This window comes from Streptomyces litchfieldiae (assembly GCF_031845365.1).
In the GTDB taxonomy this organism is placed as follows: domain Bacteria; phylum Actinomycetota; class Actinomycetes; order Streptomycetales; family Streptomycetaceae; genus Streptomyces; species Streptomyces litchfieldiae.
The window spans coordinates 1-57,456 of record NZ_JAVREL010000017.1 but is presented as its reverse complement, the minus strand read 5'-3'; the positions used below and the strand labels follow the sequence as shown (position 1 = coordinate 57,456).

Below are 57,456 nucleotides of genomic sequence, written 5' to 3'. Positions count from 1 at the left end.
GGATGTCGGCGGTGCTGCCTTCGGTCGCGGGGGCGACCAGCGGCGGGACGCGCACCTCCCGCACCACGCCGTTCTCCCGGATCAGTTCGGGCGTGGCGCGGCGGGCCAGATCGCCGCGCCGCCGCGCCTTCCGCAGGTCGTGGTGTGCGCCCATGTGTCAGCTCCCTTGGCGACTTTCGAGGATGGCGGTGACTCCCTGGCCGCCCGCGGCGCAGATGGACACGAGCCCGGTGACCGGCCCGTCCTGCGTCCGGGCGCGCTCGTTGAGCAGCTTGGCCAGGGTGGCGACGATGCGGCCGCCGGTGGCGGCGAAGGGGTGGCCGGTGGCCAGGGACGAGCCGGTGACGTTGAGCCGGTCCCGGTCCAGCGTCCCCAGCGGCCCGTCCCGGCCGAGCCGCCGCTCGCAGAAGCCGGGGTCCGCCCAGGCGGCGAGGGTGGCCAGCACCTGGGAGGCGAACGCCTCGTGGATCTCGTAGAGGTCCACCTCGCCCAGCTCCAGCCCGGCGTCCGCCAGCAGTTGTGGCACGGCGTACACCGGCGCGGCCAGCAGTCCGTCCGGCCCGTCGGCGAAGTCCACGGCGGCCGTGCGGACATGGGTGAGGTGGGCGAGGACGGGCAGTCCGTGCTCGGCGGCCCAGTCCTCCGAGGCCAGCAGCACGGTGGCGGCGCCGTCGGTCAGCGGCGTGGAGTTGCCCGCGGTCATGGTGGCGTCCGGGCTCCGGCCGAACACCGGTCTCAGCCGCGCCAGTTGCTCCGGGGTGCTGTCCGGACGCAGGTTCTGGTCCCGGGTCAGACCGCGGAACGGGGTCAGCAGGTCGTCGAAGAACCCGCGCTCGTAGGCGGCGGCCAGCCGCGTGTGGCTGGCCGCGGCGAGCAGATCCTGATCCGCGCGCGTGACCTGCCACTCGACGGCGGTGCGCGCGGCGTGCTCGCCCATGGAAAGGCCGGTGCGCGGCTCGGCGTTGCGCGGGATGTCGGGGACTACGTGCCGGGGCCGCACCCCGGCCAGCGCGCGCAGTCGGCGCGGCAGCGTGCGTTCACGCCGGGCGCGCAGCAGCACCTGGCGCAGGTCGTCGTTGAGCGCGAGCGGCGCGTCGCTGGCGGTGTCCACGCCGCCCGCGATGCCGCAGTCGATCTGGCCCAGCGCGATCTTGTTGGCGACGAGGATGACGGCCTCAAGGCCGGTGCCGCACGCCTGCTGGATGTCATAGGCGGGGGTGCGGCTGTCCAGCGCGCTGCCCAGCACCGTCTCCCGGGCCAGGTTGAAGTCCCGGCTGTGCTTGAGCACCGCGCCCGCGACGAACTCGCCCAGCAGCCGGCCGTGCAGCCCGAACCGCTCCACCAGCCCGGCCAGCGCCGCCGACAGCATCTCCTGGTTGGAGGCGGTCGCGTACGGCCCGTCGGAGCGGGCGAAGGGAATGCGGTTCCCGCCGAGGATCGCCACCCGGCGACCGACCGCTGTCATGGCAGTCTCCCTCTCTCTGGTTTAACTTCCCAGTAGACTTACCCTTCAGTAAGGAGGAAATCAATGGCCGACCGCTACCTCTCCTTCGTCGCCAGCCGATCCGGTGCCCTCCTCGCCCGGCGGCTGGGCCTGCCGCGCCCCGTCCGGCTGCGGCGGCACGAGCCCGGCGCGCCCCCCGTCCCCGGCCCCGTCGCGCTCGGCCACACGGAGAACGCCCGCGCCGTCAAGCCGCTGCGCGCCGTGCTGGACTCCCTGGGCGCGGCCGTCGAGCCGGACCCGGTGCGGCCGCACGCCCTGCTCTTCGACGCCACCGACATCACCTCCACCGCCCAACTCGCCGAGCTGCACGCCTACTTCCACCCCCGCGTCCGTTCTCTCGCCCCCTGCGGCCGGGTGCTGGTGCTCGGCACCCCGCCCGAGGCGGCGGCCACGCCCGGCGAGGCGGCGGCGCAGCGCGCGCTGGAGGGCTTCGTCCGCTCCCTCGGCAAGGAGCTGCGCGACGGCTCCACCGCGCACCTGCTGCTGATCGCGCCCGGCGCGGAGGACGCGCTGGAATCCACCGTCCGCTTCGCTCTCTCCGCCCGCTCCGCCTATGTCTCCGGACAGGTGCTGCGCCTGGCGCCGGGCGGCGCGGCGGCGGCGGAGCCGGCCGACCGGGACCGCCCGCTGGCCGGCCGCACCGCCCTGGTCACCGGCGCCGCCCGCGGCATCGGTTCAGTCGTCGCCGAGGTCCTGCACCGCGATGGCGCCCGCGTCGTCTGTCTCGATGTGCCAGGCCAGGCCGAGGAGTTGACCGCGGTCGCCGGCCGGCTCGGCGGCACCGCGCTGGCCCTGGACATCACCGCCGAGGACGCCGGGCGGCGGATCGAGGACCATCTGCGCGAGGACCACGACGGCGGGCTCGACATCCTGGTCCACAACGCGGGCATCACCCGGGACAAGACCCTCGCCCGGATGAGCGCCGACCGCTGGCAGGCCGTCCTCGGGGTCAACCTCATCGCCGTCGAGCGGCTGACCGAGGCGCTGCTGCCCGCCCTGCGCGACGGCGGCCGGATCGTCGCCACCTCCTCCATCAGCGGCATCGCGGGCAACGTCGGCCAGACCAACTACGCGGCCAGCAAGGCCGGTCTGATCGGCCTGGTCCAGGCCCTGGCCCCGGCCGTCGCCGCCCGCGGCATCACCGTCAACGCCGTCGCCCCCGGCTTCATCGAGACCCGCATGACGGCCGCCGTGCCCCTGCTCATACGGCAGGCCGGCCGCCGCATGAACAGCCTCGGCCAGGGCGGACAGCCGGTCGACGTGGCCGAGGCCGTCGCCTACTTCGCCTCGCCCGGCACCGGCGCGGTCACCGGCCAGGTGCTGCGGGTCTGCGGCCAGGCCCTGCTGGGGGCGTGACCGCGTGCTCCGCTCCTACGCCCGCGCCCTGCTGCTGCCCCGCCGCGGCGAGGGCCCGCTGCCCGGCCACCGGCTCGAACTCCCCGCCACCGCGGCCGATCCCGCCCGCCTCGCCCGCTACCACGAGGTCTGCGGCTTCCGCCGGACCGACCGGCTGCCCGTCACCTACCCGCACCTCGTCGCGTTCCCGCTGGCCATGGACCTGATGACCCGGCGCGACTTCCCCTTCCGGCTGCCCGGGCTGGTCCATGTTGCCAACCGCGTCGAGCAGACGCGGCCCATCGCCCCGGCGGAACGCCTCACCTACCACGTGTGGGCGGCCGGGCCGGTGCCGCACCCCCGGGGCACCGCCTTCGACATCGCCGCCGAGGCCGCCGACGGCGGCGGCACCCCGGTGTGGCGGTCGGCCAGCACCTATCTGCGCCGGCGCGCGGCCGGTCCGGGCGCCGCGCCCGCCGGGGACGCCGCGCCCGGACCGGTCGAGGGCCCCGGAACGCCGTGGCGCGTGCCGGCCGGAACGGGCCGCCGCTACGCCGCCGTCTCCGGCGACCGCAACCCGATCCACCTCCACCCGCTGGCCGCCCGGCTGTTCGGTTTCCCGGGCGCCATCGCGCACGGCATGTGGACCAAGGCCCGCTGTCTGGCCGCACTTGAGGACGCGCTGCCCGACGCGTTCACCGCCGAGGTCGCCTTCCGGGCGCCGGTGCGCCTGCCCGCCGAGGTCACCTTCCACGCCGGACCGGCCGGCCCCGACCGGTCGTTCGAGCTCCGGGCCGCCCAGGGCGGTCGACGCCACCTGCACGGCCGGGTGACGGCCGACTGACCGCCGGTCCGCTCACTCGTCGTGCGGCGGCGCCCACACCTCGCCGGCCAGCACGTTCCGCATGCCCACCCACACCATGTTCATCAGCCGCAGCGTGACCCCGCCCGGCGCCTGCTCCGGGTGCAGCTCCATCCAGTCGGTCAGCGAATCGGCCGCGCCCACCAGCGCGTGCGCCACGAAGTCGGCGTCCTGGTCGCCGAGTTGAACGGCGCCGCCGCCCTCGGTGATGCCGTCCCGGACCAGCCCGGTGACCTCGGCCATCACCGAGCGGCGGGCCGCCGCCAGCTCTTCGGCGATGGCCTCGCCCTGCCCGGGCGACTGCCGGTGCAGCACCACCCAGCTCCCCCGGTGCTCGGCGACGAACGCGAAGAACGCCGACAGCCCGGCCCACAGCCGCCGCTCGGGGGAGTCCCCGGCCTGCGCGGCCTCCCGGAAGGCCGCCACCAGACGCTCCGACTCGCGCCGGACGCAGGCGACGAACAGGCCCTCCTTGGAGCCCAGATAGAGATACACCATCGGCTTGGAGATCCCCGCCAGCTCGGCGATCTCGTCCACCACGGCCGCGTGGTAGCCGCGCTTGGAGAAGACGTGCAGCGCCGCGTCGATGATCTCCTGCTCGCGGACGCTCCGGGGGAGCCGCCGTCTCCGTTTGTCGGTCACTCTTGCCAGCCTACCTGCGCGGACTCTAATCTTACTTCTTGGTAAGTCTACTTCGGAGTAAGGTCTCGGAGCAGGCTCCGAGCACGCGCAGAGTGAGGAAGCCCGATGGCAGAACCCACCCCCGATCTGGCCGCACTCGACCTCGCGAGCGTGACGCCGCGGGAGTTCGCCGCCCTGGTCAAGGGGCTGTCCGCCAAGGAGATCTCGGGGCTGATGCGCGGCGAGCTGCGCACCCGCGTGCTGGCCGAGGTGTTCGGGCGGATGGAGCGGCAGTTCCGTCCGGAGAGCGCCGGTTCGCTCAGGGCCGTCATCCGCTGGGAGGTCACCGGCGACCCGGTCGTCGTCTACGAGACCACGATCGCCGACGGCACCTGCACGGTCACCGAGGGCCGCTCGGACGCCGAGCCGCGGGCCACCCTCACCATGGGCGACGCCGAGTTCCTCAAGCTGGTCTCGGGCAACGGCAGCCCGGTCACGATGTTCATGACCCGCAAGCTGAAAGTCGCCGGCGACATCGGGCTCGCCTCCGGCCTGACCCGGCTGTTCGACATCCCGAAGGGCTGAGTGATCCCGTTCATGAGCGGCTTCTCCCTCGACCTCACCGAAGAACAGCGCGACGTCCGCGACTGGGTGCACGGCTTCGCCGCCGACGTCGTCCGGCCCGCCGCCGCGGAGTGGGACGAACGCGAGGAAACCCCCTGGCCCGTCATCCAGGAGGCGGCCAAGATCGGCCTCTACGGCTTCGAGTCGCTGGCCGAGATGTTCGGCGACCCCAGCGGGCTCACCCTCCAGATCGCCAACGAGGAGCTGTTCTGGGGCGACGCCGGCATCGGCATGGCCCTGTTCGGCACCTCCCTCGCGGTGGCCGGCATCTTCGCCGCGGGCACCCCCGACCAGCTCGTCGAGTGGGTCCCGCAGTGCTTCGGCGACGAGTCCGAGCCCAATGTCGCGGCGTTCTGCGTTTCCGAGCCCGAGGCCGGCTCGGACGTCTCCGCGATGCGCACCCGCGCCCGTTACGACGAGGCCAAGGACGAATGGGTCCTGAACGGCCAGAAGGCGTGGATCACCAACGGCGGCATAGCCAATGTCCACGTGGTCGTCGCCTCCGTGGAGCCGGACCTCGGCGCGCGCGGCCAGGCCGCGTTCGTCGTCCCGCCCGGCACCCCCGGCCTGACCGGCAACCGCAAGATCAAGAAGCTCGGCCTGCGCGCCTCGCACACCGCGGACGTCTTCCTCGACGACGTGCGCGTCCCCGGGCACTGCCTGCTCGGCGGCCGGGAACGCCTCGACCGCCGGCTGGCCAGGGCCCGCGAGGGCGACCGCGCCAAGGGCCAGGCGGCCATGGCCACCTTCGAGGTCTCCCGCCCCACGGTGGGCGCCCAGGCCCTCGGCATCGCCCGCGCCGCCTACGAGTACGCGCTGGACTACGCGGGCGAGCGCGTCGCGTTCGGCCGCCCCATCATCGAGAACCAGGCCATCGCGTTCGCCCTGGCCGACCTGCGCACGGAGATCGACGCGGTCCGCCTGCTGATCTGGCGCGCCGCCTGGATGGCGCGCAACGAGCGCGAGTTCACGGCGGGCGAGGGCTCGATGGCCAAGCTCCGCGCGGGCGAACTCGCGGTCACCGCCACCGAGAAGGCCATCCAGATCCTGGGCGGCGCGGGCTACAGCCGCGAACACCCGGTGGAGCGGATGTATCGCGACGCGAAGATCTACACCATTTTTGAGGGCACCAGCGAGATCCAGCGCCTGGTCATCTCCCGCGCCATCTCGGGCCGCCAGATCCGCTGAGCCGCGCGGTCTTCTCCCGGTCTCAGGGAGCGAGCACCAACAACCCGAAGGCCAGGAAGCCGCCCCAGAGCGCGAGGCAGATGAGAAGGATCACCAGAGACCCACGACGACCGACCGGGTGCTTCCGAAAGCGCCCCACAGATCCGAACTTGTCAACGCCGGGCGAATACATGACGCCTCCTCAGGTCCTGCGGGTCGCCTACCCGCACGCCGCCGACGGCGCGGGTGCTCAGGGGCGGGCCGGGCCGGGGTCGCCGATGCCGATCAGGCCCGTCTCGTAGGCGACGATGACGGCCTGCACCCGGTCGCGGAGGCCGAGTTTGGCCAGGATGCGGGCGACGTGGGTCTTGACCGTCGACTCGGACAGCGTGAGGCGGCCGGCCAGTTCGGCGTTGCTCAGGCCCCGGGCCAGCAGCTCCAGCACCTCCAACTCGCGTGGCGTCAGCGCCGCGAGGTCGCGGTGGAGCGTGACCGTGTCGCTGTCCCGGCGGGCGAAGCGTGCCACCAGGCGGCGGGTGATCGCCGGAGCCAGCAGCGCGTCGCCGGAGCGGACCATGCGGACGGCCGCGACCAGGTGCTCCGGGGTGACGTCCTTGAGGAGGAAGCCGCTGGCCCCGGCGGACAGCGCGGCATAGACGTAACGGTCCAGGTCGAACGTCGTCAGAATGAGCACGCGCGGCTCGGACGGGGTGCCGGTCAGGATGCGCCGGGTGGCCTCCAGGCCGTCCAGCTCCGGCATCCGGATGTCCATCAGGACCACATCGGGCCGGGTGCGCCGGACCGCGTCCACGGCCTCGGCGCCATTGGTCGCCTCGGCGACCACGTCGATGCCGCCGGCCGTCAGGATCATCCGGAACCCCGTGCGGACCAGCGTCTGATCGTCGGCGAGCACCACGCGCAGCGGCTCGGTCACGGTGCCTCCACGGGTATCAGCGCCCGGACACGGTACCCGCCGCCCAGGCGCCGCCCGGCGTGCAGGGTGCCGCCGTAGACGGCCAGCCGTTCGCGCAGCCCCATCAGCCCGCGGCCGTTGCCCGTCGCGGCGCCCGCGCCCGGCGGGCCGCCGGTGTCGGTGACCTCCACCCGCAACTGGTCGCCGCCGTAGGCGACGGTCACCGTCGCGGACGCGCCCGACGCGTGCTTCACCGTGTTGGTCAACGCCTCCTGGACCACCCGGTAGGCGGCCAGTTCGACGCCCTGCGGAAGGGCACGTGCTTCCCCGGTCACGGTCAGCTCCACCCGCACCCCGGTGCCCCGCACCCGGCCGACCAGCGCCGACAGTTGGTCCAGGCCCGGCTGCGGCGCCAGATCCGCCGTGTCGGCCGCGTCCGGGCCGTTGCTGTCCATCGTGAGCAGCCCCATGACATGGCGGAGTTCGGCCATGGCCGCCCGGCCGCCCGCCTCGACCGCGAGCAGCGCCTCCGCGGCCTGCTCGGGAGCCGTCGCCATGACCGTGCGGGCCGCGCCCGCCTGAATGACTATCACGCTCACGTTGTGGGACACCACGTCGTGCAGTTCACGGGCGATGCGCGCGCGTTCCTGTTCGGCCGCGCGCCGCAGCTCCTCGGCCCGCTCGCGGGCCAGCGCGGACATCCGCGCCTGGCTCTCGCTGGCCCGGAGCTGCCAGGTGTGCAGCCCGTTGGCCATCACCACGATCGGGACCAGGATCAGCGGCGTGAGGTAGTCGTTGTCGACCAGGGGCCCCACCGAGTCCGGGACCATGCTGGCCGCCAGCACGCTGGCCAGGGCCGGCGCGCGGTACGGACTGTAGGCCGCGGCGGTGAAGCCGGCCACGACGAGGGCGTAGAACGTGAGCCTGGCCCCGGCGTCCGGCGTCAGATAGGCCGCCCCCGTCACGATCCACAGCACGGCCAGCGGATACCGGCGGCGCAGTGCCAGGGGCGCCGCGGCCAGGACCGCCAGGGCCACCGGCCCCGGCCAGCCGCCGTGCTCCATCGGCGCCGGCTCGGGGTAGTCCATGGGGAGAGGCGGCAGCTCGGGGGGACCTCCCTCGGAGGGCACGTCCTCCCCGTAGCCCGTGGCGTACTCGACGGCACCGAGGCCGAGGACCAGCGCCAGTGCCGCGTCGAAGGCCAGGTTGCGCCGGGTCGGCCGCGGCAGCGGACCGGTGGGGCGCAGCAGCGAACGGGCCCAGTCGCGCGCCCGGTTCCTCGCGGACACGTTCATCACCGGCCCATTCTCACCGGCGGCCGGGGTCTGCGGCATCCTCCCCGCCGCCCCCCGGCCGCGCCCGCCTGCACCCGTCGCCTACATCGCGAGGATGACACCGGCCGCCCTCCGCCCGGCGCGGTACGCGAAGTGCCTCGCGCGGCCGACGCGCCCGGACCGGCGGCGCTCCTAACGTCCAACGCGCCAACGACGCAGTGACCGAGGAGATTTCATGACCACACCGCTGATCGAGATCCGCGAGGTGAGCCGCGGCTACGACGACGGGCCGCCCGCGTTGCGGAACGCGTCGCTGACCGTGGCGGCAGGCGAGGCCGTCGCGATCCTCGGGCCGTCCGGCAGCGGCAAGTCCACGCTGCTCAACCTGATCGCGGGCCTGGACCGGCCCAACTCGGGAACGGTCACTGTGGACGGCGTGCGCGTCGACGAACTGGGCGAGGCCGCGGCCGCGCGCTACCGGCGGTCCCGGATCGGGATGGTCTTCCAGTTCTTCAACTTGCTGGACGACCTGACCGTCACCGACAACGTCGTCCTGCCCGCCCAACTGGCGGGCATGGCACGCGGCGAGGCGCACCGCCGCGCGGCGGAGCTGCTCGAAACGCTCGGCATCGACCGGCATGCCCGCGCCTACCCGGGCCGGTTGTCCGGCGGGGAACGGCAACGGGTCGCGGTCGCCCGGGCGTTGATGAACCGGCCGGCCCTGCTGCTGGCCGACGAGCCGACCGGCGCCCTGGACACGGCCGCCGGCGAGGACGTTTGCGGCCTGCTCACCGACCTCAACGCCGACGGCCAGACCGTCGTCGTCGTCACTCACGACCTCGGCTTGGCCCGCTCCTGCACGCGGCGCACGATCCAGCTCGTCGACGGCAGGGTCTCCGCCGACCTCGCCTCGGAGCCGGTCCGATGAGCGTGCTCGGCCGGGTGGTGCGCTCCGGCGTGGGACGCCGCAGGGTGCCCACCGTCGTGATCGGCCTCGCCACGCTGATGGCGGTGGCCGCGTCCGTCCTCGGCGGCTCGCTGCTCGTGGCCTCCAGCGCGCCGTTCGACAAGGCGTTCGCCCGGCAGCAGGGAGCACACCTGTCCCTCCAGTTCGACGCCGGCGAAACCGGCGCCGACCAGTTGTCGGCAGCCGCGGACGCCCCCCAAGTGACCGCCACCGCGGGCCCGTTCCGCACGGCGTCGGTCACCCCCGAGCCGGAGCGGGGCATACCCGGGGAGCCGATGACCGTCGTCGGCCGCGCCGATCCCGGCGGTCCCGTCGACAACGTGGCGCTGACCGAGGGACGGTGGGCCACCGGCCCCGGCGAGATCGTGCTGTCCGCCGACTCCGGGCTCTTCGTGCCGCCGGGCATGCGGCTGGCGTTCCCCGAACTGCCCGGCGAACCGACGCTGACGGTGGTCGGCCTGGCCCGCTCGGTCAGCCGCACCGCCGACGCCTGGGTGGTCCCCTCGGAGATGGACTCGCTCACGGCGCCCGGCACGGTCGGCGGGTATCAGATGCTCTACCGCTTCACCGAGGCGGACACCGCCGCCCAGGTCACCGCGGGCCGCGAGGCCGTGACGGCGGGCGTCCCGGCGGAGGCGGCGGCCGGGGCGCAGTCCTGGCTCGCCGTCAAGAAGCGCGCGGAACGCGACACGGCGCTGTTCGTCCCGTTCCTCATCGCGTTCGGCGTCCTGGGACTGGTCATGTCGGCGCTCATCGTCGGCAACGTGGTCGCGGGCACCGTCGGCGCCGGGCTGCGCCGGATCGGCATCCTCAAGGCGATCGGCTTCACCCCGGGACAGGTCGTCCGGGCCCATATGGGCCAGGCCCTGATCCCGGCGGCGGTCGGCGCGGCGCTGGGTGCCGTCGTCGGCCACCTGCTGGCCGTCCCGGTGCTCTCCCAGGCCGAAACCGCCTATCGCTCCACGGGGTTGAGCGTCGATCCCCGGGTCGACGCGGTCGTGCTGGGCGGGGTGCTCGGCGTGGTGGCCGTGACCGCGTGGGCCAGCGCGTGGCGCGCGGGCCGGCTGCGCACCGTCGACGCGATCGCCGTCGGGCGGGCCCGGCTGCCCGGCCGCGGCCGGTGGGCGGCCCGGGTGGCCGCGCGGCTCCCGCTGCCGCGCCCGGTCGGCCTGGGGCTCACGCGCCCCTTCGCCCGACCGGCGCGCGCGCTGGCCACGGGCACGGCTGTCGTGTTCGGCACGATCGCCGTCACGTTCACCTTCGGTCTGAGCGCGTCGCTGAGCGAGGTGCTGACCGCCCGGGAGCACAACGCCGCCGACGTCACCATCGGCGACCCCGAAGCGGGTCCGCGGCCGAACGGCCCCGGCGCCGGGCCCGCGGAGGCGGCCGACCCGGCCGCGGTCACCGCGGCGATCGACGCCCAGCCCGGCACGCGGGCGTACTACGGCGCCGCGACGACGCAGGCGACCGTCTCCGGGACGTCCGGTTCCCTCACGGTCTTCGGGTTCACCGGCGACGCCTCCTGGGGCGGCTACCGGATGGTCTCCGGCCGCTGGTTCGACGGCCCCGGCGAGGCCGTGGTGCCAACTCCGTTCCTGACCGCGACGGGCACCCGGGTCGGGGACACGGTCACGCTGAACGGCCGGGGCGGTGAGGTCCGGGTGCGGATTGTCGGCGAGGTCTTCGACACCCGGAACGACGGCATGGACGTCTTCACCGATGCCGCGACGCTGACCCCGACCGAGCCGGACCTCGCACCGACGAGCCATCACATCGCGGTGACGCCCGGCACGGACGTGGCCGACTACATCGACGCGCTGAACGCGGAGCTGAGCCCGCTCGGCGTCGTCGCCCGGACCGGCGGCGACGGCGGTGAGAGCGACGTTGTCGTCACCCTCAACGCGCTGGCCACGATGCTCACGCTGCTGCTCGTGGCCGTGGCCGCCCTGGGGGTGCTCAACGGCGTCGTGCTCGACACCCGTGAACGCGTCCGGGAACTGGGCGTTCACAAGGCGCTGGGCATGACTCCCCGGCAGGTCATCGCGATGGTCGTCACCTCGGTCGTCGTGACCGGACTGGCCGGCGGCGCCCTCGGCGTGCCGATCGGGGTGGCGCTGCACGGCTGGGTGATGCCCGCCATGGGCGACGGCGCGGGCCTGACCCTCCCGGACTCCGTCATCGCCGTCTACGACGCGGCCGAAGTGGTCCCGCTCGCCCTCGGCGGCCTGCTCATCGCCGTCCTGGGCGCGCTGCTGCCCGCGGGCTGGGCCGCCCGCACCCGCACCGCCACGGCCCTGCGCACCGAATAGGGCGGCCGAGGGGATCGAAACAGGGCAGGACCGGCGACCGGTATCGGGCAGGTGATCGAAGGGGTAACCATGTCACTCGGCGTCGCCAACCGACTGCTCAACGGGTAGGAATCCCAGGACAGTTACCCATGGATCGGAGCAGGACGTGACATCACCTCTCCCATCACCCTCCGGCGTCCTGCGCACCGCGCGGACCTATCTCATGGACCTCGCCGAGCGCGTGGTCGCGACGTTCGTCGTGTCCGCCGCGGGCGTCGCCATCGCGGCGGGCCCCGCCGGCCTGTTCTCCGCGTCGATGTGGGAGACCGCCGGCGCGGCGGGGCTCGCCGCGGCCGGCTCCCTGCTGAAGGGCGTTCTCGCGAAGGCCGTCGGCGACAGGAACAGCGCGTCGGCCGCGCCGGGCGTGTGACGCCGGCGCCTCAACCCGGCCCCCGGCGCGGCGCGTTACCCCACGCACCCGCCGACCGGGCACGCGCGTGCCGGGGCCGGTGCCGGGGCCGCTAATCTCGGAGCCATCCGTGAACGCCCGAAAGGCCCCGATGAGCACGAAGTGGACCATCGACGCCATCGCCCACGCGTTGCCGCACCCGGAGTTGCGTGCCACGTTCCTGCGGGAGGCGACGTTCAGCGAGATCGGGCTGCTGCCCGCCGTGCTCCAGCGGTGGCGGCGCCTGGCCGAGGCGTTCGAGGCCGGCCGCTCCCAACTCACCCGGCTCGTCGAGTACTTCGACGAGCACGGCCGGCTGCCGGCCGAGTACGAGGCCGAGTCGCCCGAGGGCGTGGCCATGTACGAGCAGTGGAAGAACCGCCTGGAGGGGCAGGGAGCCTCGTGACCTGGCACGTCCATATCTCGGAGCACACCTTCGAGATGCTCACCGGCCTCGGGGAGTCCCCGCGCGGCGCGGTGTTCCGGCTCTTCCGCCGGCTGGAGGAGGACCCGCACGCCATGGCCGTGCCCATGGGGTTCGGCGACGGGCCGATGTACACCGCCGCCTTCGCGACCGGGCTGCTGGTCGTCCTCATCAACCCGGAGAACCGGCGCATCACGCCCGTCCAGATCACCAGCCTCGACTGACTCGGCCGGTCCGCCTCCGATTCGGTCAGTCCTTCTCCTCCCGCACCTCGGCCCGGCACACCAGGCACGTCTCGATCCGGCCGCCGTGCTCGGCCACCACCCGCCGCGCGTCCGCGAGATGGAGGTCCGGCGCCCCCGGGCACCAGCACCCGGCGCGGTGCAGCACCCCCCGCCGGGGCTCCCCGGCCGCGGTGCGCATCCACTGCACCCACCAGCGGGGACCGGCCCGTTCCTCGGCCTCGTCGATGGCCCCGCGCACCGCGGTGAGCTGGAGCTCCAGCCAGGTCGCCAGGGTGCGCAGGCGCGGCAGATCGGATGGCAGCTCGTTCACGTGTTCGATATTAGGGTGTGGGGAGCGGGGCGGCCCGCCAGGGCCACCCCGCGGTGAGCCGCGTCAGATGTCGAGCACGCCCAGGTCCAGCTCCCGCAGGCGCTCCGGGTCGGCGATCACGTCTATCGCGGTGATCTTCTCGTCCCGGACCGTGAACGCGAGCGCCAGGATCAGGCGTCCGCGCGGGGCCATGACGAGCCCGACCGCGCCGTTCACCAGCGCTGGCTGGGACAGCCGGGCCCGGGCCGAGGCGGCGGACGCGCCCTTGACCACGGCGTGGGCGCCGCGCAGCACGATGGGGTGGCGCGTGGGGCCGGCCGCCCGGTCGGCGTGGAACACCACGTCCGGGTCGAGCAGCGCCACCAGCGCCTCGAAGTCCCCGCCCCGGGACGCGGCCAGGAAGGCGTCGACGACTCGGCGCTGGCGGGCCAGATCGGCGTCGGCCACCGGGGTGCCCCCCTTGACCCGGCGCCGGGCGCGGCTCGCCAACTGCCGGGCGGCGGCCGGGGAACGCTCGATCATCGCGCCGATCTCGTCGAACGGCACCGCGAACATGTCGTGGAGCACGAACGCCAGCCGCTCGGCGGGCGCCAGCGTGTCGAGCACCACCAGCAGCGCCATCCCCACCGAGTCGGCCAGCAGCGTCTCCCGCTCGGGATCGGGCCCGTCCCCCGGGCCGAGGGCCCGGTCGGACATCTGCGCCTCCAGGGACTCCTCGCGCCGGGTCCGGCGCGTGCGCAGCATGCTCAGGCACACCCGCGCGACCACCGTGGTCAGCCATCCGCCCAGGTTGGCCACGTCGTCGGTGTCGGCGCGGTTCAGCCGCAGCCAGGCCTCCTGGACGGCGTCATCGGCCTCGCTCGCCGAGCCGAGCATCCGGTAGGCCACCGCGTGCAGATGAGACCGGTGTTCCTCGAAACGCTCCGTCCGCCCAGCGCGCTCGTCCACCGTGTCACGTTCCTTCCTCGCGGGGGGTCAGAGCCGTAGAGCCCCTGCTTGATGCGACTGGAGACCACCCAGTCCGAGTGCTTTTGGAGGAATCATGACATCGATCGTTCTGCTCACCGGTGGCACCGGCACCCTGGGACGCCTGGTCACGCCGCTGCTGCGGGAGGCCGGCCGCGAGGTGCGGGTGCTGAGCCGGCACGGCCACGCGCCGGAGGACGGCGTGGAGTTCGTGACCGGCGATCTGGCCACGGGGGAGGGGAGGATCGTCCGGACGAGTGAGCCGGTCAGCGGGCCGGCAGGGCGGCGCACAGCAACGCGACCCCCGCCGTGGCCAGCAGCACGGCCGGGCCCGCGATGTGCGGACTGCCGTCGGTCCCGGCCGACTCCATCAGCGGCGGCCCCAGCAGGAGCATGGTCACGCCCAGCACGCCGCACGGCACGCCGATCCGGCCCAGGCGCAGGCGCGGCCGGACGATGCGCGCGAGCAGCAGGACGGCGCCCAGCACCACGAACGGGGCGCCGAAGCCGATTCCGCCGCGGGCCAGCGGCGACTCCAGCGCCGTCCCGTCGCCGGACCAGACGCTCGCATAGGTGTGGGGCACGGCGAGCGAGACGGCGATCAGCGTCGCGCCGGCCGCGCCGAGGACGAACAGCGGCCGCGAACCCGCCCGTTCGCCGCCGAACTCGACCAGGCCGCGGGTCAGCAGCGCGCCGGCGAGGGTGAGCGCGAAGGGCCACCACGCGAACGGATAGGTCATGCCGGACGGCACATCCGGCCAGGGCCCGCCGTACACGAAGTGCGCGTCGGTCGTCAGGGCCTCGAACGCCAGCCACCCGGCCGCCAGCAGGCAGCCGGCCAGTGCGGGCCACAGCAGGAACGTCGAACGTCGTTCGGTCAGCATCACCCTGGGTAGACGCGGGCGTGCGCCAACGCGGTTGCGGGTGTCACCTCGCCGCCGCCGACTTGCGCAGCCGCGCCCGCAGCGCCCGGCGGGCCACCGGGCCGAGGTCGTCCATCACCTCGGCGAGCGCCGCGAGTTGTTCCAGCGCGTGCAGCGCCGCCGCCGCGCCCCCCGGGTCGATCCCCTCGTACAGCTCCAGCCCGATGAACCCGGCGCTCACCGCCCGGGCCAGGCCCGGGACATCGGTGACCTCTGCCAACGGAGAGCCGTCCAGCAGCCGCTCCAGCGTCCGTTCGATCGGACCGATCCACAGGTGCAGCGCGGCGGACGCGGCCTCGGCGAGCTGGGGGTCGGTCTGGGCGCCGGCCAGCACCTGGGAGAGGACCGTCACATTGCCCAACTCTCGCTCCTCAGCGTGCAGTTGGCGGCCCAGGGCGAGCAGTTCCCGCAGGCTGGCCACCTCGTGGAGCCGCGTCAGGAACGGCGCGATCCGGGCCTCGGTGCCGGACCGGCAGGCCGCCGCGATCAGGTCACCGACGCTGCCGAAGTGGTAGAAGACCAAGGCCTGGTTGACGCCGGCGGTCGCGGCGATCGCCCGCGCGGAGGCGCCGCCGATGCCCTGTCGGCGGATCGTCTCCATCGCCCCGTCGAGAAGTCGCTGCCTGGTGTCCGCCATACGCATCACGGTACGCGGTGGCCGGCCGCCGCCTTCCGCCGTGGCGCGGGCGGAGGTTGGGGCGCCCGTTCGGGCCGCGTACACAGATACGGGCGGGCCAGCGCCAGTGCCACGGCGGTGCCCGCCACCGCCGCGTACACCGGCGCCAGATGCCAGAAGTCGGTGTAGTGGATGGCGCCGTGCACGAGCAGCGCGGGCAGGAAGCCGCTGACCGCGGCCAGGGCCAGCGTCCACCAGACCCAGGACTCGCCGCGCCGCCAGCCCCACGCGGCGAGCAGGGTGACGGCCGTGGCCGCCGCCATCAGCGCCCCGCCGAACCCCGCCCGGTCGTGCGCGACGAACGCCAGCAGCCGGGGGTGGGCGGCGTCCAGCGTCGCGCGGTCGGTCCCCAGGAACTCCAGGTCGCTGTCCACGAACACGCCGGTGAGGCCCACCGCCGACACCGCCACCCCGCCGATGAACAGCCCGAACCCGACCAGCACGAGCAGGAGTTGACCGAGGAGCGCCCGGTGGCGTTCGCGTTCGGGGCCCTCCGGCAGCAGGGTCCAGCGGGGCCGGGCCGGGCGGCGGCGGGTGGCGGCCACGAACACCGGGAAGAGCACCACGGTGACGGCGGTGTGCAGCGGCTCCACGAAGCCCAGGCCCAGGAAGTAGAACAGCGTGGGGAATCCGACCCAGCCGGTGAGCAGATAGACCTCCCGCGCCCAGGGCCAGCCGCGCCGCATGCCGCCGGCCGCGAGCCCGGCGAAGAGCACGCCGATGGTCACCATCGTGCCCGCCATGGTGATCCGGTCGTGCCGCAGGAAGTGCGTCAGGTGCGCGTTGACGGCGGCCAACTGGCCCGTGTCCAGGCCCAGATAGGCCCGGTCGTACCACAGCAGCACCGGGCCCAGCGCGATCGCGGCGGCGCCCAGGCCCGCGACGACCATGCCCACACCCGTCAGCACGCCCCACCACCACGCCGGCCAGCGCCTCGGGTCGCGCCCGACGCCGAGCACCGCGGGCGGCGGCGGGCCGGTGGGGGTGGCGGCCTCCGTCACCCGGGCGAACCAGCCCGGCCCCGACCGCACCAGCACCTCCGGCGGGGCCACCACGACACGCGCCGGATCGGCCAGCGCGGCGGCGGCCTCGGCCGGCGAGGGGGACGTCACATACAGCAGACCGGGCTCCGGCCCCAGGGTGACCGCGTCGACATGCGGGGCCAGCGCCCGGGCCACGGCCGGGCCGTCCGCCCCGGCGGCGCGGACCACCACCGGGACACGCCGGCCCGCCGCACCACCGGCACATCCGCCGCGCCGACCGGCGCCACCACGACCAGGCCCGCCCCGAGCGGCGGGAACGCGCGCACCGCGTCGCGCGCCAGCCCCGGCGGCACCAGCGCCCCGAGCCGGGCGCGCACCGCGACGCCCGCGACCGTCCCGGCCAGCGCGGCGGGCGGATGACGGTGCCCGAAGCCCCATGCGATCAGCCGCCCGCCGCCGGGCAGCGAGCCGATTGTGGCCAGGGCCCGCAGGGCGGCTCGCTGCGACCGGCGCTCCCCGAGCAGACGCGCGGCGGCCCCGCGCAGCGGGTGGTAGGTCCAGTCGGGCATCGGCTACCCCCGGGCCCGGGCGGCCGGCGGGGTCCAGTCCAGGACCGGCGCCATGGCGCGCAGCGACAGCGGAACGGGCGTGGCCCGCGCGGCGATGTCACGCAGCAGCGCCGCCGGGGGCCACGCCCACTGGCCCACCGCCGCCAGCCTGGCCGAGCGCCGGACGACGGCCTGGGTCCGGGGCCGCCGCCGCCGGTCGTAGTCGGCCAGGGCCGCGCCCATGTCCGAGGTCGCCGCCAGACAGACGGCGAGTGTCACCGCGTCCTCCAGGGCCTGGCAGGCGCCCTGGCCCAGGGCCGGTGTCATCGCGTGCGCCGCGTCCCCCAGCAGCGCGACGCGGCCGCGCGTGTAGCCGGGCAGCGGCGGCAGGTCGTATATGTCGTGCCGCAGCACCGCGTTCTCGGGAACGGCCGCCAGCAGCCGGGGAACGGGGTCGGGCCAGGAGCCGAACCGGTCCAGCACGGCGGCGCGTTCGCCGCCGGGGGCGGCGCCGCCGGACGGGGTGGTGGCCGTCGCGAAGCAGTAGACGCGCCCGCCCGGCAACGCGGTGAACCCGAACCGCTCGCCCCGGCCCCAGAACGCGGCGCCCTCCAGGGGCGGTTCGGCGAGCGGCTCGGTCACCATGCGCCAGCCCGTGTGCCCGGCGTAGCGCGGCGCGGCGGCCTCCGGCCACCACTGACGGCGGACCGTGCTGCGCAGGCCATCGGCCCCGACGACCAGGTCGGCGCGGGAGGTCCCCCGCGTGTGCTCGACGACCAGCGCCTCGCCGTCCGCCGTCACGCCGCGGACCGCGCTGCCCGGCCGCAGCACCTGCCGGGGCAGCGCGTTCGCCAACTCCCGTACCAGATCCGCCCGGTGCACCACCAGCAGCGGCCAGCCGAAACGCCGTTCGAGCTCGGCGTTGTCCGACCGCGACAGCCACCGGCCGCGCCGGCTCCGCAGCCCGCCGCCGCGCTCCACGGCGCCCAGCGCCCGCACGCGCTCGTCCAGACCGAGCGCGGCCAGGGCGCGCAGGGCGTTGGGCCACAGCGACAGGCCCGCGCCGATCTCGGTGAACTCGTCGGCGCGCTCCAGGACTTCGACCTCCCAACCGCGCCGTGTCAGCGCCAGCGCGGTGGCGAGGCCGCCGATTCCCCCGCCCACGACGACGGCGGTCCGTCCGGTCATGGTCCCCTCCTCCGGGTCTTGAGCGATCGCTCAAGACCCCAGCGTACCCCCCGTTTTGAGCGTTCGCTCAAGAGCCCGAGGCGTCCGCCGCGCGGTGCCCGCCCGTCATCCGTTTGGAGGAACGCGGGGCCTGGTCGGCCGCATGGACCCGCACCGCGCAGAAGGATGCCGAGGGTGCGAGACCATGTGCCAAGCCAGCTCCCCTGCGACCGGTGCGGCCGCATCCTGTGGCCGGACATCACGGTGCAGGGCCGCCCCCCGATGTGGGTGTGTCCGTCCTGCGTGGCCCCCCAGGCCCGCTTCTGGCACCGCCACGACGGCCGCCGCTGCCCCCTCGGCTACCCCTGGCCGCTCCAACAGGACCCGGCCGGGCGGCTGTTCATCTGCTGCTGAAGGCGCTCTACGATGGGGCGGAAGCGCGGGGGGCCCCGGGCCCCCCCCCCCCCCGGGGCGATGTTGCGCTGTGCGGGGTCAGTACACCGTGATGTTGGAGTTGCCGCTGCTCTGGTAGCCCTCGGTCGCCATGATCATGTAGTAGCTGAAGTTGCCCAGGCGCATTCCGTAGCGGGACCACGCGTCGAAGTGGTTGCCCGTGGTGATGGTGCCGCCCGTCTTCTTGGACTGCCGGACGCTCCAGAACTGGGGGAAGGTCTTGGTGCCCTCGACGGAGGGAGCGTTGTACCGCATCGTCTGGTAGACGTCGTACGTGCCGCCGTCACTGCTGACGGTGCCCTTGTACGTACCGGTGGGCCGGTAGGTGCCCCAGTTGTCGACGATGTAGTACTCGACGAGCGGGTTGGACGTCCACCCGTAGAGGCACAGGTAGCCGTTGCCGGACGGGTTGAAGCTGCCCGAGTAGTTCACGGTCCGGCGGCTGCCGTTGCTCCAGCCCTTGCCGCAGACGAAGTTACCGGTGTTGCGCCACGAGGTGCTGTAGTTGCCACCGGATCCCAGGGTCATGGAGACCGTCCCCTGGGCGTCGGTCCAGAACGAGTAGTAGTAACCGTTGTGGTTGCCGGTCTGGTTGGTGTTGATGGTCTGGGCGTGGGCGGTGCCGGGCAGCACCAGCGCGGACGTGGCCAGCGCCAGGGCACCGGCACCGCCGATGAAGCCCCTGCGGCTGAGCGAGCGGGCCGGGGCGTCCTCCTGATGCTCGAGGGCGCTGTCGGGGTGAGTGGGGGCGTTGTCCATCTCCATGCTTCCTCCTTGTGAAGGCTGGCGCGAGGCCAGGCAGCGTGATGCGACCCGACGGACCTGTCGGTGGCCAGGGTGATGCCGACCGCGCGTCGGTGTCGTGCAACGCGGCGGGGCTTGGCCGGTCGTCGGGCGGTCGACGACCGGAAAGACCAGGTCGCGGCTCGTGACCTGGACCGACGGCGATTGAGCTCTCCGTCGATGCCAGCAGTGTTGGACCGGCCTTCTGAGTTGTCAACAGTTTCCGCAAGGATTCCGGAAGCTCTGCTTCGCCCCTGGATTTCCCGGGAATGTGTTGGACCTGGTCACAGGCTTTTCCGAGTGAGTTGAGTCGGGAGTTGGTCGTTGAAGCCAAGGTTAAAAGGCCGGGATTCCGGCATGTTTTTCTGAAAAGTTTTCAGATAGCTTCCGGATCATGGTGCGCGGGGTGGCGTGCTCTCCGTGCCTCTCCCGACGCGGTGGCTCCGTGCGGCCGCTGTGTTGACCGTGCGGGAGGTGTGATGAGTCCCGTTTGTCCCCTCCGGACGGCGCGGATGGGACCGGGCGCAGGGTGCGCCGGCCCTGAACGCTGGGGTGCCCGTGCGAAGAATGCAAAGGCTTTCGCGCACCCGGGGAGTGCGTGAGGAGGGTTCGCCGTCAGCGCGGCCAACACCCCCGTGCGCCCGGAAGTCAGTCGGACGAAGAGTCTTCGAGAGGCTTCCGCCACACGGACACATGAGAGGTGCTGGACGACGTGAAGGGCGTTTCTTTCCAGTCGGCCCACCGCTCGCTCAGCGCCATGCCCGCCAGCTTCGCCATGAGATCAAGTTCGGAGGGCCACACGAAGCGATGAGGTGAGAGGAAGGTGTCGGCCTTGCCGTCCACGATCCGGTAGTGGTGCGAGACGAGCCGCTGGTTCGCCAGATCGAAGGTGTCAAAACCGAGGTGGTGCTCGCCGACGTGGAAGGGGCGGGCGGTCTCCCCCGGGGGCAGACGCTGAAGCTCGGGAATGAAGCATTCGATGACGAAGCGGCCGCCCGGTTCAAGGTGCCGCGCCGCATTGCGGAAGCAAGCCACCTGCTTGTCCTGGGAGAGCAGGCAGGTGATGGCGTTGTAGACGACATAGACGAGACTGAATTCCCCGGGGGCTCGCGTCTCGGCCATGTCGCCGATGGTTACGGCTATTTCCTCGGCACCCGGCTTCTTGCGGAGCTCTCGGGCCATGGGCTCCGACTTCTCCAGCCCCGCCACCGCGATGCCCCGCCGACTCAGCGGAAGCGCGACCCGACCGGTCCCGATCGCAAATTCAAGGGCCGGCCCGCGCCCCGCGCGCCGCGCCAGGAAGTCGACCGCCGGGTCCAGGACCGTGGCCTCGTACATGTGCGTGGACGATTCGTCGTAGCCGCGCGCCACATGCTCGTTCCACACGTCTGCGTCCATGGGGACGGAGCGTGCCACGCCACCGCCGGGGCGGGCCAGTGGTTTTTCCCGGCCGCGCTCTACAGGCTGCCGGTCCCATGACGGGGCGTCACCCGCGCCACCCAAGTGACGAGCGCCATCGCGACGACGGCGAGGGCGGCGAGCACCACGGCGGCGAAGCAGCAGACGAGGATGGCGGTCGGGACGGTGGTCCAGCCCAGACGGTCCACGGGAACGGGCGGCATCCAGCCGCGGGGGTCCACGGACACCTCGACCCGGTCGCCCTCCGCCGTGCCGTTCGCGGGCTCCTGCGCCAGCACGCCGAGGTGCTCCTCGGTGGTGGGATCGACGACGTAGTACCACGTCTCCGTGACGTTGCCGTATTCGTTGCGGACGGGGTCGACCCAGGAGACGACGGCAGTCGTCTGCTCACCGAAGCGCGCGTGATAGACCTGCGCCCCGGCGAGATCCGCCGTGACGCCCGCGACCCACAGGGCGGCGACGGCGACGCAGCCGGACCCCGCGAGCACGTAGAGGAGCGGGCCGCCGTCCGGCTCCACCTCGTCCACGAAGGGGAGGATCAGCCAGGCCGCGAGCATCAGCAGGGCCGGCACGAGCGGTATGCCGATGAGCACCCACAGGCCGAACGCCCTGACGAGCAGGCCGAAAAGCACCACGAACGCCACCAGCCAGCACGCGAGCAGCGAGGTCACGCCCACGCACAGCAGGAAGAACCGCCGCATCCTTCGCATACGGCAGTTTTACCGCGTGAGGCCGGGGACCTCTCCCCGCACGCGGCCGACGGGGGACGTGAGCGGTCGCGTCATTGATCTCGGGGGCGCTCGGTTGCGCCGGCCGTTCACGGTCCCGCGCCCTCAACTCTCCCCGAGGCAGAACTCGTTGCCCTCCGGATCCGCGAGCACGGTCAGCCGTTCATGGCGCTCCACGACGCTCGCGCCCAACTCCGCAAGCCGGGCGATCTCGTTGTCCCGGTCGGCGGCCAACAGGTCAAGGTGCACACGGTTCTTCACCCGCTTCGGCTCCGGCACCCGCTGAAACCACAACCGGGGCCCACCGCCGCCACGCGGCTCGACCAGCACGGTCGGATCGTCCTCGGGCCCATCGAATCCCAGCGCGGCCAGCCGGGCCAACTCGGCGTCGTCATACGGGGCGACGGCGTAGTCGTCGAGGACGGCGGCCCAGAAACGGGCCAGGGAGGCGGGGTGCGCACAGTCGACGACGATGTCGTGAAGCCGGGCCATCCACCGATGCTCGCCGCTCCGCCGGGAGTTGTCACCCCTGACAGGGGCGGTGGCCCAAGTTGGCCCCCACACACACGAACGGGGGCGACCCGGCGCACCGGGCCGCCCCTGCGGGTGTGCGTCTTGCCGGCACTGGTGCCGTCAGTCGTCGCTCGCGGCGGTGGCGCGCTGGCGGGCCGCCTCGTAGAGGACGACGCTCGCCGCGCTCGCGGCGTTCAGGGAGCTGGCCGAGCCGGTCATCGGGATGCGGACCAGGACGTCGCACAGGTCGCGCCACGCCGCGCTCAGGCCGTGGGTCTCGTTGCCCACCGCCAGCAGGACCGGGCCGGTCAGGTCGAAGTGCGCGACGTCTCGTTCGCCGCGCTCGTCGGTGCCCACCACCGTCACCGGCCGGCCGCGTTCGCGGGCGGCGGCCAGCCAGTCGCCGACCTCGCGGTGGCCGGGCACCCGGACGATCGGGAGCGCGAACAGCGAACCCGTGCTCGCCCGCACCGACTTGGGGTCGTAGACGTCCGCCGCGTGCCCGGTCACCACGACGCCGCCGGCGCCGAAGGAGTCGGCGGACCGCACGATGGTGCCGATGTTGCCCGGGCTGGTCGGCCGGTCGAACGCGACGCCCAGGAAGTCCGGGCCGATCTCGATCCGCGACAGCTCGTCGGCCGGCATCCGCGCCACCGCGACCAGCTCCGGCGCGCCCTCGTCCTTTCCCCCCAGCTCCGCCAGCAGCTCCGGCGCCATGGCGACCTTCTCGGCCGGAACGTCGCGCAGCAGCTCGTTCGCCCAGCGCGTCAACGGGCGGCTCACATCGAAGATCAGCGTCCGGATCGGCCAGCCGTGCGCCACGGCCTGCGAGATCGGCCGCACACCTTGAATGAGAAACTCCTCGGCACGCTGCCGCTTGTTCCGGTTCGTGAGGTGGGCCTGCCACTGCTGAAACCTGGCGTTGCGCGTCGTGATCCGCTGGACAGCCACCCGTACTCCCTGCCTGACACCGCTCCGAAGATCAGCACCGAAGCGATCAGCAGGTTACCCCAGGCATCATGAACGGATGCTCGACGAACTGCGCCGCCGCCACTCCGGGGCCGACTGGACCGCCGTCACCATCGGGATGTCCGGTGCCGAGGTGTACCGCCTCGACGACGGGAACGACGTCCGTTACCTCAAGATCGCGCCACGCGTCGCCGGGCTCGAGGAGGAGGCGCGGCGCACGCGGTGGCTGGCCGCGCGGGGCATACCCGTGCCCGAGGTCCTGGACCAGGGCGGCGACGCGGGCCACACCTGGCTGCTGACCCGCGCCGTGCCCGGCCGGTCCGCCGCCGAGCCCTGGCCCGCCGACCGGCGCGCCGCCGTCGTGGACGCGGTCGCCGACGTGGCCCGCACGCTGCACGCTTTGCCCGCCGGGTCCTGCCCGTTCGACGAGAGCGTGGCCGCCACGCTGGCGGCGATGCGCCGCGCGATCGACCGCGGCCCCGGCCGCTCCGAGCGCGAGGCCGAACTGGCCGAACTGACCGCGCGCGCCCCGGCCACCGAGGACCTGGTCGTCTGCCACGGCGACTACTGCCTGCCCAACGTCCTGCTCGACCCCGACACCCTGCGCGTGACCGGACTCGTCGACCTCGGCCGCGTCGGGCGCGCCGACCGGCACGCCGACCTCGCGCTGATGACCCGGAGCCTGAGCGGCCCGCTCAACCCCCAGTACGGGCCCGCGTACGCCGAGCGGTTCCTCGCCCGCTACCTCGGCGACGGCAGGGGCGGGGCGTCGGCCGACGAGGCGCGCCTGGCCTTCTACCGGCGGCTGGACGACTTCTTCTGAGAAGCGGCGTTCGAACGCCAGCACCGGCCATTCGGTGAATTGATGCGCCGCCTGTACCATCCGGGGCACTGGCAGCAGTGAACGGGGGGACTCCGATGCGCTGTTGGGATCTGTCGTGAACGGGGCGGTGGTCGGGCAGGTCGCCGTGTGTGTGGCCGTTGCCGTGCTGTCCGGCTTGCTGTATCGCCTGGGCTCAGGGTTGCGGCCGGTTCCCGTTGCCATGTGGGTGGCGCCGTTGCCCCTGCTCGTGCTCGCGTCGAGGGTGCCGTGGTTCGCGGCCGTCGGCGTGGCCGCCAGTGCCTGGCTCATCGGCCAGTCCGGTCTCTGGTCGTACTACACCCGCGACATGAGCATGCCTACTCTGCCGGTCGCGGTGCAGTTCGTCGGAGGCTGCGCGGGTGTCGGGTGCGTCGTCGGACTCGCGCGAGCGCACCTCGTCGACGGTCACGTGGCGGAGGCGGCGCTGACCCTGCCCATGGCGTGGGCCGCCATGGAGTTCCTCGTGGCGCTCACGTCGCCGCACGGCGCGTGGTGGAGTGTGGCCTATACACAGGCGGACGTCCCGGCCGTCACGCAGGTGGCCTCGCTGACCGGGGTCTGGGGTATCTCGGCGTTGCTCGCGTTGCCGGCCAGTGTTGCCGCCGCGGTGACGGCGCCGGAGGGCACGAGCGGCGAACGGCTGCTGGTGCTCCTCGTCGCCGTGGCAGTGGTCGCCGTGCTGGCGGGCCATGCCGTCGCGCGCGACCGGCGAGTCATTTCCGGTGAGCTGGTGCACGTCGGTCTTGCCGCGGTTGAGCAGTCGGGCGGCCCGGTGCCGATCCACTCACCGGAGGGCGCGGTACTGGTCTCTCGCTACGTGGCGGGGGTGCGGCTGCTGGCAGACCGGGGGGCCGGTGTCATCGTGTTGCCCGAGGTGACGTTCGCCGTTGACGAGAGTCGAATGGCTGAGCAGATGCGGCCTCTCGCGCAGGCGGCGGCCGACCTGCGCGTCGACGTCGTGGTCGGAGTGGCCCGCCGGGGTGAGACCGGTGCGGCCAATGTCGCGGTGGTCCTCGGCGCCGTCGGCGAGTCGCCGGGCCAGTACGAGAAGCATCACCTGGTACCGGGACTGGAGGCCGCCTATCGACCAGGCCGCGACTTGCTGTACTTGCCCCATGACCCGCGCGTAGGGGTGCTCATCTGCAAGGATCTCGACTTTCCCCGGCTCGTTCGGGCGTACCGGCGCGGCGGCGCGCGGATACTGCTGGCCCCGGCGTGGGACGTGGGCCATGACGGCTGGTTGCACAGCCGCATGGCGGTGGTGCGAGGAGTGGAGGCGGGCGTCGCGGTGGCGCGCGTTGCCCGTGCCGGCCGGGCCACAGTCAGCGACGCGTTCGGCCGAGTGATCGCCGAGACCGATACCTCCGAGGGCGGGACGGCTGACGCCAGGGTCCCGCTGGCTGCGGCCCCGACTCTCTACAGTCGGCTGGGGGACTGGTTCGGCTGGTGCTGCCTGGCAGCCACAACCCTGATAGCAGTGACCTGAGTTCGTCGTGGGATGACAAGGTCGGCGTGGGTGCGGGTGGCGCGGTCAGGACGCGAACGGAGTGAGTCGCGTGTCCGTCCGTCGGAGTGCCCTGCTCATCGAGGGCGAGCAGGCCGGTTCGGTGACGCGGGAGCGGCCGCCGGACTGCACGATGCGGCGGGTGGCCTCGCCGACCGCAGTCAGGTCGGCTGTTCCAGCTACGACTGGGTGCCTGGGGCGCTGAACGAGAACCGGCCCAGCCGGTGGAGGAAGGTGGCCACGGTGGACTCCCGGAAAGGGGGTGCCAAGAATGGGGCAGTTCGAATCCAGGAACGGAAACGCGGGATTCCGTGGGACGAAGGATGCGAATACGGGCCTTCGCCGCGATGGTGCCGGCTCTGGGGCCCGGTCGGCTCCGCCGGGCGGCGCCTGAGGGTGGCGCGGCGATTCGAACTGGTATCCCGAAAGCGCCCGTGACCAGGAGGGATTGTCAGTCTGACGCCGTATCATTGGAGATACCAAGCCAGGGCTCAGCCGGACCGAGGAGGTCGCCCATGCCAGTGGCGCACGCCCCGACATCCCTGCCCAAGAAGCCACTCCCGGCGGGCATGCCCCGCGAGTGGTACATCGCGCACAACCGCATGCTCAAGGCGATGCGCATCACCATCGCCCTGCTCGACACAGGCGTGTACACCCCGCGGCAGGCGCGGAACGAGGTCATAGGCCGGACAGCCGAGCGCATCGGCGTCCACCCGCCCTCGGCACTCACCTGCCGCATGATCCGAAGCCTGATCGCGGCCTCCGACCCCGGGAAACCCGTCCGCGGGCGATGAGTTCCGGCCCGTGGCCGACGGGGCACACCGCCGGTTCGCGACCGAGGACGGTCGCGAACCGGCGGCACCCGTGGCCCGGTTTCAGCCCCCGGTCAGGAGGTGAGGTAGGCGTCGATGATGGTCTGGGTCATGGTGTTGCCCTGGGCGTCCGTCACCTCGGCGCGCAGGTAGACGCTGCCCCCGGCCGCCGGGTTGGTGACCTGGGCCTCGCCCCCGACGATCGGGGCCGGCGCCCACGTCGCCCCGCCGTCCGTTGAGTAGGAGACGGCCAGCGACTGATGGCCGCCGTTCGCCGCGGAGCCCGCCACGGTCACCGGGATGCCGACCGGGTGTCCGCCCGGCAGGGCCGAGTCGAGCCCGAGCTCCGGCGTGTACCGCACCACGCTGACCGGCAGCGCGACGGGTGCGTCCGCGGACACCCCGGCCGAGGTGAACGTGGCGTCGAGGACCACCTCGGTGCTGACCGCGGCCGGCGGGATCTCCCCGTCCTGGTCGTCCCGGTAGAACTCCCAGACCAGCCGGTAGTCGGCCTCGTCGGCGGGCACCTCGAAGCTCACCCGGTCGATCTGCGTGTAGATGCGGTCGTGGACCTGGCCGTTCCGGTGGAGCGTGGCGATGGCGTCCCGGTAGAAGGACGTTCCGCCGTGCCCGGCGCCGTCGGAGAAGGTACAGCCTGGCGGTCAGGGTGTCGCCCTGCCGGAACAGCCCCTCGCCCGCGCTGAGCGCGGGCCCGAACACGCCCGTGTTGAAGGTGTGGTCATACGTCCCGCCGGCCCGGTACTCCACCGGATCGGAGACCAGGGTGACCTCGTCCCAGTTGCCCCGCGTCTGCCGGAACTCCAGGCTCCAGGGGCCGGTGTCGCCCTGCACCCACACCTCCGTCGTGGTGGGCAGGGGCCGCGCGACCGGTGTGGTGAAGCTCGTCACCGGCGGCTTCACCACGATGACGCCGGCGCGGTCGGGCAGGGACGAGCCCTGGGCCACGTCGAGCCGGGCGAGCTCCGACACGGCACCTCCCGCTGCAACCCGGTGTAGAACGAGCCCTCCCGCCGGTCCAGCGGGTGGTACTCCCTGCCGTCCGAGTGCAGAACGGCCCTGGCGTAGGCACTGAAGTCCCAGCCCGGCGCCAACTCCCCGATCTGGGCGGTGCGCATGCCATCGGCCAGCGGGGACACGGACATGAAGTTGCGCGCGCCGAGATCTCCCTCACCCGCGCCCACGCTCCGGTAGCCGACGCTGATCGTGGCCAGTTCGGCACCGGAGTCGGGAACCGTCAGGGACATCGGCCGGGCGACCGAGGTGTCGAGCGGGACCGTCGTGTCCCGGACGGGGACGAAGCTGGGGTCGACCAGTCATACCCCGCCGGTCTGCTGCCCCCGGCCGCGTCGCGCTCCCGCACATAGACGTCCATGGTGTAGCTGCCGTGCGGCAGGACGATGTCCCGGGAAAGGCCACTGGAGAACTGGTACAGCCGCCCGGTGCGCACGTCCGCGAAGAAGGCGGTCCAGACGGTCTCCGGCTCGCCGTCGCCGTTGACGATCGCCAGGTCGATGTCGAAGTGCGCATGTTCCAGGCTGAACGCGCCCGGCGTGGTGACGGTCTGCCCGCCGCCGGTGGCGGTGACGGTCATGTCGTAGAACCCGTGGCCGGTGCCGGCCGGGCCGAGGTCGGCGACGACGGGCACGCTGGCGGTGCCGCCGGCGGGCACGGTGACCTCGTTGTCCCGGAGGGTGAACGTGCCCGCGGGCGCCGCGGCGCCGTTCGGGCCGCGCGTGGTCAACTCCAGGGCGAGCGTGACGGGTTGGTCGCCCAGATTGCGGTAGGTGAGGTCCTTGGTGATGGTCGTCGGATCCGGCGACCACTCCACGCTGCCGAAGCTGAGCGAGACCGGCTCGGCCACGACCGTCTGCTCCAGCGCCGCCGCGACGTCGACGCGGCCGGCGCCCTGCTCGAACGCGCTGTAGTTCCCCGGGACCGCGGACGCGGCGAGCACGGCCTTGATCTCCTCGCCGCCCCAGTCCGGGTGGGCCTCCTTGAGCAGCGCCGCCGCGCCGGCGACGTGCGGGGTGGCCATCGAGGTGCCGTCGAGCGCCACATACCCCGGCGCGATCGCCGGATTGGTGAGCTCGGCCCTGCTGCCGGGCGAGGCCGCCGCGCCGATGTCCACGCCGGGCGCGGTCACGTCCGGCTTGATGGAACCGTCGAGGTAGTGGGGGCCGCGCGAGGAGAAGTCGGCCAGTACGTCCGACTTGTCGACGGCGCCCACGGTGAGCGCCGACTCGGTGACGGCCGGGGTGCGCATTCGTGGCCGGGGTGGGCGCGCATCCGCGAGGGGGTGTCCGGAGGCGGTTCGGTCATGCGCTGGCGGACCACGGTCATGCCGGGGTCGGCCTTGACGGTCCAGCGCATCAGCCCGTGACTGCCGTCGATCACCGGACTGGAGATCACGTCGTCCGTGTCGCTCTCGACCAACTGGTCCAAGGAGGTGTCCAGGGCGCGCGAGGGTGACGAGCTGGTCCAGGGCCAGGCGTCGCTGCCCGTTCTCGATGCGGCTGAGAGTCGACTGGCTGACGTTGGCTCGGGCCGCGAGGTCCTCCAGGGACCAGCCCTGTGCCACGCGCAGCGCGCGGATGCGCTTGCGCACCAGGCTGTCCAGCTCGCCACTGTCTTGCGTCGTGGGCAACATCGTATGTCGATCGCGCAAGACGGGCTCGGCGCTGCGCGGGTGCGGCTGCCCGGCAGTCAACCCCGGGGCGCCGAGCGGTGGTTGGGGGTGAACGAGATGGCCCGGGAGCCTGGTGCCGAGCCGGCGTGCACCTCGATGCCGGAACGCCGGTCACGGCGGCGTTCAAGCAGCGGAGGCCGTCCCGGGCGGTCTTGAATCGATGCCCGGGCCGGCGTTCAAGCCGATCACGTGGAGCCGTCCGGGGGCGCGGGTCTTGAACGGACGCCCGAGCCTGCCTTCAAGCCGGCGCTCACGTCGGCTCAGCTCTCGTACCCCTCCACCTCCCACGCCGGGCGCAGCGTCGCCCCGTCCGGGTTCTCGCCGAACTCGCTGCGTGCCCTGCGCTGCCGGAGCAGGTCCCAGCACTGGTCCAGCCGCGCTTCGACATCGGCCAGGCGTGTCCGTTCATCCTCCTGGAGCCCGTGACCGACGGCGCGCTCACGCAGTGCGCGCTCCTCGGTCACGAGCTCACCGACACGGGCAAGGATGTCCTTGTCGTCCATTAAGTCAGGCTAGTGCCGGATTCGGGCGGCGGCCATTCGGGCGGCGCGGGGCCGCTGGGCCGGGCGTGGCGAGGGGCAACGGGTCGCCGCGTCCGATGTCTTGACGTGCGCGGGACATGATGGGTTTATGGGAGCGCTCCCAATTGCAACGTGCCAACCTCCCCATCTTTCTCTGGAGCCGCTATGAGAGAAACCAGTCCGCGCATCGGCGTCAGACGCCGGGCCGGGATCGCCCTCGCCGCGCTGCTCGGCGTGCTGAGCGGCCTGCTCGGCCTCGGGCAGGCCGCTCAGGCCGACACCGTCGAGGCGGCCGCGACCGGGCTGCGCGTCAGCGCCGGCCGACTGCTGGAGTCCAACGGCAACGACTTCGTCATGCGCGGCGTGAACCACGCGCACACCTGGTACCCCAACGAGACCGACTCGTTCGCCGACATCAAGGCGCTGGGCGCCAACACCGTCCGCGTGGTGCTGTCGAACGGGGACCGCTGGACCCGCAACAGCGCCTCGGACGTGTCCAACATCATCAACATCTGCAAGCAGAACCGGCTCATCTGCGTGCTGGAGGTGCACGACACCACCGGCTACGGCGACGAGGCCGCGGCCACCACCCTGGACCGGGCCGCCGACTACTGGATCAGCATCCAGAGCGCGCTGGCCGGCCAGGAGGACTACGTCATCCTCAACATCGGCAACGAGCCCTATGGCAACAACAACGCCGCGGGCTGGACGTCGGCGACCACGGGAGCGATCCAGAAGCTGCGCAACGCCGGCTTCGACCACACCATCATGGTGGACGCGCCCAACTGGGGCCAGGACTGGTCGGGCACGATGCGCAGCAACGCCCGGTCGGTCTTCAACGCGGATCCGGACCGCAACACCATGTTCTCGGTGCACATGTACGGCGTGTACGACACGGCGGCCGAGGTCCGGGACTACCTGACCGCCTTCGTGAACGCCGGACTGCCCATCCTGGTCGGTGAGTTCGGGCACAACCACTCGGACGGCAACCCGGACGAGGAGGCCATCCTGGCCGTCACCCAGGAGCTGCGGCTCGGGTACCTCGGCTGGTCCTGGAGCGGCAACAGCAGCGACGTGGGCTACCTGGACATGGTCACGAGCTTCGACCCCAACCGGCTGACCTCCTGGGGGCAGCGCCTGTTCAACGGCACCAACGGCATCGCCCAGACGGCCCGTGAGGCCACCATTTACGGCGGCGGGACGCCGGGCGACGAGGTGGCCCCGACGACGCCGGGCGCGCCGACGGCCTCGAACGTCACCAACTCCTCGGTCCGGCTGTCCTGGACCGCCTCCTCCGACAACGTGGGCGTGACGGGCTACGACGTGGTGCGGGTGAGCGGCGCCACCGAGACCGTGGTTTCCAGCGCCTCGACCAACTCGGCGACGGTGAGCGGGCTCAGCGTCGGTACCGCCTACACCTTCGCCGTGTACGCGAAGGACGCGGCGGGCAACCGCTCGGCCCGTTCGGCGACGGTGAACGTCACCACCCAGACGGGCGGCGGCACTCCGGCGGCCTGCTCGGTCGGCTACCGCGTGGTGGGGGAGTGGAACGGCGGATTCCAGGGTGAGATCGTCATCGGCAACACCGGCTCGTCCACGATCTCGAACTGGACGCTGGCCTTCTCGTTCGCCAACGGGCAGACGATCACCAACATGTGGGGCGGCACCGCGGCGCAGAGCGGCGGTTCGGTGACGGTCACGCCGGCCTCGTACACGGCGTCGATCCCGGCGGGCGGTTCGGTGACGGTGGGCTTCACCGGGACGAAGGGCGCCACCAACGCGGAACCGGCCGAGTTCACGCTGAGCGGCGGTCTGTGCAGCGTCTCCTGACGTGATGTCAGGAGCGTCTCGTTCATGAGGCGGCGGGACCGGCCGTGCGGATGACGCGCTTGCCGCGGGCATGGCCGGTCTCCGCCGCGCGATGGGCCACGGCGTATCCGGCGGCGGAGTTATGGCGTGGATCACATTCCGCGCCGGAGGTGTCACATCCCGAGGGCGTGTCCCGCTCTCACTTCCGAGCGCATGAAAGGGGGCCCCGATGCCCGACTCTCCGCCGGGGATGACGACCGACGCGGCCACGGACGTGTTCGTCGACCACCGCGAGCTGCTGTTCTCCGTCGTCTACAACATGCTGGGCAGCGTCGCCGACACCGAGGACGTGCTCCAGGAGACCTGGCTGGCCTGGGCCGCCCGGCACCGCACGGCGGACGCCGCGCCCATCGACAACGCCCGCGCCTATCTGGTGCGCATCGCCGTCAACCAGGCCCTCGCCCGCCAGGCCACCATCAGCCGCCGCCGCGAGACCTACATCGGCCCCTGGCTGCCCGAGCCGGTCGTCACCCCGCTCGCCGACGCGGCCGAACGCGGCGAGTCCGTCTCGATGGCGCTGATGGTGGTCCTCGAAGCGCTCACCCCGCTGGAGCGCGTGGTGTTCGTGCTGCACGAGGTGTTCGGCTACCCGCACACCGAGACCGCCGCCATCCTGGGCCGCAGCCCCTCCGCGATCCGCCAGCTCGCCCACCGCGCGCGCGAGCACGTGCACGCCCGCCGCCCTCGCCAGCAGGCGGACCCGCGGGTCAAACGGCAGCTCAACGAGCGGTTCATCGCCGCCGTGATGGGCGGCGACCTCAAGGCGCTGCTGGAGATCCTGGCCCCCGACGTGACCATGTGGGCCGACGGCGGCGGGAAGGCGCGCGCCGCGGGCCTGCGGCCCGTGCACGGCCGCGACAAGATCGCCAAGCTGCTGGCCGCCTCCCCGTCCCGGCCCATCCCGGGCCTGGCGGTGCGCCAGCGGCTGGCCAACGGCGACCTGTCGCTGCTGCTGCTCTCCGGCGACTCGCCGTTCGCCGTCATCATCCTCGACCCCACGCCCGAGGGCGACCGGGTGCGCGGCATCTACGCCGTCACCAACCCGGACAAGCTGTCCCGCGTGAGCTGAACTCCCTTACCACTGCGTTTCCCGGAAACGAGAGGCAGACATGATCCTGATCACCGGAGCGACCGGCAACGTCGGCCGTCCCCTGCTCGACCTGCTCACCGCCCAGGGCGCCGCGGTCCGTGCCGTGACCCGCGACCCGGCCGGCGCCGGGCTGCCCGCCGGGACCGACGTGGTGCGCGGCGACCCCTCGCGCCCCGAGACCCTGGCAGATGCCCTGGAGGGCGTGGCAGCCCTCTTCCTCAACCCGGTCGCCGTTCAGGACGCCTACCGCGACCTGCTCGCCCTCGCCCGGGAACGCGGTGTCCGGCGCGTGGTCGCGCTCTCGGCGCTGAACGTCGACGACGACCTCGCCGACCAGCCCTCCCGGCTCCGCGGCGCCAGCCACCAGGAGGTCGAGGAGGCCCTCGACGCCTCCGGCATGGCGTGGACGGCGCTGCGATCCGGCTGGTACGCCAGTAACACCCTGCGCATGTGGGCCGGACAACTGCGTGCCGGCGACACCGTGCGGGGCCCGTACGCCGAGTCCGCGTGGGCGCCCGTCCACGAGACGGACATCGCGGGCGTCGCCGCCCGGGCGCTGCTCACCGACGAACTGCTGGGCCGGCGGCCCGTGCTCACCGGCCCGCGCTCCCTCACATTCCGCGAGATGGTCGAGATCCTCGGCGCCGCATGGGGCCGGTTGCTGCGCTTCGAGGAGATCCCGCCCCACGTCGCCAAGGAGGCCATGCTGCGAGGCGGCTTCCCGCACTCCGAGGCGTTCATCGACGGCATGCTCGCCCTCCAGGCCAAGACCGTGGGGCGGCCCGCCCTCGTCACCGACGAGGTGGAGACGATCCTCGGCCGCCCCGCGCTGACCTTCGCCGCCTGGGCCCTGGACCACAAGGACGCGTTCCTCGGTGCCGCCCTGCCCGCCCGGGCGTGACGGCGCGCGCCAGGCCCGGTCAGTCGCCCAGGAGACCGGCCGCGAAGTCGTTGCGGAAACGGCCGGCCGGGTCCAGCTCCCGCACCAGGTCCCGGAAGTCGGGCAGCCGCTCGTAGCGGGCGGCCACCGTGGCCGGCGCGGCCGTGGTCAGCTTGCCCCAGTGCGGGCGGGCGCCCAGCGGCAGCAGCCGCTCCTCGACCGCGGCCAGCACCGGCAGCACCGCCTCGGTGTCCTTGATCCAGGTGAAGTGGACGGCGACCGTGTCCCGGCCGTACGCCGGGCTCAGCCACTGCTCGTCGGCCGCGATCGTGCGGATCTCCGAGACCTGGAGCACCGGCGCGAACGCAGCCCCCACCTCGCGCAGCGCGGCGAACGCGGCCGGCGCCGCCGCCCGGGGCAGGAACAGCTCCGACTGCAACTCCTCGCCCCGGCTCGGGGTGAACCCCGGCCGGAAGTGCGGCAGCCGCTCGTGCCACGGCCCGGGCACGCCCAACTGCTCGGTGCAGAACTCCGCGGGCATCCCCGGGATCGGGTGCCACAGCGCGTCGGCCGCCGTGCCGCCCAGCCAGCCCGGCCCCGGGGGCCCGGTGCCGTCCACGTCCGTGCGGCGCTTGAGCCACACCGTGCCCAGGCCGCCGTGCCAGTCGGTGAACGTGCTCACGCTGTACGCCGCGCCGGTGACCTCGTCGAACCGCTCGGCCACCGTGTCCAGCGGCACCCCGTTGTAGACCCACTGCGCCACCTCGAAGGCGGGCTCGACATCGAGGGTCAGGGCCGTCACCACGCCCAGCGCGCCCAGCGAGACCACCGCGCCGGGGAACCGGCCGGGGTCGGCGTCCCGGCTCAGCGTCACCAGGTCGCCCTCGGGCCCGACCAGCTCCAGCGCGGACACGGCCGAGGCCAGCCCCCGCCGGCCGTCGCCCGAGCCGTGCGTGCCGGTGGCGACCGACCCGGCGACCGAGATGTGCGGCAGCGACGCCAGGTTGGCCAGCGCGAACCCGGCCGCGTGCAGCTCGGCCGCGACCTCCGCGTAGCGCAGCCCGGCGCCGACGGTCACCGCCGACCGCTCCGCGTCGATCTCCACCCGGCGCGGCAGGCCGTCGACCCGCACCAGGTCGCCGTCGGTGTCCGCGACGCGGTTGAACGAATGCCCCGTCCCCAGCGCCCGCACCCGCGCCGCGCCGGCCACGATCTTCCGCAGCTCGTCCAGGGCGGCCGGTCGATGGACCCGCGCCGCGCCGAAGGTGACGTTTCCTGCCCAGTTGTGCGCGGGCGCGCCGGTTGTCAGCATGCGCAGACGGTAATACGAAACCCTGTGCGGGCGACAGCTCTCCCCGGGCGACCGAGCCCTCACATTCGGTGTGCCGCCTCAGCATGGTCAATGCGCCGCCGGGCCGTTCATTCGATCGGGAGGAACGGCCCGGGGGCGGGATCGTTTCTGCCGGACGTATTCCAGTCAGGTTCGCCCGGCGCCGGGCGGCGGCCCGCCCCCGAGCCGCCGCGATCCGCCAGCGCGGGCGGACATCGGCGTGCGTGCCCACCCGCGCCGACGGCCCGCGTTCCGGAATCAAACCCTGATGGGCGATCTGTCTCAAAACTCCCCGATGGCCTGTGCGCCGTCCCACCGGGTGCGTTGTGATACAGCCCGGCGCGCGCCACCGTCCCCCCAACCACCAGGCCGACGTCTTCGACTGAGGTGGCACCGTGGAAAGCACTCAGACCGGGCCCGAGCGGCCGCCGCACAGCATCTCCCAGTCCGAACAGCTCCTCTTCGGCGGGCCGTTGCTCTACGACACCGGCTGGAGCAGCTACGACGGCGCGTTCGCCAGGCTCAGCCTGTGGTCGATGGTCGCCACCCTGCCCCGGCTGATCGTCACCACCGTCCGCCTGGCCCGGGACGCCGACCGGGACGCGCTGCGCGTCGTCGCCGCCGCCGAGCTCGGCCGGGGCGTCGCCCAGGCCATCGGCCTCGTCGCCGTCAACACCGTGCTCGCCGCGCTGCTGGCCGAGGGCGCCGCGGCCGACCGGCTGCGCGACGCGCTGCCCGCCCTGGTGGCGGTCGCCGTCACCGCCCTGCTCGGCGCGCTGCTCGCCGCCGCCTCCACCTATGGCTCGGGCCGCCTGGAGCCCAAGGTCGAACGCGTCGCCACCGAACGGTACTTGGCGCGGGCGGCGGCGGTGGAGCTGGCCGCCATCGAGGACGACCAGTTCCACCGGCTGCTGGACACCGCCCAGTACGGCGCGACCTCCGCGCGCCGCATGATCGACTACTGCGTCCGGGTCGTGAACGCGCTGCTGTCTCTGGTCGCCGCGGCCAGTGTGCTGACCGTGCTGCACCCGGTGCTGCTGCCGCTGCTGGCGCTGATGACCGTGCCCAGCATGTGGCGCACCCTGGTCACCACCCGCCGCCGCTACCAGTCGTTCCGCACCTGGGTCCAGCACGCCCGGGCCAGCCGGGTGCTCAGCAGCGAGCTGACCGCCACCGAGACCGCGGCCGAGATCCGCGTGCACCAGGTCGGGCCGTTCCTGCTCAAGCACTTCCGCGACATGTCCGCCAGCTCCGAGGCCGAACAGACCCGGCTGGCCCGGCTGGACGCGCGCACCGGCCTGTGGGCCTCGGCCTGGACGGGCCTGGCCTCCATCGCGACCTATCTGACCCTGGGCGCACTGGCCTGGGGCGGCACCATGGCCATGTCGGTGGCCGGCACCGCCGTGCTCGCCATCCGCACCGGCTCGGCCAGCCTCTCCGGCATGGTCCACTCCATCAACAACCTCTACGACGAAAGCCTGTTCGTCGCCGATCTGGACCGGCTGTGCACCGAGGCCGCCGGCTGGGCCATCCCCACCGGCGGCCGGCCCATCCCGCGCCGCCCGCGCCGCATCACGTTCGAGAACGTCACCTTCCGCTACCCCGGCACCGACGCCCCGCCCGCCCTCGCCGATGTCACCCTCACCATCCCGACCGGCCGCATCACCGCCCTGGTCGGCGAGAACGGCTCCGGCAAGAGCACCCTCGTCAAGCTCCTGGCCGGGCTCTACCTCCCCGAAAGCGGAAGCGTCACCTGGGACGGCGTGCCCACCACGCAGGCCGACCGGCACCAGTTGTTCGCCCGCATCGCCATGGTCGCCCAGGACTTCAATCGCTGGCGGTTCACCGCCCGCGTCAACATCACCATCGGTGCGCCCAACATCCCCATCGACGAGGACCGGTTGCGCGCCGCCGCGCGCGACTCCGGCGCCGACACGGTCGTCGAGGACCTGCCCCGCGGCTGGGACACGCTGCTGGCCCGCGGCTACCAGGGCGGCCACCAGCTCAGCGGCGGTCAGTGGCAGCGCCTCGGCATCGCCCGCGCCCACTACCGCGGCGCGCCCGTCCTCATCGTGGACGAGCCCACGGCGGCGCTCGACGCCAAGGAGGAGCAGCGCGTCTTCGACCAGATCCGGGATCTGGCCGCCGCGGGGCAGACCGTCATCCTGATCACGCACCGCATGGCCTCGGTTCGGCACGCCGACCTGGTGCACGTCCTCCACCACGGCCGCCTGGTCGAATCGGGCAGCCCCAGCGAGCTACTGGCCCGCCCGGACGGCCACTTCAGCGAGCTGTACGGCATCCAGGCCGCCCAGTTCGAGCGCCGCGCGGCACCGGCCGGAACGCCGGGCGCGCCCGCCTCACCGCTCGTGTGAACGGGTGCACGAGTGATACGCAGCCTTCATTCGGGGTCAGACCGCCGCAATGTTCGCGTGCGAGGATGAGCGCGTGATCAGGGGACGCCACCGCGTGGGGCAGCACCACGCGAACCGGCCGGGGATATGTAGCGCCGGCTGTTGATCGCGGCCGCCGGCCCGCGCCGGGCCGGGCCGCCGATTCCGGCCCCCCTCCCTCTCGTTCGGCTTTCCGTCCAGTCCCGCAACCGTGCAACTCGTGGCCGGCCGCGACGCGTTCCCGCGCGGCGCCGCAGGTGCGAGGAGCAGTCGGCTGCTGCCAACTCTCGCTTCAGGAGCTCGCGTTGATCTCACGCCTGCGCCGGTCCCGGCGCCCCTACCTGCTCGCCCCCGCGGTGGCGCTGGCCGCCGTCGCCGCCACCGTCGCCCCGGCCGACGCCGTTCCGGCCGCCCGCACCGACGTCGCCCTGGAGTGGTACGACGTCACCGCCGAGACGATCGGGGCGGCCGGCGCACCCTCGCAGATCACCAACAGCCGTACCTGGGCGATCGGTTGGGTCGCGGCCGCCCGTGCGCTGCGCGATGGCGGCCGGTCGCCCGACTACCAGGACGCCGCCCTCGCCGGCGCCGTCCACCACACCCTGAGCGCCCTCGTTCCCGCGCGCGCCACCGAGTTGAACGCCGCGCTGGAGACCACGCTGGACCGGATCCCGGACGGCCGGGCCGAGGACACCGGTCTGGCCGCGGGCCGCGCCGAGGCCGCCGCCCTGCTCGCCGACCGGGAGGGCGACGGCCTCGACCCCGTCTCCGTCAACTCGCCGTTCCCGACTCCCGATCCGGCCCCCGGCGTGTGGCAGCCGACGCCGCCCGCCTATGGCCCCGGCCTCCAGTCCGGCAACCGGTTCGCCCGCCCGTTCCTGCTGGCGAGCGCCGACCAGTACCGCCTGGAACCGCCGCCCGCGCCCGGCTCCCCCCGCTACGAGGCCGACCTCGCGGAGGTGCGGGACTACGGCGCCGCAGACAGCACCGTGCGCACGGCCCGGCAGACCGAGACCGCCGCGTTCTGGTACGGCTCCTCCCAGGTGCTCTACACCGAGCCGCTGCGCGTGGCCCTGGCCCGCTCCGGCGCCGCCACCGCGGACCGTGCCGCGCTGGTCGCGCTCTTCCACGTCGCGCTCGTGGACACCCAGATCGCCACCTCCGACAGCAAGTACGCCTACCTGAGCTGGCGCCCCGTCACCGCGCTGCGCGCCGGGGGCGTGACCGACTGGACGCCGCTGCACGTCACGCCGTCGCACCCGGACTACCCCAGCGGGCACAGCACTTACGCCGGAGCGGCCGAGGCCGTGCTCACCGCGCTCACCGGCGCCCGCACCGCGCCGTTCGAGCTCACCAGCCCGACGGCACCCGGCGTCACCCGCACCTACACCGCCTGGCGCCAACTGACCCTGGAGAACATCGACGCCCGTGTCTGGTCCGGCATCCACACCAGGACCGCCGACGTGGCCGGCGCCCGACTGGGCCGCGAGGTCGCCGCGCACACGCTGCGCAACGCCGAGCGCCTGCTGGGCTGATCGACCGCCCGCCCCCCCGTCCGGCCAACCCGCTGTACCCATCCCCGTGAACGGAGCACCGCCGTGTGCCTCACCTTCGCCGTGGGTGGCCAGCGGGACACCGGCCGAAGATCGCCAGGCGAGAACCTCGTGTATCGATCCGGCGGTGGAGTCCTCGACCGGGCGCCCGAAAATCACCTGCCCCACTCCCGCCCCACCGGGCACACTGGGCGGATGCCCCTCGACGCCCCCGCGATCGCCGCCGCCTTCGGCCTGGGCCAGCCGCTCGGCGAGCCGCGCCCCCTCGCCAACGGCGACAACCCGTCCGTCACCCGCCTGCTCACCACCGACCGGGGCCGGTGGGTGGTGAAGACCGACGAACTGCTCGGCGACTGGTGGCACAAGCGCGCCGAGCGGACGCACCGGCTGGAGAGCGCGGCCCTGGCGGCGGGGATCCCGATGCCCCGCCCGGTCGAGCCGCCCGCCCCGGCCGTCGGCTACTGGCACCACCCGGCCGGGGAGGAACTGGTGCGGGTGAGCGAGTGGGTCGAGGGCGAGGAGTTGCGGGTGAACGAGAGCGACCCGGCCGGCTCGCTCGGCGGGGCGGCCGGCTGGCTGGGCACCACGCTGGGCCGCGTCGCGCTGCTCGGCCTGGCCGGGAGCGGTGACCCGGACGAGGAGCGGCCCCTGCACCCGGTGGCCGAGTGGCACGAGTGGGTGGCGCAGGCCGAGACCGCCGGGCTCCCGATCGCCGGCGCCGCCCGGTCGCTGCTGCCCGTCGTCGAGGACGCCACCGCGCTGATCGCGGACGCGCTGCGCGAGGGTCCCCGCACCGTCCTGGTCCACGGGGACACCTCCCGGGCCAACCTCCTTTCCACGCCGGACGGTTACGTCCTGATCGACTGGGACGCGGCCTGCGCCGAGGTGCCCTGGTGGGCGGCGGTCGACGTGGCGTTCCGGTTCGCCACCCCGTTCAACGGCCCCGTCGCCGACGGCGACCCCCGCGTGGTGCGCCCGCTGATCGAGGGCTACCTCGGCACGGGGGCACCGGCCGGTCCGGCCGACGTCTCCGCGTTCGCCGGAATGCTGCGCAGCCAGCTCTCGGTCACCGCCTGGTGCCTGTGGCTGGCCCTGGGCCACCGGGGCGACGACCCCGAACGGCGCGCCTTCGGCGCCCGCCTGGTCACCATGGCCGCGGACGGACTGCCCGGCGTGCTGCGGTCCCTGGACGGCTGGACGGCGCTGCTGCGCTGAGGCGGCCTGGGGCGTCGGTGGGATTTTTTGCTTGAGTTTCCGCCGGGGAGGGCAGCGACATGACCGGGCCAGAAAACCGGCGCCAAGGATTTCTGCCGTATGCCATCGCTAGCTGCGCTTGCGTGAAACTCTGTTGTTCATTCCATGGCTCGCCTTCATTCCTTCGTAGGCGTCACGGAGATCTGAGGCTTCCGGCAATTTTCGAGCCTCGGCAGCCCTGACAATCTCCCAGGCTCTCCAATGATTTGATGGCACAATTCGGCCAGACAGTATAGCCCTTTGCGCCGTGTCACAAGCCTCATCTAGTCGGCCATTTGCGAGCAGTGTGAGAGCCAAATCGATCTTGGCTGATGCAACTCGCCGCGGCCACTTACTCTCGTCGTTCTCAGGGGCCAGTCGAGCGATGACTTCCCGCGCGTATGTCTCCGCTGCCGAGTCACCCATCCACGCAAGTGTCGTGGCTGTGTAGGCGAGCGACTTAGCAGGGTCGTACTGATAGTGGTGTTCTGGCCGCGTTGTCATCTCAAGAGAGAGGGAAAGCTTTTGCACGCGGTCAATTGCGGCATACGTTTCCCTGGGGCGCCCCAGGCGGGCCTGCGCTCTTCCTTCCTGAGCCGTCGCCTGAATGGCGACGGAGCTACCGGAAGGCGCTGTGTGCTGTGCCGCCTGAGAAAGCTCCAGGGCTCGACTGTAGTTGCCATCCGTCAGTACGCGCCATGCTTCGGTTTCGTAGCACCATGCCTCAATTTCTGAATGCCCGGCATGTTGAGCAAGGGTGACAGCGGTCTTAAGCCTCCCAGTTGCCGCGCGCTCCTGTTTTAGATCGATATTGAGAGTCGCACCCAGGAGCGAGAACCACCCGCCGACAACCAGTAGCCGCCTGTGTTCTTCGAGCGTCTTGCGTGCGTCCAGTAGGCGGCCGACATAGGCCAAATACTTGGGAACTCGCTCCATCAACTCTTGCGGAGGACTGACGGGATAAGCCGTGGCCATCTCGTCAAATGCCTGCTCCAGCCGAATTAAAGTTTCCGAGCCAACGTCACTCGCTTGCACGCGACTCGCTAATTCCAGCGCGTCGAACTCGCCGTCGGAGTCAGGCTCAGCCGTAGTCCATCGACGAGCGTCCGTAGCGCGCTCGTTGCGCGATGATAGGAGGTGGTCCAACTCTTTGGGCGTGATCCCCAATAGCTCAGCGATCCGCGGGCGCTGCCATGGTTGCGGATCGCCCGTGCCTCGTTCCCATCGCTGCACCGTCGTGCGATCGACATCGAGGGCTTGAGCAATGGATTCCTGCGTGAAGCCACGCGCCTTCCGGCGTCGTGCGAACTCCTGACGCTTGGCGGCCATGATCTTCCTCCGGCAGGGACGGCGTTTGCCCTGGTCAGCCTAGCTGACGCAGCATCGATGCAGCCAAAGTACCGCCTTTTCACAGTGGTTTTGCTGTCCTTGCCCGAGGAACCTCACAGGTCCAAGACGCGAGTTCCCCCGCAACCGATGTGCGTTCGGTCCGGGGGCGCGGACCACCTGAGAGGACAGGCAGCCGTGAGCAAGACTAGCCATGTTCACCCGAACGTGGGGGCGTTGGTCAGAGATCACGCCACCAACCGCGTGGGCGTGTACATGGGCGAGGCGGGGCCTTTCGCCATGCTCCGCCCGGTGGGCGGGGGTAAGGAGTGGCAGGCACTTCCCGGGGATCTGCAACCGGAGGTGTCCGCGTATCCCCGTCCGGCGGACGTTGAACAGCTCAAGGCCGCGTATCGGTACCACGTGGAGGAGTGCGGAACGTGCACCCCTGACGAGCCGTGCGACATAGAGCGTGTGCTGAGCCTGGCGTGTGAAGAGGCCACGCGTCCGCCCGAGTCGGCACCCCAGACCGAAGCATCGTGACCGAGGCGCCTGCACATCCCGTAAAGCCACCGTCCATCCGTTCCGACACCGGAGTGCCCATCCCATGACGTCTCACCCCGCACACCGCATAGCCACTCCGCCAGGCGCCTCACTCCTGGTCTCCATCGAGGTCGACGCCCGCACCGTGCGGCGCGGTGATCAATTAATGATTGGCGGGCAGGAGTTCACCGTCAGCGACATGACCGCGCTGGGCCCCGGCCGCAAACGCCTGGCGTTCACCACCGGGGAGATGTTCACGTTGAACGCGACCACCGTGCTGTGGGCGGCCCGCCGCATCGACCCGCGCCTCCGCAGGTGGATGCGGCGATGATGCCGTGAGCCCCGCTCACGCGTCGTTTGGCGCGCGGGCGGGGCTCGTTCAGGCCCTCTGACCTGCTGGCATGCCCAGTTGGGAGGGTGTGCCTTCGACTGCGGACGGTCCTCACGGCCGACCCCGGCTCCGGCCCGCTCCGCACCGTGCTCCCGCGCACGAGGGCGACGCACTGGGCCCGCCGCCGCCGGAAGAGCGCGGCTAACCGAGGAGGGCCACGTGCGGGTCCCAGCCCAGCGGCAGCGGCTCCGGGGCGGTGACGGCCGCGGCGCCGGGGGTCGGGACGCCGGGGCTGCGGAACTCGCCGCGTTCGCCGGACTCGGCTATCGCCGCCATCGTCTGGAGCACGTGCAGCCCCAGCGCGCCGGAGGCCCGGTGCGGCTCGCCCGCGCGCAGCGCCCGCGCCATTTCCAGCACGCCAAGACCACGGCCGGCGGTCGCGCCCTCCACGGGCAGCTCGCTCCAGTCCTGGTCGCCGTTGCCGCGCAACCGCAGCGGGCCGCGGAAGGTGTTGGGGTCGGGAACGGCCAACGTGCCGTCGCTGCCGATCACTTCGAACTGGATGCGGGGCAGCGCCGAGTCGAAGCTGAAGACGGAGTTGGCCCGGGGGCCGGAGGCGAACTCCAGCAACGCGCTGACGTGCGTGGGCACATCGACCGGGAACGTCTCTCCCGCCTTCGGCCCGGACCCGGTGGTCCGCCGCGCGCGGCCCCGGGCGACGGTGGCCGCCACCCGCGACACCGGGCCGAACAGGGCCACCAGCGCGGTGAGGTAGTAGGGGCCGATGTCGAACAGCGGCCCGGCGCCCGGCTGGTAGAAGAACGCCGGGTCCGGGTGCCAGGACTCCGGGCCCAGGCTCTGCACGGCCGTGGCCGCCGCGATCGGGGTGCCGATGCGCCCGGCCCGCACCGCGCGCAGCGCCGACTGGAGGCCCGCGCCGAGGAACGTGTCGGGCGCGCTGCCGACGAGCAGCCCGCGTTCGGCGGCCTCGGCGAGCAGCTTCTCGCCCTCGGCCGTCGTGGCGGTCAGCGGCTTCTCCCCGTACACGTGCTTGCCCGCGCGCAGGGCGGCGGTGGCCACCGCGGCGTGCGCGGTGGGAATCGTGAGGTTGACGACGATCTCCACCTCGGGCACGGCCAGCACGGTGGCGAGGTCGCCCGCCACCGGCACACCGTGTTCCCGGGCCGCGGCGGCGGCCCGCGAAGTGTCGAGGTCGCCGACGGCCAGCACGCGGATGTCGGGGAAGGAACTCAGGGTGCGCAGGTACTCGCCGCTGATGACGCCCGCGCCGACGATGCCGACGCCGACCGGGCCGGATCCGGCGCTCATGCCGCCTCCAGCTCGGTCAGGTAGGCGCGGCTGACGGCCAGCGCGTCGAAGAAGTCGGTGGCGCAGGTGTCGAGTTCGACGATGCGCAGGGCCCCGGGCGCGGCGGCCAGGATCTCGGGCACCGGCATGGCGCCCTGCCCCACGGCCACATGCGGTTCGTCCCGCTTGACCGGCCCGTCCTTGACGTGCAGCGCGACGACGCGCGACCCGAGCCGCTCCAGCAGGGCAGGCACGTCCGCGCCGCCGACGGCCGCCCAGTACGTGTCGAGCTCCAGTAGGACCTCGGGCGCGAGCTGGTCGGCCAGGATCTCGATGGCGTGCCGACCGTCGATCACCGGCTCGATCTCCCACCAGTGGTTGTGGTAGCCGAGGCGGATGCCGTGCCCGGCGGCCTTCCCCGCGAGACCGTTGAGCAGGTCGGCGGTGCGGGCCAGGCCGTCGCGGGTGGTGAACTCCTCGTGGGGGATGCCCGCGGGGACGAAGGCCAGGTCGGTGCCGAGGGTGGCGATCGCGTCGAGGACGCGCTCGGGCTCGTCGCCCAGCAACTGCCCGGCGTGGATGGCCATCACCGTCAGCCCCAGGTCGTCGGCGACGCGCTTGAAGCCCTCGGGGTCGGCGGTCGGGTCGTAGGGCTCCACGGCGGTGAACCCGATCTCGGCGATCCGGCCGAGCGTCGCGTCCCGGTCGGCGGAGAGTGCGTCGCGGACGGTATAGAGCTGAACGCCCAGTGGTGCCATGCGGTGCTGCCTTCCAAGCTGTCCTGTCGTGCGGGCCATTGGAGAAGATAATGCGCTTTATTCGGCCTGACAACGGCCCCAAAACCCCTTCCCTTAAGGCGTGAGCCGTGAGCTCGGCCGCTTCGAACGGCCTTTCTGAAAACTTTTCAAGCAGTGTACGGAAGTTTTCAGGCTGTACACTCGGCCGTCTCTCTCCGATGGCGAATAAAGCCCTGCTCAGGGCCCTTCATTCCGCAGGTCAACGCCGGTCAAGTGCACCGTAAGAGCGGGGAGTTGGCTCGGAAATTTTCCGGAAGAACTCATTGACGACCACCCCCGCCGGGCGGATACTCCCCCTCGATCGTTGCCGGGGCGGCGCATCCCTGGAGCCGCGGCAGATCACCACATAGCGGATGGACTCGTGCGTCCGTCCCATTCCCTGACAGAAGGGGCAGCAATGTTCAGTGATTCCTCGCGCGGGCGGAAACGCCCGCGGTGGCGGACGTTAATGCACCGGGTGGCGGCCCTGGGCGCGATCGGCGTGCTCACCGCGACCGGGCTCGTCACCATGTCCGGCACGGCCAACGCGGCCAGCACCCTCGGCGCCGCGGCGGCCGAGAAGGGGCGGTACTTCGGCACCGCCGTCGCCGCGAACCGCCTCAGCGAGCCCGACTATGTGGCCACGCTGAACCGGGAGTTCAACAGCGTCACGCCCGAGAACGAGATGAAGTGGGACGCCCTGGAGCCGTCCCGCAACTCGTTCAACTACGCCAACGCGGACCGGATCGTCAGCCACGCGCGCAGCCAGAACATGATGGTCCGCGGCCACACCCTGGTGTGGCACTCCCAGCTCCCGAGCTGGGTGGGCGGGCTGGACGCCAACAACCTGCGCAGCGCGATGAACAACCACATCAACCAGGTCATGGGCCACTACCGCGGCCAGATCCACTCCTGGGACGTGGTCAACGAGGCGTTCCAGGACGGCAGCAGCGGAGCGCGGCGCAGCTCGCCGTTCCAGGACCGGCTGGGCAACGGCTTCATCGAGGAGGCGTTCCGCACCGCCCGGGCCGCCGACCCGAACGCCAAGCTCTGCTACAACGACTACAACACCGACGGCATCAACGCGAAGAGCAACGCCGTCTACAACATGGTGCGCGACTTCAAGCAGCGCGGTGTGCCCATCGACTGCGTCGGCTTCCAGTCGCACTTCAACAGCCAGTCGCCGGTGCCCAGCGACTACCAGCAGAACCTCCAGCGCTTCGCCGACCTCGGCGTGGACGTGCAGATCACCGAGCTGGACATCGAGGGCTCCGGCACCGCGCAGGCGGACAACTACCGCAGGGTGGTGAACGCCTGCCTGGCCGTCTCGCGCTGCACCGGCATCACCGTGTGGGGCGTGACCGACAAGTACTCGTGGCGCGCCAGCGGCACCCCGCTGCTGTTCGACGGGAACTACAACAAGAAGCCCGCCTATGACGCGGTGCTGGCCGCCCTCGGCGGCACGCCCGGCGGCGGCAACCCCGGCACCGGCGCCTGCTCGGTGACGTATCAGGAGACCAACCGCTGGGGTGACCGCTTCAACGGCCAGGTCACCGTGAGAGCGGGCAGTTCGGCCATCCGTAGCTGGACGGTGACCGTCACCGTCAACTCCGTCCAGGACATCTCCGCGACCTGGAACGGAACGCCAAGCTGGGACAGCAGCGGAAACGTGATGACCATGAGGCCCAACGGCAACGGCAGTCTCGCGGCCGGAGCCTCGACCAGCTTCGGCTTCACCGTGATGGCCAACGGGGACTGGTCGACCCCACGCCTCGGCTCCTGCGTGGCGACGACATGACCGGCTGACCCCCGCGGCGCGGCGGCCGGCAGCCGCCGCGCCGCGGATATCCGTTTCCCGCCGCCGCCCTCGTTTGCTAGGACTGGCGGTATGCCTCAACTGCCAGGGACCAGCCATGTCGCCCTTGTGACCGGAGCGAACCAGGGAATCGGGGCGGCGACGGCGAGAGCCCTCGCCCGGCGCGGCGTCGCGGTCCTGTGCACCTACCTCCGGCTGGACGGGCCGGAGGAGGCGGACACCGAGGAGCGCTACCGGCGCGACCGGGCCGCCACCGGCGAGGACGTGGCCCAGGAGATCACCCGGTCCGGCGGGCGCGCGACGGCGTTCGAGGCGGACCTCAGCGACCCCGCCATCCCCGGCGTCCTCTTCGACCTGGCCGAGGAGCGCCTCGGGCCGGTGGACATCCTGATCAACAACGCCTCGGGCTGGGTCCAGGACACCTTCACCCCGGACCCGGCCGACCAGTTCGGCCGGCCGCTGCGCCCGGTCTCCGCCCAGACCTGGTCCCGGCAGTTCGCGGTGGACGCGATGGCCCCCGCGCTGCTGATCGGCGAGCTGGCCCGGCGCCACCGCGCCCGGGGCGGTGACTGGGGGCGGATCGTGGGCCTGACGTCGGGCGGCGACCTCGGCTTCCCCGGCGAGGTCTCCTACGGCGCCGCGAAGGCCGCCCAGACCAACTACACGCTGTCCGCCGCCGCCGAGCTGGTCGGCCTGGGCATCACCGCGAACGTGGTGCACCCGCCGGTGACCGACACCGGCTGGGTCACGGACGAGGTGCGCCGGTTCGTCGCCTCCAGCGCCACGCACTTCCATGTCGCCGATTCGGCCGAGGTCGCGGAGATCATCGTGTTCCTCGCGTCGGAGGAAGCCGCCCTGGTGACCGGCAACGTCATCGCCCTGCGCTGAACTCCGTGCCGAACGCCAGGGCGAGCAGGGGCCGTTCCAGAACGCGCGCCGCCCCCGGGTCGCCGGCGGCGAGCTCGGCGAGCAGGGCGCGGGTGGCGGCGCCGAGGGCGCGGGTGAGTTCGGCCGCGTCGAGTCTCCGGACCAGCGCCTCGGCGAGCGGGCCGGTGATGTCCGGCGGCAGCCGGTCGGCTCCCTTGGCGTGCGCGGCCGGGTGGCCGAGCCGCACACAGGCCAGCGCCAGGGTGTGGTCGCGGACGCCGCTGATCCAGTGCTCCGCCTGCCACCACGCGCCGCGCTCGACGGCGACCCGGGCGTGCAGCACGTGGTGCCAGGCGAGGCCGACGAGATGGGCGGGGTCGGCGCCCGCCGGCCGGCGGGCCACCGCCTCGCCGAAGACGACGCGGAACGCCCCGTCCCCCACCTGGCCGAACGCGGCGGCCGGCGCGAAGCCGAGATCGACCTCCAGCAGGTCGCCGAGGAGAAAGGCGCGGTACACGGCGGGATCGGCCGAGAGGTCGAAGTGGTGCAGGGCGCCCAGCTCGCCATAGGCGAACTCGCTCCAGTCGGCCAGGACTTCGGCGACCGGCACGGCGTCGTCGACGCCGAGGAAGAGGTCGATGTCCGACCACCGGTCCTCGGCGTCCCGGGCGGCCGAGCCGGTCAGCGCGGCCCCGACCACACGGCCGTCCGCCCGCGCCCGCTCCAGCAGGCCCGCCCGCACCCGCCGGCGCCGTTCCTCGGTGAACATACCGCCGATCCTAGGCGCGTTCTGTCGGCGGCGGGCCCAGTGCGTCGCCCTCGTGCAGCGTGCACGAGAGCACGGTGCGGAGCGGGCCGGAGCCCGGTTCGGCCAGGAGGCGGAGCAGCAGGCGCACCGCCTCCCGGCCCAACTCGCGGGCGGGGCACGCGTAGTTCGGTCATCCCGGCGGGGGCCGTCGGGTCGCCGTCCAGCGCGGTGACGACGGCCGCAGTGCCGGCCGCGAGGTCGGCGGTGGTGGCGGACACCCGGGCGCTGGGCCCATCCCGCTTGCCGACGAGCACGAACGGATACGACTCGGCGGCCAGGCGCGCCACGTCCCCGGGGAACGTGTCGGCGCCGATCAGCACCGAACCGTCGGCCATCTGAAGCGTGTTGACGCCACCGGCATGCACCGGCCGGCGGCCGTCTGCGGGTCCGCCGCCGGCGAGCCAGGTGGACAGTTCGGCGAGGCGCAGGTCGCAGGGCCGTTCGGTGGGTCCTGCGGTCAGATCCTCGGGGCTGAGTGGCACCGGGCGGGCCCGTGCCCGGGCCTGCGGCGAATGCGGGCCCCGACGTGGCTGCTTGCCGGCGCATGTTCCCCGCCCTCGTCTCTCGTTGGCCTGGAGTCCGGGGTTCCCGAAAGCAACGTTCCGACAGTGCAGGGTACTTGAGGCAGTGTTGCCCGTTTTGGCGGTGTGGACGGGCGTGCGAAGGGTCTTTACAGTTCCTTCCGGTCTGCGTGTGGCACGTGGGTGTCGTGTGGCCAGGGGAGGGCGTGATGGGGGCAGGAGTCCGTGGTGGGCTGGCGGCTGCGCTGGTTGTGGTCCTCGGGGCAGGGCTGCTGAGTGGGGCACAGCCGGCTTTGGCAACGCCGGAGGGCGCCGGGGGCGGTGAATCGAGTTCCTCCGGAAGCGAGGCGGTGACCGAGGCCGGGGGTGCCTTCTCCGAGGACGAGGCTCTGACCGAGGCGGCCCGCACGGGTGAGTCCGTGGAGGTTCTGTCGCTGCGCGGCGAGAGCCGGGACGTATTCGCCACCCCGGACGGCAGTTTCGAGGCGCGCGAGTATCTGCGTCCCGTGCGGGCGCGAGTCGATGGGGAGTGGCAGGACGTCGACACCGGCCTGGCGGCGCGTGAGGACGGCATGGTGGGGCCCGGCGTGACGACGGTCGATATGGCGTTCTCCGGTGGGGGCGCGGATGCGCCGCTGGTGCGGATGGTGCGGGCCGGCCGGAGCCTGGAGGTGTACTGGCCGGGGACGTTGCCCGCGCCGACGCTGGACGGCTCGACGGCGGTTTACGAGGACGTGCTGCCGGATGTCGATCTGCGTATGGGGGCGCAGGTGGACGGCTACACCCAACTGCTGGTGGTGCACACGCCGGAGGCGGCGCGCAGCCCGCAACTGGCGGAGTTGACACTGGGGTTGGAGACCCAGGGGCTGACGATGGAGGCCACTGCCGAGGGCGGGCTGGAGGCCGTCGACGAGGGCGCCGGTTCGCCGGTCTTCGAGGCCCCGGCGCCGATGATGTGGGATTCCGGCTCGGGCCCCGCGCCCGCGGCGGACGGGGCCAGCGGCCTGGCGGAGGTCGACGCCGCCAGTTCGCCTCGGCAGGCTCGTGTGGGCGTCGAGGTCACCGACGAGGCGCTGGTGCTGACGCCGGATGCGGGAATCCTGCACGGTGCGGACACTGAGTTCCCGGTGTACATCGATCCCCAGACGCATACGCCGCGGGCGACGGCGTGGACCATGGCCTCGCGGTACTGGCATGACAGCCCGCAGTGGATGTTCAACGGTGAGAACAACGCGGGCCTGGGCTACTGCGGTTGGGACTACTGCAAGCCCAACGACCTCAAGCGTCTGTTCTACCGCATGCCCGTGTCCCACTTCGCGGGCACGGAAGTGATTTCGGCGCGGTTCTCGGTCGGCAATGTCTACTCGGCCTCCTGCACGGCGCGTGAGGTGCAGTTGTGGCGGACCTGGACGATCAACTCCCAAACCACTTGGGACACTCAGAACACGCCGGGCTTCTGGGCGGAGCACCTGGACACCCGCTCCTTCGCCCATGGCTGGGACGGTTGTGCCGCTAAGGATGCAGAGTTCAACGTCACTGCCGCGGTGCGGGAGTCGGTGGCCAACGGGGCGTCCACGCTCACCCTGGGTATGCGGGCCACGAGTGAGGACGACCCGTTGACCTGGAAGCGTTTCTCAGAGCGCGCTTACCTGAGCGTGACCTACAACCGCCGGCCCACACAGATCCGGACCTCTCAGTTGTCGATGGAGTACGGCGGCGTCTGCAAGCCCCCCTCCAGCCCGGCCTACGTCGGTACCCGGGGCCGGATCACAGCCCGGGATGTGACCGATCCGGACGGTGAGAACGTCCGGGTGGAGTTCGGTGCCCGCTGGGACACCGGGGACGGCCAGGGCAACATCATGCGCTGGCGGGCCACAACCGTCTCGAAGACCTCAGGGTCTCTCTTCGAAATGTTCTTGCCGTCGAACATCCCCACCAATCGGCGGGTGGAGTGGTTCGCCCGGGCCTACGACGGCCATTCCTATTCGCCTTGGTCTTCCGACGGCTCGGCGGAGCGCTGTGCGTTCATCTACGACCCGACTCGTCCTCAGGCTCCCGCGGTGTCTTCACCGCAGTATCCGGAGGCGAATCCGGATGATCCCAACGATCCTTGGCATGACGGGATGGGGAAGTACGGCAGCTTCACCTTCGACGCACCGGACTCCGATGTGGTCGCCTACCAGTACGGGATCAACAGCGATCCGTTGGCCGCCAACACCGTGAACACCTCGGGCGGCGCGGCACGGACTGTTCAGGTCCTTCCGCAGGAGCCGGGCGACAACTACATCACCGTCCGCTCCCTCGATGCCGCGAACAACGCATCGGAGATCCGCACGTACGACTTCATGGTCCGTGCCGGTGAGCCGGAGCGGATGGTGTGGGACCTAAACGAGGATGCCGGGGTCCCGGCGGTGACGGGGGAAGGAGAACCCTGGAGCGCAGCCCTGGCAGGCGGCGCGACACCTGGAGCGGAGGGCGTTCGCGGTGACGGCCTGCGTCTGGACGGTCAGGGTGGGCATGCAACGGCGAAACTCCCGGTGCTGGACACCTCGAAGAGCTTCACCGTGTCCCTCTGGGCCCGCCTGCCCGACGCCGGAGTGACTTCCCGGGGCACCGCCGTCTCCCAAAGCGGGACAAATGCCTGGGCCTTTCGGATCTCTGCCGACCCGGCCACCGGCTGGTCCTTTGCCCGGACCAACAGCGACTCCAACCCCTTGATCCTCGAGGCCCGGCAGGGCGAGCCCGCGGCGGCCGGTGAGTGGACTCACGTGGCAGGTGTTTTCGACAACGTCAGCAGCCGGCTACTGCTGTACATCAACGGGGGACTGGCCGGCACGGCGCCCTGGACCGTTCCCCCGTGGGAGGCACGCGGCGCCACCACGCTGGGCGCGGCCATGAACGGCGCTGACGGCCCGGGCTCCTTCTTCTCCGGCGATCTGGACGAGGTCCGGTTCTACGACTACGGCCTGAGTGCCGCGCAGATCGCCCAAGTGAGTGCTCACGAGGACATCACGGAAGGCGGACGCCCGGCCGTGGCCGTCTGGGCCATGGAGGAGCCGGCGGATGCCACCTCGGTCCAGGGCCGCAGTCAGCAGACCCGAGCCCAGTTGCAGGGCGGTGCCGAGGCCGGTGTCACCGGCATTCAGGCCGGCGCCTTGTCCTTTGACGGCTCCACTGGTTACGCGGCGACCACTCAGCCGGTGCTGGACACGCATCAGTCTTTCGCTGTCTCTCTGTGGGCCTGGCTGCCGGCCGGCAAGGAGAACGTGTATATGACGGCTGCCACACAAGGTGGTCTGGAACGCCGGGGTTTCTCGCTTTATCACCGGCCCAACGGCGGCGGCTGGTCGTTCCTGCGGGCCACGGCGGATGAGCCGGACGCTCCCAACGTCGAAGTGATCCACAACCCTTGCTTGGAAGGCGAGCTCGCCTGCCCGGGGCTGGGTCTCGGCACGTGGAGCCACGTTGTCGGCGTGCACGACATGGATGGCCAGCGACTGCAGCTATACATCAACGGCGAACTGGTCGGCTCTCAGCCCTACACCTACCGCTGGAACGCGACCGGTCCCGTCATGCTCGGCGCCTCCGACTCCCCTGACGGCATCCGCAATCACATGAAGGGCCTCTTGGATGACGTCCGCTTCTACGACCGTGTCATCACGGCTGAGGAGGTGCGGCAGCTCTATGAGCAGCGCCCTCTGATCACCGGCCGCTGGCAGTTCGAGGGAACTCAGGGCACCTCGCCGGTCACTACCCCGGATTCCTCACGGCCCGGCAATTCGCTGACGCTGGGCGGCGGCGCGGCCGTCGGCCCGGGGTGGATCGACTCCGGCGCCTTGGTCCTGGATGGCGTGGACGACTACGCGCAGACCACCACGGTGCCGGTCGACACCACCGCCAGCTTCACCGTCGCGGGCTGGGTGCAGGCCGCGGCGATGCCCGAGGAGGGGGTCACGCTGTTCAGCGCCGCCGGGCAGCAACGCAGTGCCTTCGCCGTCCGATTCCTGCCTTCCTCGGAGGCGCCCGGCTGGGGGCAGTGGGAGATCACCGTCCCGGACGCGGATTCGGCATCGGCGTCGGTGGTGAGCGTGACCAATCCCCGGTACTACGACGTCCTGGACTGGAATCACGTAGCGATCGTCTACGACGGGTTCCGCCGGGAGGTGGAGCTGTACGTGAACGGGCAGCGGATCGAAGACACCTGTCACGAAGAGCTGGACGACCCCTGCGGGGGCCTGTCCTGGAGCGACAACGTGCTGTCCTTCCGGGCGAGGCACTCGCTACAGGTGGGGCGGAGCCGCTCCAACTCGGCATGGACCGAGTACTGGCCCGGAGCCATCGACGACCTGTGGGCCTTCCAGGGAAAGCTCAGTCCCAGCCAGGTGGCCCTGCTCTCCACGCTATGGAGCGACGCTCCAACGGAGATCCCCAACCCCCGTTGATCCAACCCAGCGTGTCCACACCGGGATGAGCCTCAAACAGTGAGGGATTGAGAACGCCCATGAGCGGCAGAGCACACGGACGCACGGTGACCAGGTGGCGGGCGCGGCTGGGTCTGGCCCTGGCCGCGCTGATGGCGACATCACTGCTACAGGCGGCGTCGCCGTCGCATACGTCCACGCAGGGTGGCGACCGTTCCGGAGACGCGGCGACCGCGCAGCCTGTCGCGGGTAGCGATGGGCTGCCAGTACAGCCACGCCCGGTCGAAGACGCTCCTCGCGTGCCTGAGGAAGACCCGCGTGCGACCTGGCCCAGGGCAGCAGAGGCCAGGGTCGAACTGGGCCCCGGCGACATGGCGACAGCGCGCCAGGTGGGCGATCTGCCCGTGCGGCTCCGGTCCGCTTCGGACGGCACGGACGTGACCGCGAACGTCGCTGTCCTGGACCGCGACGCCACGGAAGCCGCACGGGTCAACGGCGTGCTCCTCACCCTCAGCCCGGCACCCGGCTCGGATGCCGGCGCGGTCGACGTGACCCTGGACTACAGCGACTTCGCGGGCGCCTTTGGCGGCGGCTACGGTTCACGGCTCACCTTCCACCAGCTGCCGGCCTGCGTGCTCGAGACACCGGAGGCCGCCGAATGCAGCACCTCGCTGCCGCTGGAAGCGCACAACGACACCGAGACGCAGATGCTGAGCACCGAGGGCATCGCCCTGTCCGCCTCGGGCCCGATTGTGCTGGCGGCGGTGGCCGACGAGGAGAGCGTGGAGAGTGACTACACCGCGACCGAGCTGTCCTCGTCCTCGACCTGGGATGTCGGCCTGAACACCGGTGACTTCACCTGGTCGTACGACATGCCGGTGCCGGACGTGCCCGGCGGCCTGACCCCGAACGTGGGGCTGTCGTACTCCTCCGGGTCGATCGACGGCCAGACCGGGGGCACGAACAACCAGGCGTCCTGGGTGGGCGACGGCTTCGACCTGTGGCCCGGCTACATCGAGCGGAAGTACCAGTCCTGCGCGGAGGAAGGGGTGGAGAACGCCGACGGGCAGAAGGTCGGCGACCTGTGCTGGGAGTACGACAACGCCTTCGTCTCCTTCAACGGCCAGGCCGGTGAGCTGGTCCCGGCCGGGGAGGGCGAGTGGAAGTTCCAGCAGGACGACGGCACCCGCATCCGCCACCACACCTCCGACGACCGGGCCAACGGCGACAACAACAACGAGTACTGGGAGATGACCACCCCCGACGGCACCCGGTACTACTTCGGCTACCACCGGCTGCCCGGCTGGACCTCGGGCAAGGAGACCACCGACTCCACCTGGACCGTCCCCGTCTACGGCAACGACTCGGGCGAACCCTGCCACGCCGCCACCGTCGCCGCCTCCTCCTGCACCCAGGCCTGGCGCTGGAACCTGGACTACGTCGTCGACGCCCGCGGCAACGCCATCGCCTACTACTACGACAAGGAGGAGAACTCCTACGGCCGTTTCGTGGACGAGACGGACGACGCCCGCTACACCCGCGGCGGCACGCTGGACCGCATCGAGTACGGGCTGCGGCAGGACACCGTCTACAGCGCCCAGGCTCTCGCGCGGGTGGACTTCACCGGCGGCACGCGGTGTCTCCCGCAGGATGGCGTTGACTGCGCGGCCTCGTCCATCGATGCGAACGAGTTCTACTGGTACGACACGCCCTGGGATCTGAACTGCGAGGCAGGCACCGACTGCGATACCGGCCGCTACTCGCCGACGTTCTGGACCCGCGACCGGCTGACGGGCGTCACCACCCAGGTTCTGGTTTCCGGCGCCTACGAGAACGTGGACTCCTGGGCTCTGGAACACCGCTGGGGCATGGCGGACGTCGACTACCAACTGCTGCTGGACAGCATCCAGCACACTGGCCACACCGCCACCCCGGCCGTCACCCTGCCGAAGACGACATTCACCTACACTCAGCGCGCCAACCGGCTGGACGCGATCGGAGACGGATACGCGCCGTTCATCAAGGAACGCCTGTCGACCATCGCCGACGAGTACGGCGGCCAGATCGACGTGACCTACTCCGAGCCGGCGTGCAGCCACTCCGGCCTTCCCACTCCCGAGACGAACACCACCCGCTGCTTTCCGCAATACCTCGGCGGCGGCGTGGACATTGCGCCGGATCTGGAGTGGTTCAACAAATACGTCGTCACCGATGTGATTGCCACCGACCGCACCGGCGGGGCGCCCGACCAGGTCGCACGCTATGAGTACCTGGGCGACGCCGCCTGGCACTTCGACGACGACAACGGCCTGGTCCCCGAGGAGGAGAAGACCTGGTCGCAGTGGCGAGGTTACGGCCAGGTGCGGGTGATGACCGGCGGCACGGGCGAGGATGGTCTGGTCACCCAGGAAGACACCTACTTCCTGCGCGGCATGGACGGCGACCGCCTCAACGAGAACGGCGGCACCAAGGACGTGTCCGTCGCCCTCCCGTCCGGAGAGGGCGACCCGATCACCGACCACCCCGCCACCCAGGGCTTCGCCTACCGCACCGTCACCTACGACGGCGTCGACGGCAACGTCCTGGAGAAGACCGTTTCCCGGCCCTGGCATCACGAGACCGCCAGCGACGTCCGCGACTGGGGCACCATCACCGCCGACCTCACCGGCACCGCCCGCACCACCACCTGGACCTCACTCGACGACGGCGGCGGCAGTCAGTGGCGCACCACCCGCACCGACACCGAATTCGACACCGTCGCGGGACGTGTCACCGAGGTCAACGACCTCGCCGACATCGCCATCTCCGACGACGACCGGTGCACGCGCACCACCTACGCCACCAACACCGACGCCAACCTCCTCACGCTGCCCGCCCGCACCGAGACCGTCGCCGTTGCCTGCACCGCCATCCCCGACCGCGCCGACGACGTCATCGCCGACGAGCGGTACGCCTATGACGGCCGTGGCCACGGACAGGCCCCCACCGCCGGCAACGTCACCGCCACCGCCGTCCTCAAAGACCACGATGGCACCACCGCCACCTACCTCGAATCCGGCGCCACCTACGACGCCTACGGCCGACAGCTCACCACCACCGACCTCACGGCCAACCTCACCGTCACCGGCTCCACCCTCACCCGCACCCCCCGCACGGACGGCCGCACCACCACCACGGCCTACAACGCCACCACCGGACACGCCACCACCGTCACTCAGACCACACCGCGCGCCAACCCGAACCTGGCCTCCTCCACCCAGGTGACCACCATCACGTATGACGTCAGACGTGGCCTGCCGACCCGCATTACGGACACCAACAACCGCAGCACCAACCTGGCCTACGACGCGCTGGGCCGCTCCAGTGCCGTCTGGCTGCCCGACCGGGCGCCCATCGACGAGGCGACCTACCAGTTCACCTACCGCATCGAGGAGGAACAGCCGGTCGCGGTCACCACGTACGCGCCGAACACCAACGGCGGTTACCAGGTCTCCCACGTGCTGATGGACGGTTTCCTGCGCGAGCGCCAGTCGCAGCGACCCGGGCCGGAAGGCGGCCGCCTCCTCACGGACACCTTCTACGACGGCCGCGGGCTGGTCGCCAGAACCTTCGAGACCTACTACAACGAGGATCCGCCGGAACGGTCGATCTTCCTGCCCGAGAACGCCCTCAACGTCGAATCCCAGACCCGCCACACCTACGACGCTCTCGGCCGGGAAACCGAGGCTCAGCATCTCAGGGGCAACGGGGAGAGCACCGACCTGCTGGCCAACACCCGTATCAGCTACCACGGCGACAGCACCACTACGGTGCCGCCCGTGGGCGCCACCACCACGACCACACTTCTTGACGCCCGCGGCCAGACAACAGAACTCCGCCAGCATCACGCGCGTTCCGCGGACTCCGCCTACGACACCACGCGCTACGCCTACACGCCGGCGGGCCAGCTTGCCGAGGTCACCGACCCCGCCGGGACCCGGTGGACCTACACCTACGACCAGCTCGGCCGCACCACCTCCACCACCGACCCGGACGCCGGCCAGACAGAGAACACTTACAACGATCGCGGTGAACTCACCACCCGCACCAACGCGCGGGACATCACCCTCGCTTACGTCTACGACGGCCTCGGCCGACAGACCGAACTCAGAGAAGGCAGCGCGACCGGAACACTGCGCGCTCAGTGGGTCTACGACACCGTCTCCCGCAGCGAAGGCCAGCTCGCTCGGTCCATCCGCTACCACAACGGAGCGGCGTACACCAACGAAGTCCCCAGTACGACGCGCTCTACAGGGCCCTCATCAGCCGGGTCACCATCCCCGAATCCGAGGGGCACCTGGCCGGCACCTACGAGTCGCGTACGTCGTATCTGGAGTTCATCGACTTGGTGGGCGGCGTCTCCCATCCCGCGGCAGGCGACCTGCCCAGCCAGGCAACGTCCTACACGTACGACGAGACCCAACGCCTCATCGAAACCCTCGGCTCAGGCTCCGGCTACGAAGCCGACGTCACCTACGACTTCCTCGGCAGGCCCGACACCTTCGAGCTGAGCCAGGGCCAAGGCACGCCGGTCACCGAGATCAGCAACGACTGGGAGCGGGGCACCAACCGCCTCTCCACCATGGACGTCGTCTCCCTCAGTACGGAGAGCACTGAGCGGTCCGAGACCTACACCTATGACCAGGCGGGCAACATCCTGTCGATCGCCGAGGTCTCCGGGGCCGAGAACGACGTGCAGTGCTTCCAGTACCCTCTCTGACATCGTTGGGTGAGACGCCCCGAATTGATCAGATATTGTGGGCGGGCACGACAGGAGCATCGCCCGTATGACCAGCAGCAAGCCTTCCGAGCAGGATCCCGCGCCGCGGCCGAGGC

51 protein-coding genes and 1 pseudogene (1 of these 52 only partly in view) are annotated in these 57,456 nt (G+C 71.9%); 25 read left to right on the top strand and 27 right to left on the bottom strand.

The genetic code is table 11. The annotated features are described in order from the left end of the window. Together RM590_RS25530 and RM590_RS25525 are read right to left on the bottom strand one after the other, a co-directional pair. On the bottom strand, positions 1–154 hold the start of the coding sequence (locus tag RM590_RS25530; RefSeq protein WP_311707057.1) for an AMP-dependent synthetase/ligase. Its footprint begins 1,808 nt before the window's first position; only the first 154 of its 1,962 coding nucleotides appear in the window; it begins with the start codon at positions 152–154; the stop codon falls past the left edge of the window. 3 nt (positions 155–157) lie between these two features. After that, entirely contained in the window at positions 158–1,465 is a 1,308-nt protein-coding gene (locus tag RM590_RS25525; RefSeq protein WP_311707056.1) for an acetyl-CoA C-acetyltransferase, read from the bottom strand. Positions 1,466–1,528: 63 nt separating this feature from the next. Between RM590_RS25525 and RM590_RS25520 the strand changes: the two genes are divergently transcribed. Together RM590_RS25520 and RM590_RS25515 are read left to right on the top strand one after the other, a co-directional pair. After that, positions 1,529–2,860 carry a 3-oxoacyl-ACP reductase gene (locus tag RM590_RS25520; RefSeq protein WP_311707055.1) on the top strand — a complete coding sequence of 444 codons (1,332 nt, stop codon included), beginning with the start codon at positions 1,529–1,531 and terminating at the stop codon, positions 2,858–2,860. A 4-nt stretch (positions 2,861–2,864) separates the two neighbouring features. Beyond that, entirely contained in the window at positions 2,865–3,683 is an 819-nt protein-coding gene (locus RM590_RS25515; protein ID WP_311707054.1) for a MaoC family dehydratase, read from the top strand. A 12-nt stretch (positions 3,684–3,695) separates the two neighbouring features. Here the strand turns inward: RM590_RS25515 and RM590_RS25510 are convergent, their stop codons facing one another. Further along, positions 3,696–4,343 carry a TetR/AcrR family transcriptional regulator gene (locus RM590_RS25510; RefSeq protein ID WP_311707053.1) on the bottom strand — a complete coding sequence of 216 codons (648 nt, stop codon included), beginning with the start codon at positions 4,341–4,343 and terminating at the stop codon, positions 3,696–3,698. Between the two features lie 105 nt (positions 4,344–4,448). On the opposite strand from RM590_RS25510, the gene RM590_RS25505 reads away from it, so the two are divergent. Both RM590_RS25505 and RM590_RS25500 read left to right on the top strand, forming a co-directional pair. After that, positions 4,449–4,907 (top strand): SCP2 sterol-binding domain-containing protein, encoded by a 459-nt coding sequence (locus tag RM590_RS25505; protein ID WP_311707052.1) that lies wholly within the window; start codon positions 4,449–4,451, stop codon positions 4,905–4,907. A 12-nt stretch (positions 4,908–4,919) separates the two neighbouring features. Further along, positions 4,920–6,134, top strand: coding sequence for an acyl-CoA dehydrogenase family protein (locus RM590_RS25500; protein ID WP_311707051.1), 1,215 nt, complete (start codon positions 4,920–4,922; stop codon positions 6,132–6,134). Positions 6,135–6,363: 229 nt separating this feature from the next. On the opposite strand, the gene RM590_RS25495 is transcribed toward RM590_RS25500, so the two are convergent. Then, positions 6,364–7,047, bottom strand: a complete 684-nt coding sequence (locus RM590_RS25495) for a response regulator transcription factor (RefSeq protein WP_311707050.1) — start codon at positions 7,045–7,047, stop codon at positions 6,364–6,366. Continuing rightward, on the bottom strand, positions 7,044–8,321 hold the full coding sequence (locus RM590_RS25490; protein ID WP_311707152.1) for a sensor histidine kinase: 1,278 nt from the start codon (positions 8,319–8,321) through the stop codon (positions 7,044–7,046). Before RM590_RS25490 ends, RM590_RS25495 begins: the two co-directional genes overlap by 4 nt. A 214-nt stretch (positions 8,322–8,535) precedes the next feature. Between RM590_RS25490 and RM590_RS25485 the strand changes: the two genes are divergently transcribed. From RM590_RS25485 to RM590_RS25465, 5 genes are all read left to right on the top strand, one after another. Beyond that, a complete protein-coding gene (locus RM590_RS25485; RefSeq protein WP_311707049.1) occupies positions 8,536–9,228 on the top strand; it encodes an ABC transporter ATP-binding protein in 693 nt (230 codons plus the stop codon). Further along, the gene (locus RM590_RS25480) at positions 9,225–11,576 is read left to right on the top strand and encodes an ABC transporter permease (protein WP_311707048.1); all 2,352 of its coding nucleotides are present in this window, start codon (positions 9,225–9,227) and stop codon (positions 11,574–11,576) included. The genes RM590_RS25485 and RM590_RS25480 overlap by 4 nt, the downstream gene beginning before the upstream one ends. A 145-nt stretch (positions 11,577–11,721) precedes the next feature. Then, a complete protein-coding gene (locus RM590_RS25475; protein ID WP_311707047.1) occupies positions 11,722–11,985 on the top strand; it encodes a holin in 264 nt (87 codons plus the stop codon). Between the two features lie 109 nt (positions 11,986–12,094). Then, positions 12,095–12,409 carry a hypothetical protein gene (locus RM590_RS25470; RefSeq protein ID WP_311707046.1) on the top strand — a complete coding sequence of 105 codons (315 nt, stop codon included), beginning with the start codon at positions 12,095–12,097 and terminating at the stop codon, positions 12,407–12,409. Beyond that, on the top strand, positions 12,406–12,651 hold the full coding sequence (locus tag RM590_RS25465; protein WP_311707045.1) for a hypothetical protein: 246 nt from the start codon (positions 12,406–12,408) through the stop codon (positions 12,649–12,651). The genes RM590_RS25470 and RM590_RS25465 overlap by 4 nt, the downstream gene beginning before the upstream one ends. Positions 12,652–12,676: 25 nt before the next feature. Here the strand turns inward: RM590_RS25465 and RM590_RS25460 are convergent, their stop codons facing one another. The 7 genes from RM590_RS25460 to RM590_RS25425 form a co-directional block, all read right to left on the bottom strand. After that, positions 12,677–12,982 (bottom strand): hypothetical protein, encoded by a 306-nt coding sequence (locus tag RM590_RS25460; protein ID WP_311707044.1) that lies wholly within the window; start codon positions 12,980–12,982, stop codon positions 12,677–12,679. Between the two features lie 63 nt (positions 12,983–13,045). Then, positions 13,046–13,930 carry a sigma-70 family RNA polymerase sigma factor gene (locus RM590_RS25455; RefSeq protein ID WP_311707043.1) on the bottom strand — a complete coding sequence of 295 codons (885 nt, stop codon included), beginning with the start codon at positions 13,928–13,930 and terminating at the stop codon, positions 13,046–13,048. A gap of 284 nt (positions 13,931–14,214) precedes the next feature. Continuing rightward, positions 14,215–14,832, bottom strand: coding sequence for a hypothetical protein (locus RM590_RS25445; RefSeq protein WP_311707042.1), 618 nt, complete (start codon positions 14,830–14,832; stop codon positions 14,215–14,217). A gap of 43 nt (positions 14,833–14,875) precedes the next feature. Further along, positions 14,876–15,508 carry a TetR/AcrR family transcriptional regulator gene (locus RM590_RS25440; protein WP_311707041.1) on the bottom strand — a complete coding sequence of 211 codons (633 nt, stop codon included), beginning with the start codon at positions 15,506–15,508 and terminating at the stop codon, positions 14,876–14,878. 5 nt (positions 15,509–15,513) lie between these two features. Then, positions 15,514–16,761 carry a hypothetical protein gene (locus tag RM590_RS25435; protein WP_311707040.1) on the bottom strand — a complete coding sequence of 416 codons (1,248 nt, stop codon included), beginning with the start codon at positions 16,759–16,761 and terminating at the stop codon, positions 15,514–15,516. Continuing rightward, positions 16,656–17,099 carry a hypothetical protein gene (locus RM590_RS25430; protein WP_311707039.1) on the bottom strand — a complete coding sequence of 148 codons (444 nt, stop codon included), beginning with the start codon at positions 17,097–17,099 and terminating at the stop codon, positions 16,656–16,658. Before RM590_RS25430 ends, RM590_RS25435 begins: the two co-directional genes overlap by 106 nt. A 3-nt stretch (positions 17,100–17,102) precedes the next feature. Then, the gene (locus RM590_RS25425; protein WP_311707038.1) at positions 17,103–18,266 is read right to left on the bottom strand and encodes an FAD-dependent oxidoreductase; all 1,164 of its coding nucleotides are present in this window, start codon (positions 18,264–18,266) and stop codon (positions 17,103–17,105) included. 186 nt (positions 18,267–18,452) lie between these two features. Here RM590_RS25425 and RM590_RS25420 point away from each other — a divergent pair, with 186 nt between their 5' ends. After that, a complete protein-coding gene (locus RM590_RS25420; protein ID WP_311707037.1) occupies positions 18,453–18,659 on the top strand; it encodes a hypothetical protein in 207 nt (68 codons plus the stop codon). Positions 18,660–18,737: 78 nt separating this feature from the next. Here RM590_RS25420 and RM590_RS25415 read toward each other — a convergent pair whose 3' ends face one another. The 5 genes from RM590_RS25415 to RM590_RS25395 all read right to left on the bottom strand — a co-directional run bounded on the left by RM590_RS25415 (position 18,738) and on the right by RM590_RS25395 (position 23,092). Beyond that, the gene (locus RM590_RS25415; protein WP_311707151.1) at positions 18,738–19,457 is read right to left on the bottom strand and encodes a glycoside hydrolase family 11 protein; all 720 of its coding nucleotides are present in this window, start codon (positions 19,455–19,457) and stop codon (positions 18,738–18,740) included. Positions 19,458–20,129: 672 nt separating this feature from the next. Further along, positions 20,130–20,879, bottom strand: coding sequence for a class I SAM-dependent methyltransferase (locus tag RM590_RS25410; RefSeq protein WP_311707036.1), 750 nt, complete (start codon positions 20,877–20,879; stop codon positions 20,130–20,132). 59 nt (positions 20,880–20,938) lie between these two features. After that, positions 20,939–21,610, bottom strand: coding sequence for a hypothetical protein (locus tag RM590_RS25405; protein WP_311707035.1), 672 nt, complete (start codon positions 21,608–21,610; stop codon positions 20,939–20,941). Positions 21,611–21,733: 123 nt separating this feature from the next. Beyond that, positions 21,734–22,120 (bottom strand): VOC family protein, encoded by a 387-nt coding sequence (locus tag RM590_RS25400; protein ID WP_311707034.1) that lies wholly within the window; start codon positions 22,118–22,120, stop codon positions 21,734–21,736. A gap of 141 nt (positions 22,121–22,261) precedes the next feature. Further along, entirely contained in the window at positions 22,262–23,092 is an 831-nt protein-coding gene (locus RM590_RS25395; protein WP_311707033.1) for a TrmH family RNA methyltransferase, read from the bottom strand. Positions 23,093–23,168: 76 nt separating this feature from the next. Between RM590_RS25395 and RM590_RS25390 the strand changes: the two genes are divergently transcribed. The 3 genes from RM590_RS25390 to RM590_RS25380 all read left to right on the top strand — a co-directional run bounded on the left by RM590_RS25390 (position 23,169) and on the right by RM590_RS25380 (position 26,270). Further along, positions 23,169–23,933: an APH(3') family aminoglycoside O-phosphotransferase gene (locus tag RM590_RS25390; protein WP_311707032.1), complete on the top strand. Its 765-nt coding sequence runs from the start codon at positions 23,169–23,171 to the stop codon at positions 23,931–23,933. A gap of 115 nt (positions 23,934–24,048) precedes the next feature. Further along, complete coding sequence (locus RM590_RS25385; protein WP_311707031.1) at positions 24,049–25,458, top strand: nitrilase-related carbon-nitrogen hydrolase; 1,410 nt, start codon at positions 24,049–24,051, stop codon at positions 25,456–25,458. Between the two features lie 533 nt (positions 25,459–25,991). Then, positions 25,992–26,270, top strand: coding sequence for a hypothetical protein (locus RM590_RS25380; protein ID WP_311707030.1), 279 nt, complete (start codon positions 25,992–25,994; stop codon positions 26,268–26,270). Positions 26,271–26,362: 92 nt separating this feature from the next. On the opposite strand, the gene RM590_RS25375 is transcribed toward RM590_RS25380, so the two are convergent. The 5 genes and pseudogenes from RM590_RS25375 to RM590_RS25355 form a co-directional block, all read right to left on the bottom strand. After that, complete coding sequence (locus RM590_RS25375) at positions 26,363–26,827, bottom strand: glycoside hydrolase family protein (protein ID WP_311707029.1); 465 nt, start codon at positions 26,825–26,827, stop codon at positions 26,363–26,365. A gap of 378 nt (positions 26,828–27,205) precedes the next feature. Continuing rightward, entirely contained in the window at positions 27,206–27,553 is a 348-nt protein-coding gene (locus tag RM590_RS25370) for a hypothetical protein (RefSeq protein WP_311707028.1), read from the bottom strand. After that, on the bottom strand, positions 27,544–28,572 hold the full coding sequence (locus RM590_RS25365) for a S8 family serine peptidase (protein ID WP_311707027.1): 1,029 nt from the start codon (positions 28,570–28,572) through the stop codon (positions 27,544–27,546). The genes RM590_RS25370 and RM590_RS25365 overlap by 10 nt, the downstream gene beginning before the upstream one ends. Next, positions 28,572–28,956 (bottom strand): annotated as a pseudogene (locus RM590_RS25360) (helix-turn-helix domain-containing protein); the annotation flags it as partial. The pseudogene RM590_RS25360 and the gene RM590_RS25365, both read right to left, overlap by 1 nt. A gap of 299 nt (positions 28,957–29,255) precedes the next feature. Continuing rightward, a complete protein-coding gene (locus RM590_RS25355; protein WP_311707026.1) occupies positions 29,256–29,498 on the bottom strand; it encodes a DUF2630 family protein in 243 nt (80 codons plus the stop codon). Between the two features lie 183 nt (positions 29,499–29,681). On the opposite strand from RM590_RS25355, the gene RM590_RS25350 reads away from it, so the two are divergent. The 3 genes from RM590_RS25350 to RM590_RS25340 all read left to right on the top strand — a co-directional run bounded on the left by RM590_RS25350 (position 29,682) and on the right by RM590_RS25340 (position 33,376). Beyond that, complete coding sequence (locus RM590_RS25350; protein ID WP_311707025.1) at positions 29,682–31,346, top strand: cellulase family glycosylhydrolase; 1,665 nt, start codon at positions 29,682–29,684, stop codon at positions 31,344–31,346. Between the two features lie 208 nt (positions 31,347–31,554). Beyond that, positions 31,555–32,454: an RNA polymerase sigma factor SigJ gene (gene sigJ / locus RM590_RS25345; RefSeq protein ID WP_311707024.1), complete on the top strand. Its 900-nt coding sequence runs from the start codon at positions 31,555–31,557 to the stop codon at positions 32,452–32,454. Between the two features lie 40 nt (positions 32,455–32,494). Then, positions 32,495–33,376 carry an NAD(P)H-binding protein gene (locus RM590_RS25340; protein WP_311707023.1) on the top strand — a complete coding sequence of 294 codons (882 nt, stop codon included), beginning with the start codon at positions 32,495–32,497 and terminating at the stop codon, positions 33,374–33,376. A 19-nt stretch (positions 33,377–33,395) separates the two neighbouring features. On the opposite strand, the gene RM590_RS25335 is transcribed toward RM590_RS25340, so the two are convergent. Then, positions 33,396–34,667: an FAD-binding protein gene (locus tag RM590_RS25335; RefSeq protein WP_311707022.1), complete on the bottom strand. Its 1,272-nt coding sequence runs from the start codon at positions 34,665–34,667 to the stop codon at positions 33,396–33,398. 413 nt (positions 34,668–35,080) lie between these two features. On the opposite strand from RM590_RS25335, the gene RM590_RS25330 reads away from it, so the two are divergent. The 3 genes from RM590_RS25330 (at position 35,081) to RM590_RS25320 (ending at position 39,846) form a co-directional block, all read left to right on the top strand. Beyond that, the gene (locus RM590_RS25330; RefSeq protein WP_311707021.1) at positions 35,081–37,060 is read left to right on the top strand and encodes an ABC transporter ATP-binding protein; all 1,980 of its coding nucleotides are present in this window, start codon (positions 35,081–35,083) and stop codon (positions 37,058–37,060) included. Positions 37,061–37,383: 323 nt separating this feature from the next. Further along, positions 37,384–38,613: a vanadium-dependent haloperoxidase gene (locus tag RM590_RS25325; protein WP_311707020.1), complete on the top strand. Its 1,230-nt coding sequence runs from the start codon at positions 37,384–37,386 to the stop codon at positions 38,611–38,613. Between the two features lie 213 nt (positions 38,614–38,826). After that, positions 38,827–39,846: a phosphotransferase enzyme family protein gene (locus RM590_RS25320; protein ID WP_311707019.1), complete on the top strand. Its 1,020-nt coding sequence runs from the start codon at positions 38,827–38,829 to the stop codon at positions 39,844–39,846. Positions 39,847–39,954: 108 nt separating this feature from the next. Here the strand turns inward: RM590_RS25320 and RM590_RS25315 are convergent, their stop codons facing one another. Beyond that, complete coding sequence (locus RM590_RS25315; protein WP_311707018.1) at positions 39,955–41,193, bottom strand: helix-turn-helix domain-containing protein; 1,239 nt, start codon at positions 41,191–41,193, stop codon at positions 39,955–39,957. A gap of 706 nt (positions 41,194–41,899) precedes the next feature. Between RM590_RS25315 and RM590_RS25310 the strand changes: the two genes are divergently transcribed. Beyond that, entirely contained in the window at positions 41,900–42,064 is a 165-nt protein-coding gene (locus RM590_RS25310; RefSeq protein ID WP_311707017.1) for a hypothetical protein, read from the top strand. Between the two features lie 201 nt (positions 42,065–42,265). Here the strand turns inward: RM590_RS25310 and RM590_RS25305 are convergent, their stop codons facing one another. Then, on the bottom strand, positions 42,266–43,393 hold the full coding sequence (locus tag RM590_RS25305; protein ID WP_311707016.1) for a Gfo/Idh/MocA family protein: 1,128 nt from the start codon (positions 43,391–43,393) through the stop codon (positions 42,266–42,268). Then, positions 43,390–44,130: a sugar phosphate isomerase/epimerase family protein gene (locus RM590_RS25300; protein ID WP_311707015.1), complete on the bottom strand. Its 741-nt coding sequence runs from the start codon at positions 44,128–44,130 to the stop codon at positions 43,390–43,392. The genes RM590_RS25305 and RM590_RS25300 overlap by 4 nt, the downstream gene beginning before the upstream one ends. 487 nt (positions 44,131–44,617) lie before the next feature. On the opposite strand from RM590_RS25300, the gene RM590_RS25295 reads away from it, so the two are divergent. Both RM590_RS25295 and RM590_RS25290 read left to right on the top strand, forming a co-directional pair. Beyond that, entirely contained in the window at positions 44,618–45,946 is a 1,329-nt protein-coding gene (locus RM590_RS25295; protein ID WP_311707014.1) for an endo-1,4-beta-xylanase, read from the top strand. Between the two features lie 90 nt (positions 45,947–46,036). Then, on the top strand, positions 46,037–46,852 hold the full coding sequence (locus RM590_RS25290; protein WP_311707013.1) for an SDR family oxidoreductase: 816 nt from the start codon (positions 46,037–46,039) through the stop codon (positions 46,850–46,852). Here RM590_RS25290 and RM590_RS25285 read toward each other — a convergent pair. Further along, entirely contained in the window at positions 46,836–47,600 is a 765-nt protein-coding gene (locus RM590_RS25285) for a nucleotidyltransferase domain-containing protein (RefSeq protein ID WP_311707012.1), read from the bottom strand. The two genes, RM590_RS25290 and RM590_RS25285, sit on opposite strands and share 17 nt — an antisense overlap. Before the next feature lie 910 nt (positions 47,601–48,510). On the opposite strand from RM590_RS25285, the gene RM590_RS25280 reads away from it, so the two are divergent. The 3 genes from RM590_RS25280 to RM590_RS25270 all read left to right on the top strand — a co-directional run bounded on the left by RM590_RS25280 (position 48,511) and on the right by RM590_RS25270 (position 57,340). After that, positions 48,511–52,602: a LamG-like jellyroll fold domain-containing protein gene (locus RM590_RS25280; protein ID WP_311707011.1), complete on the top strand. Its 4,092-nt coding sequence runs from the start codon at positions 48,511–48,513 to the stop codon at positions 52,600–52,602. Between the two features lie 278 nt (positions 52,603–52,880). Further along, complete coding sequence (locus RM590_RS25275) at positions 52,881–57,131, top strand: hypothetical protein (RefSeq protein WP_311707010.1); 4,251 nt, start codon at positions 52,881–52,883, stop codon at positions 57,129–57,131. Between the two features lie 71 nt (positions 57,132–57,202). After that, positions 57,203–57,340 (top strand): hypothetical protein, encoded by a 138-nt coding sequence (locus tag RM590_RS25270; RefSeq protein ID WP_311707009.1) that lies wholly within the window; start codon positions 57,203–57,205, stop codon positions 57,338–57,340. Positions 57,341–57,456 lie beyond the last annotated feature (116 nt).

Bases quoted from the DNA above. Each gene is read 5' to 3' on its own strand.
- RM590_RS25320 (WP_311707019.1), top strand. From the start codon at position 38,827: ATGCCCCTCGACGCCCCCGCGATCGCCGCCGCCTTCGGCCTGGGCCAG.
- RM590_RS25310 (WP_311707017.1), top strand. From the start codon at position 41,900: ATGATTGGCGGGCAGGAGTTCACCGTCAGCGACATGACCGCGCTGGGC.
- RM590_RS25405 (WP_311707035.1), bottom strand. From the start codon at position 21,610: ATGCGAAGGATGCGGCGGTTCTTCCTGCTGTGCGTGGGCGTGACCTCG.
- RM590_RS25370 (WP_311707028.1), bottom strand. From the start codon at position 27,553: ATGTCCCTGACGGTTCCCGACTCCGGTGCCGAACTGGCCACGATCAGC.
- RM590_RS25440 (WP_311707041.1), bottom strand. From the start codon at position 15,508: ATGGCGGACACCAGGCAGCGACTTCTCGACGGGGCGATGGAGACGATC.
- RM590_RS25500 (WP_311707051.1), top strand. From the start codon at position 4,920: ATGAGCGGCTTCTCCCTCGACCTCACCGAAGAACAGCGCGACGTCCGC.
- RM590_RS25425 (WP_311707038.1), bottom strand. From the start codon at position 18,266: ATGACCGGACGGACCGCCGTCGTCGTGGGCGGGGGAATCGGCGGCCTC.
- RM590_RS25365 (WP_311707027.1), bottom strand. From the start codon at position 28,572: ATGCGCACCCCGGCCGTCACCGAGTCGGCGCTCACCGTGGGCGCCGTC.
- RM590_RS25350 (WP_311707025.1), top strand. From the start codon at position 29,682: ATGAGAGAAACCAGTCCGCGCATCGGCGTCAGACGCCGGGCCGGGATC.
- RM590_RS25285 (WP_311707012.1), bottom strand. From the start codon at position 47,600: ATGTTCACCGAGGAACGGCGCCGGCGGGTGCGGGCGGGCCTGCTGGAG.
- RM590_RS25505 (WP_311707052.1), top strand. From the start codon at position 4,449: ATGGCAGAACCCACCCCCGATCTGGCCGCACTCGACCTCGCGAGCGTG.
- RM590_RS25300 (WP_311707015.1), bottom strand. From the start codon at position 44,130: ATGGCACCACTGGGCGTTCAGCTCTATACCGTCCGCGACGCACTCTCC.
- RM590_RS25410 (WP_311707036.1), bottom strand. From the start codon at position 20,879: ATGGACGCAGACGTGTGGAACGAGCATGTGGCGCGCGGCTACGACGAA.
- RM590_RS25380 (WP_311707030.1), top strand. From the start codon at position 25,992: ATGCCAGTGGCGCACGCCCCGACATCCCTGCCCAAGAAGCCACTCCCG.
- RM590_RS25315 (WP_311707018.1), bottom strand. From the start codon at position 41,193: ATGGCCGCCAAGCGTCAGGAGTTCGCACGACGCCGGAAGGCGCGTGGC.
- RM590_RS25480 (WP_311707048.1), top strand. From the start codon at position 9,225: ATGAGCGTGCTCGGCCGGGTGGTGCGCTCCGGCGTGGGACGCCGCAGG.
- RM590_RS25305 (WP_311707016.1), bottom strand. From the start codon at position 43,393: ATGAGCGCCGGATCCGGCCCGGTCGGCGTCGGCATCGTCGGCGCGGGC.
- RM590_RS25335 (WP_311707022.1), bottom strand. From the start codon at position 34,667: ATGCTGACAACCGGCGCGCCCGCGCACAACTGGGCAGGAAACGTCACC.
- RM590_RS25355 (WP_311707026.1), bottom strand. From the start codon at position 29,498: ATGGACGACAAGGACATCCTTGCCCGTGTCGGTGAGCTCGTGACCGAG.
- RM590_RS25270 (WP_311707009.1), top strand. From the start codon at position 57,203: ATGGACGTCGTCTCCCTCAGTACGGAGAGCACTGAGCGGTCCGAGACC.
- RM590_RS25415 (WP_311707151.1), bottom strand. From the start codon at position 19,457: ATGGACAACGCCCCCACTCACCCCGACAGCGCCCTCGAGCATCAGGAG.
- RM590_RS25525 (WP_311707056.1), bottom strand. From the start codon at position 1,465: ATGACAGCGGTCGGTCGCCGGGTGGCGATCCTCGGCGGGAACCGCATT.
- sigJ (WP_311707024.1), top strand. From the start codon at position 31,555: ATGCCCGACTCTCCGCCGGGGATGACGACCGACGCGGCCACGGACGTG.
- RM590_RS25430 (WP_311707039.1), bottom strand. From the start codon at position 17,099: ATGCCCGACTGGACCTACCACCCGCTGCGCGGGGCCGCCGCGCGTCTG.
- RM590_RS25485 (WP_311707049.1), top strand. From the start codon at position 8,536: ATGACCACACCGCTGATCGAGATCCGCGAGGTGAGCCGCGGCTACGAC.
- RM590_RS25520 (WP_311707055.1), top strand. From the start codon at position 1,529: ATGGCCGACCGCTACCTCTCCTTCGTCGCCAGCCGATCCGGTGCCCTC.
- RM590_RS25295 (WP_311707014.1), top strand. From the start codon at position 44,618: ATGCACCGGGTGGCGGCCCTGGGCGCGATCGGCGTGCTCACCGCGACC.
- RM590_RS25445 (WP_311707042.1), bottom strand. From the start codon at position 14,832: ATGCTGACCGAACGACGTTCGACGTTCCTGCTGTGGCCCGCACTGGCC.
- RM590_RS25400 (WP_311707034.1), bottom strand. From the start codon at position 22,120: ATGGCCCGGCTTCACGACATCGTCGTCGACTGTGCGCACCCCGCCTCC.
- RM590_RS25290 (WP_311707013.1), top strand. From the start codon at position 46,037: ATGCCTCAACTGCCAGGGACCAGCCATGTCGCCCTTGTGACCGGAGCG.
- RM590_RS25340 (WP_311707023.1), top strand. From the start codon at position 32,495: ATGATCCTGATCACCGGAGCGACCGGCAACGTCGGCCGTCCCCTGCTC.
- RM590_RS25490 (WP_311707152.1), bottom strand. From the start codon at position 8,321: ATGAACGTGTCCGCGAGGAACCGGGCGCGCGACTGGGCCCGTTCGCTG.
- RM590_RS25390 (WP_311707032.1), top strand. From the start codon at position 23,169: ATGCTCGACGAACTGCGCCGCCGCCACTCCGGGGCCGACTGGACCGCC.